The organism is Nostoc sp. JL33 (assembly GCF_017114985.1).
Taxonomy (GTDB): domain Bacteria; phylum Cyanobacteriota; class Cyanobacteriia; order Cyanobacteriales; family Nostocaceae; genus Nostoc.
On record NZ_JABXKP010000044.1, the window covers coordinates 1 to 41,188 of the forward strand.

Here is a 41,188-nt window from a genome sequence, read left to right on the forward strand (position 1 = left end):
TGTTACCAAAACATTGACATTGCCTGCATCCCCTTTTCCTGCTGGTTGGGTATCAGATGCACCACGAGTAAAGGTTGCCAGGCTAGCGCCATCAGTGAGTGACAGGGTTGCTGCATTAATGTCGATATTGCCACCGTTACCGACACCTGCCGCCACGCTGCCGATGCCACTGGTATCTGCAAAGGAAATAGCATTTTTTGCACGCACTGTCACATTCCCTGCATTCCCCTGTCCATAAGTTGAGGCATCAATTCCAGCCTGATCACTTAGAGATAAGTTACCAGAATCGATGGTAATGTTGCCTCCATTACCAAATGCTCCTTTTTCTACTAAATTGTTAATCACGCTACCAAAATCAGCAATTTTGATTTCTTCGGTAGCATTTAGCGTAATATCCCCTGCAACAGTCTCAGGTGTCCCCAAACCCGCCCCAATACCAGCATTAAGGGCACTTTTGCCTAATATCTCTACATTTTGGGCATTAATCGTAATATCACCGCCACCAGCACCTTGCACAAATACACCTGCTTCATTGGTAAGCGATACCGAAGCACGAGTCACATTAAGAGGAAATTTCAAGCTGAGATTATCCCCATTAAAAAGAAGATTGACATTTCCAGATGCCGCTAACCCCCCTAATTCAACTCTCCCACCATAAGCATTTAACTTGCCGCCATCTATGCTGACATTACCACCCACTAGCAGCAAACTTTTACCATCTCCTACTCGTAAACCAGATGCATTAAGACCTGCGGGATCTATTCCTGCTGGTGCAATTGACCTGTTTTCAATTCTGCCAGCCGCAAGTTGATTGAACAACAATGCCGAAGGATTAACTGTTAGTAATGGCGAAGGAGTTTGAGGATTGGTAGCACTAAATTCCAACCCATTGCCAAACACAAATGAATTCGCCGTACTCGCCACAAACGAACCCGCCACATCCAGCCGTGAATTGTTCCCGAATAAAATACCATTGGGATTGATCAAAAACAAATTTGCACTACCATTCACCCCCAGTGTACCGAGAATATTCGAGATATTACTTCCCGTCACCCGTGTGAGAATATTGGAGATTCCCGTGGGATTGGCAAAATAAACTCGCTGGGATTCTCCGACATTGAATTCACGAAAACTATGGAACAGGTTTGCACCGCGAATTGCTCCGCCATCAATCCGGTCAGCAGCACTACCTTTAATATTGACATTGGGAGTGATTCTTGAAGAGCGATCGCCCAATGTTCCATCAGGGGTAATCTGGGCTAAGGCGTGATTTTCAGAACCAAATATGACATGAGCAAGCACTCCAATAATGCTAACAACTCCTAAGAAACCTGAGCGCCAATTCCTATATCCACAGATTGCCATATCAGAATCAGCCTCGCCTGCTCATTTCCTACCTGTGAATATGCAATTAATCTATCTATTGATAAATTTTTATTTATGCCATTAATTTCAGCAGATATTTTGACTAGAGGAGAGTAAAGTTTCTAAAACTTAACGTTAGGTAATGCTTCCCAAAAGAAAAAGTTACAAATCACTCATCAACCTTGCCTTACGGAGAAAGAATTGCAGCACCGTTTCTTCACGGGAAATAATATCAACCCTACCCTCCATGCCCAATTGAATGTGACACTGGTTTTTCCCTTTGCCTAAAACCAGAGTTTCCGGTTCAATAGTCACTTCGTAGTAACTACCAGCCGTTGGTGCTTGCCGACTAACAGATGTGTCAGTAGATGAATTGCTATTATTCTTTTGGGGAGCGATCGCATCTGGAGAAATCGCCTGCACTTGACCATTGAGAGTACCATAATCTGGGTAAGGACAAGCGCTGACCCGCATTTGGACTTTTTGGCCAATTTTTAACTTACTTTGATTTTCAGATGCCACTACTGCTTTCAAAACTTGAGGCGCATCAGTGGGGACAATTTGCACCACTTCTTCGCCAGGACGCACAGTTTGACCTGGGTTTCGCAAATTGAGTTGAGATATTATCCCATCGGCGGTAGCTGCGATCGTGGTTTGAGCTAAATCTATTTTTGCTTGTTTGAGTTCGCTAGTATCACGCTCTAGCTGTTTTTCAATTTCAATCCGTTGCTTAACTAGGGCTTGGCGTTCCTTTTCTATTGTTGCTTTATTGCTTTCCCCTCCGGCTTTTTCTTGAGCGATCCGCTCAGTAGCAACAGTTACTGCTGCATTACTTGGATTGACGGCAACTTGGGCGCGTTGCCTTCTCGCAATGGCAGCAGATACTGCTTGTTGTAACCGTTCAATTGTCTGTTCTTGCGCCTCCACTGCTGCTTGTTGCGCCTTTACCGCTTGCTCTTGCTGTTTGGCAGATAATTGTGCTTCTTCCAATTGATCCTTAGATAGCGCCCCTTGGGCAGCTACACTCTCATATCGGTTCTGTTTTGACTGGGCTACACCCAAGGCAGCTTCAGTCGCATGGAGATTCGCTTGTGCTGTTTTTAACTGTGCTTCCCCAGCGTGCAATTCTTTCTCAGCAATTCTGATGTTGGCATCAGCTTCTTGGAGTTCGGAAACAGTGGTAATATTTTTATCTCGATATTCCCGACGGCGACCGCTCAATTCGGCTTGGGCACCAGTAATAATCCGATTTACGCGGTCAGTTTCGGCTCGAATCTGGCTGTTGAGGGCATTAATCTGGGCATTGATTTGCACTAGCTGTAACTTAGATTGTTGAATAGTAGTTTGCAATTGGCTCTTTTTGGTTTGCAGACGGGAGTCGTCGATAGTTGCGATCGCATCTCCTTTTTTGACAATTTGATTTTCTTTGACATAAATGTGCATTACCTGACCTTCAGTCGCCGCTTGCACAATTCGCAATTCACCCGCCGGACGCACAACCGCCTGTCCTTGGACGGTGACTTTATATTTAGTAACAGCAGCAACTGGAACAACTAGTCCTAGAACGCAGAGAATAAACATTCCGCCAAAGGTTGTCCAACGATTAATTGGTGGGAGAAATTCGTTGGTTTGAATTGGGGGTAGAAAATCTGTATTGCTAACCATGATGTAATATGAGTAAACCGCAGAGGCATAAAGAAAACAGAGATTTTTACAACTGATATCATGTCTGGGCAATTAAGCATAAAACCCAGAACCCCACCCCGCCAAAGCTGCGCTTTAGCTCCCCTCCCCGCCTGCGGGGAGGGGTTGGGGGTGGGGTTCATCTTAATTAATGGCAACAGACTTGCCGTTACGGTGAGCGGGTGAATATGTCAGCGCTAACGCATCCTGAGAGGGGAAAATATCATCTAGGAAATCTAAATGTTCACCAGGTAATTTCCGCAATTCTTCTGGTGTACCTTGGATTTTTAAGCGTCCTTGTTCTAAAAGTACAATTAAATCTGCTCTTTGTATGACCTTGGGACGGTGACTAATCAGAATAGTCGTTTTATTATGACGATGAGATAAAAGTCTATCTAGTACTTGTCTTTCGCTTACAGGGTCGAGTGCGCCCGTGGATTCATCTAAAATTAAGATCGGTGGCTCAGTAACTATTGCTCTGGCGATCGCTAATCTTTGGCGTTGTCCACCGGAAAGATTTGCACCAAATTCTCCTAAAACAGTTTGATATTTATCGGGTAGTTTGCTAATAAATTCATCTGCACCAGCAATTTGACAAGCTCTGACGATTTCTTCAAAACTGATGTGAGGATAACTAAAATGGAAGTTATCAATAATAGAACGACTCCAGAAATGGGGTTCTTGAGGAACTAATACTACCTGTTGTCGCAGACATTCTAAAGAGAGGTCTTGCTGATTATAGAAACCATAACGAATATTACCAGACTGAAGTTTATATAAACCAGTAATCAATTTCGCCAGGGTACTTTTACCACAGCCAGATTTACCAATTAAAGCAATGACTTTACCGCCAGGAATAGTTAAGGAAAAATCTTCTAGTAGGTCAACTCTACCTGCGTGATGAAAGTTAAGTTCAGTGCAAGCAATATCTGCATTCCCAGGAATTTGTGCCCAAGGCTTTTTGAAATCATTCTCGTCTTCTGGGGTAGCATCAATAACTTCTGTCATGCGTTGAATGACTATCTGGGCAGTGATAAACTCATCTACTAAGCCGATCGCAGCAGCTAAGAAGCCCAGAAAATTGCCACTCATGCCGTTATATGCCATCAATTGACCGATTGATAAGGTGTGATTAATGACTAAGTAACTACCTATCCAAAGGATGCCAATACTAATGAAAGTGGAAAGAATGCCAGTAATTGTACTGCTATAAAGTCCCAGCTTCATCATACTCCAGCCCAAGTTGGCGAGGCGACCATAATTCCCTTGGTATTCTGACCAAGCTTGGGGAGTGGCTTGGGTAGTTTTTAACACTTGGACACCGCGAAATGTTTCTACCAGAAAGCCTTGGTTTTCTGTACCAGAAACAATCATATTGCGGGTTTTCTGGCGCATCACTGGTAAGAAAAGCAAGTTAACAGCTGTGATAATAAAAAATGCAACTATGGAAGCTAGAGTTAGTTCCCAACTGTAAAAGAGCATAAAAGCCAAGGAAATTACAGCGATAAAAAACTGACTGGGTAATCCGAGGACAATTTGGGAAACTAAGTTATTGATGGACTTAACATCAGAAATGCGGCTGACAACTTCCCCACTGCGTCGTCCTTCAAAGTAGGAGAGGGGTAAATGTAAGAGTTTGCGTCCGTATTCTAAGATTAGTCCTAATTGCAATTTTTGACTAAAGTGACCAATGAGATGAGATTGTACTAAACTAATGGCGCTTCTAATTAAGTTCATGGCAATCACCCCAATTGCCACAGTGGTTAGTAGTTGGGTATCACCTCGTACTAACACATCATCGGTGAGGAGTTGCATCATAAAGGGAGATGCTAAAGAAAGCAGTCCAATGGCGATGTTAATGGCGATCGCTTGAGCGAGAATAGAGCGATAGGGCCAAACCCGTTGCAGATATCTTCCCAAACCCCCAATTTTATCTGATTCTTGTTCAGAAAAGCGGCTGTCGTCAGGAGTCAGCAGTAACATCACGCCATTACCCCAACCTGCAACTAACTCCTGACGGGTAAGATAACGGATACCAATACCAGGGTCAGCGATGACATATTTTTTACCTTTTTGACCGTATAAAACTACCCAGTGGTAGCCTTTCCAGTGAATAATGGCTGGTAGGGATATTTGGTGTAATTGGTCGATTAGTTGGGGAGTGGCTTTAACTTGACGGGCATTAAATCCCAGTACTTCCGCGCCTCGCTTCAATCCCAGCAAGGATGTTCCTCTGGAACCAGTGCCTACGGCTTCCCGAACGCGATTGAGGGTAAATGTGCGTCCGTAGTGTTTGGCAATAGTGGCAATGCACGCTGCACCGCAGTCTTCTTCAGTGTGTTGGAGGACTATTTGGTATTTCATTTTCAGGTGCAATTAATTATGGGTGAAAAAATACAGTCGGGTCATTTGACCCGACTTGATTGAGCGTTTAGCTTGTCATATTCGACTTTTGACTGCTTGGCTGACGCAGTAAAAGGTCATTGCGCTTAGGATTAAAGAAGGTTGGCAGCACCCCCATTGCCATTGGCACCAGACGCAAAGTTGGCAGCAGCAGGCACAACGTTGGCACCAGGCCCATCACTACCACCAGTTAAGATTAAATAACCTTCACTTGTATCAAAGTTATTGGTTCCTGGAGATAGTGGGATGTTTACTACATCATAGCCAGGTCCAATCTTTTGGTCGAAGCTAACAGTTGGTGGTCTTCTGAAATCATATTGCCTTTCATCATTAAAATACAAAAAGTCCTTTCGTCCGTTAATCAAGTAGTTGACGGTAATACCCGATTTATTGCCGAGATTGTAGATAGCACCACCTTCGATGACGGCTCCTTCTTCGAGAGTTAATTCGGTGAACAGTTGTTCTTGAGAAACAACAGAATAGTTAGAATTAGAGGTGATATTGTCGAGATTTGACATTGTTTTTCTCCTTGATTGTAATTGATTGGAATTTCTGGAAATATTTTTTCCAGATAAACTTGTTACTTTGCACTTAAAAATCAAACTGGGCTTAATCACTCTGGAATTAAGTTTTAATCCCAATTAAAAAGTCACCAAATAGGCACTAATTAAATGCCCCATACAGAGATAATTGGATAATTTTTCATTCCCCTTGTTCGTACATGTTTTTAGTACTTAGTAGGTGAATCTCTCTGCATATCACTCTTTACGACGGCTTTTATTTTTTATGCACTTGGATCAGAAAAATTTTTGAAAAATCTGTAAAATCCCTACGCAGCAAGGAATTAGCTTTTGGCTATAGCAATCGCAATTGAAACATGAGAAAATACGTAGCCAGAAAGTACGTATCTATAAGTATTTCAGCAATTTTTTTCTCACGAATGATTTAGGATTGCTATATATATCAAACAATAGCAATTACCGCTCCAGCGAAACCTACTGCCTTAATTGCTCCATCAAGTAAACTCCCCAAATCGAGATTTGCCCCAGCATTCCAAGACGAATTGTAGCTACTCGATATTCCGCCCCAAGCAGCAGCTAGCGCTGGATTAGTACCGGATACACCCCAATTATCATCTCTAGAACCAGCCTCAAAAGTGCCATGAGTTCGCCCCGTATGCGAGAATGTAAAAACTGAACCATGTACATCATCTTTAAGCGCAAAAACAAGTGATGTATCATAGCTAGTAGCGCCACTATCATGGAAATTACCTGTAAAGCTATAACTTCCATCTGGAAACAAACTCAGGTGAGCATGGCCTCCTACTGGAACTCCATTATTAAAACTGATACTACCTGTATCTAGCTCTATGTTTGGTAGTAAAGGATCTGGAGTTGGGGGAGGCAAAGGAGCTGAAGGTGAGGGCACTAATAAGTCGTTGGGTATCCGGAATATATCGTGGGAAGCTATATTTACCAATCCAAAACTTTTGCTGATACTTGTCATATTCTCTCTCCAAAATATGTTAAGACTAGACAGACAGACCTCAAAATTCATGTGACCTGTTTAGGGTATGTCTGCAAATTACAAAAAGCTATAATCAGGGTAGTAGAATCTTTCGGAGTTCAATTTGCTACGAACTTGTTAAATTATGTACTTAGACTAGAGGAGATTGATCCAGTCATCGCTGCTGCTAAGTCTATGGTTCGCCACGGGCAACGCAATGAACTGCTCCTTGGAACGAGTTCAAAATAATGAGCCAATAATGCCTCCAATGACTGATCCAACAGGCCCTCCAACAACGCCTCCAACCACTGCTCCAATAGTTGTTGTATTCCCGTTTGCAATGTTGTTTCCAACAACTGCTCCAGCAGCTGTTCCAACTGCGCCTCCAATGGCACCTCCTATGGGTCCTCCAAGGGCGGTTCCAGCAGCTGTTCCAGCTGCGCCTCCAATGGCACCTCCTATGTCCTCTCCGTAGCCGCCCTCTGCGTTTTGATTCCGCAAACCTCCACTGACAGCAGCAGATTCTTCGGAATTTAATTCAGTGAACAAACCAAAATCTTGTAAGTAGCTTTGATTGTTTAACATGGTTTTTCTCCTTTTTGAATTAGGTAATGCAGAAAGAATTGGGTAAGTTTTAACAAGTTGCATATTTGCGGAATCAATTTGCGGCTATAACCATCGAAGTTTTGTTCTTGACGAAATTATCCAATGATTCAGCTAGTCCCCAAAGAAAGCATCTTTTTTGTGATACTTACTAAATGAACTTCTCTGCATATCACTCTTTACGATGACTTTTAGTTTTTATGCATTGAGAATAGAAAATTTGGGAAAAAATCTGTAAAATCCTTATGCAGCAACGAATTAGCTTTTGTCCCTATGGCTGTATAATTGAAATCAGCTATGTTCAAACAACGGCAAATATTCCATGCAACCCCGACAGGGCATTGTTGAAATCTTTTCTACATTTGTGCAATTTGAGGCAGACCAATTTAGTGGTTGGGCAACAGATGCCAAACTGCGACGCAGTATGAAAGTTTGCCTGGAGGGGTCGTCAACTGAGAAATCAGATACCTTTTGGGCACTTTACTGGTATGAAGTTTGGCAGACTCAATCTAGTGCTGTGGCGATCGCACATCTTTCTGCTTACTTACAAGAGGTGTGCTATTGGACTGCAAGAAAATTCGCCCTCAACTTTGCCAGGCAATCGTCTCTGGCAGACTGTTTTCAGATGGCGATCGCTCATATTAACAAAATCCTCAAAACTTTCAATCCTCAATACAGTTCGCATTTAAAAGCCTATGCAGAATTAGCTTTTGAATCGATTATCAAGGATGTACTGCGCTTACGTCGGGAAGCAAACATTTGCTCAGACTGGGCATTATTACATAAACTCAGCCGCAAACGACTAGTGCAGTCATTACAAAATGCCGGATTTAACGCTCACTGCATCGAGAGTTATGTTTTAGCCTGGGAATGCTTTAAGGAACTCTACACAGGTGACAACATAAAAATTCGCCAGCTTACCAAACCAGATACTCTGACTTGGGAGGCTATTACTAATCTTTATAATGCAGAACGTTTAAGCCGATTGAGTTCACCCACTCCCCCACTCAACCAGCTAACCATAGAAAGCTGGCTATTATCTTCTGCTAAAGCTGCCCGTACTTTCCTCTATCCTCAGGTTGTTTCCGCAGACGCTCCCCTCAAAGAAGAAGATGATGGTAATTTATTAGACATATTGCCTGCAAAGCCAACATCTTTACTAACGGAAATCATTGAGCAGGAAGAAGCTGCGAATGCACGAAATCAGCAAGCTCAGTTAAACCAATTTTTGCACCAAGCGATCGCTGCAATGGATGCAAAGTCACAACAACTACTACAAGTTTACTACGGTCACAAGCTTACTCAAACAGAAGTTGCTGCACAGTTAGAAATTAAGCAATATACTGTTTCCCGTCGCCTTAGCAGCATTAAAAAGTCATTGCTGCTGACTTTAACGCAGTGGAGTCAAAACACCTTGCATATTTCTCATAAATCGGACGTAATAGATGCTATAAACACAAGCTTAGAGGAATGGCTCAAAGTCCAATATAGCCATACCCAGATCAACAACCCCCTTCGGGGCGGGAGTAGGGAGTAGGGAGTGGGGAACAGAAGAGAAAACTAGAGATAGAAAACTTGGTTTTAAGCCTCGCCCGATGTGAAGCGAAAAAATCCCTATTTTCCAAGCTAGGTTGAAACCCCGTCCCTTGCGGTAATACTTAGTTTCCCCACTCCCCACTCCCCATTCCCCATTCATTTTTTAATATGGAGCCATTCTAAAATTATTTATGTTGAACGCACCCCCCCCATTTACTATTGACTCACAGCATTTATACTTAGAAATTCCCCAATCTCCAGAGGTGCAAGAACAACCATACTCAACACCTGGTGCTTATCAACGTGGGTGGATAAATCAAAAATGCTTGCAAGCATTTTTGCCTTGGTTCAAAGAAGAAATTGCTCCCACCGCCAGAGTTTATCCCAACAGTGCGGCATTGCCGAGTTTTTGGGAAGTAGTCAATGGCACAGCTATTACTTTTGATCGCGATCGCCTTGTATTAATTCCCACCCTCGCTATGGATGACGATGAGTTGCGCGTACCGCAGGAATGGGTAGATATTCCAGAGTGGGCTGCTGACTATTACGTAGCAGTACAGGTAAATGCCGATGATGGCTGGATGAAGATTTTTGGCTACACAACCCATCAAATTCTGAAAACAAAAGGGATTTATGATCCTGGAGATCGTACTTACAGCTTGGAAAATGAAGATTTAATTCCAGATATTAATGTGCTGTGGGTTACACGCCAACTTAATCAGCCAGAAGCCTTACGCGCCGAGATTGCACCTTTAGATTCTATTGCCAAAACCCAGGCAGAAAACCTCTTAGAAAGATTGGGCGATCGCGATCTGAAATTCCCGCGTTTGGTAGTTCCATTTTCACTCTGGGGTGCGCTCCTGGCACATAGCGGTTGGCGAAAAAAATTGTATGAACTGCGTCAGGATTTACTCATCCAGTGGTCAATTCCGCAATGGTTGCAGACAGGAGTAACCAATTTAGCTCAACAGTGGGGATGGGAAAAAAGAGAATTCGTCGTGGTGCCTACGGGAATGCGGAGTGCAGAACCATTTCTCGGCTTGTCTCGGCAAATAATAGTTGCAGAGCATACATACGAGTTACGTATTTTCCCAAAAACCGCTTCTGAGGACTATGTTTGGCGCTTTGAATTGCAAAGTACAACTCCTGGTGGACAAATTCCTGCTGGGTTTAAGCTCCGACTACTAACGGAAGACTTACAAGCTTTTGAGAATAATGAAGATACGGCAACAACTCCTGTAGATATGTTGTATTTGGAAGTAATTTTGGAATTAGGAGAAGGATTGGTTTGGGAAATAGAACCCGCGCCTGAAGACTATGACCGAGAGATTTTGCGGTTTTAAGTATTATTAGTTAAAAAAAAGGTCAAAAACCTCTCATCAGTGCTAAACTCCGAAAATGTTAGTAAATAATGTTCATTATTCTTACATATTAAGGGTTTTATGGCTTTTTTAAAGGTAATTTAGCATAATATGTAATGTAATGAATCAAATAATTAACCGACTTTGTAGTTTAGCAATTGAGATAATAGATACAACTCATAATCTGGGGAGAACTAGCTGTGGGCAAGTTAGTCATCTTAAAGTTAGGGGAGGGAAACTTTGAACAAGGGTTTCCCGTGACGCTACAGATTGGTGATGAAAATGTCCGCCCTAGTGTGGAAATCACAGGTGCGCTTCCTCCCAACCCAGAAATTCTCCGCGATTATTACCGTTGGCAATCTATTTATCGTAATTTAAGGTTGTCATCTCGTCCTATTGGTTTACCTAAGGAATTTAATCAAGCCCCCAGCCTAGAAGACTGCCAGCAGGTGACTGAAGAATTGAAAGTCCGTTTTAATAGTTGGCTTGCTGCCGATTCCTTTCGGACTATCCGTGAGAAATGGTTGGAAAAACTCATGCTTACGGATAATATCCGTGTGCTTTTACAAACCAAAGACCTCCAATTACAAAAACTCCCCTGGCATCTTTGGGATTTGCTGGAGCGCTATCCCCAGGCGGAAATAGCCCTGAGCGCTCCCGCCTACGAACAAGTCAACCTTAACCGAATAGCAACTACATACGACAAAGTAAAAATCTTAGCAATTTTGGGTAACAGCCAAGGAATTGATACTAAAGCAGACCAGGCACTACTTAATTCATTACCGAATGCAGACATCACTTTTTTAGTTGAACCACAATGCCAAGACCTTACTGATCAGCTATGGGAGCAGCATTGGCAGATTCTATTTTTCGCCGGACACAGTTCTACTGAGGAAACGAATGAAATAGGAAAAATCTACATCAATCAAACTGAAAGTCTAACAATTAGCCAGTTAAAGTATGCCTTAAAAAAGGCAGTGGAACGAGGTCTACAACTGGCGATTTTCAATTCTTGTGATGGCTTGGGATTGGCACGAGAGTTTGCTTGTTTGCATATTCCCCAAATGATCGTGATGCGAGAGCCTGTACCTGATCGGGTGGCGCAGCAGTTTTTAAAGTATTTTTTGTCAGCCTTCGTGCGGGTAAATTCGTTGTATTTAGCTGTGAGGGAGGCACGAGAAAGGTTACAGGGGCTAGAAAATCAATTTCCCTGCGCTACATGGTTGCCTATTATCTGTCAAAATCCGGCAGAGATGCCGTTGAATTGGGGGGAATTGTGTAGAAATATAGGTAATGTTCATACATCTTTGCCTAAAACCACCCCTGTTAAAAGAATCACAAATCGGCTTGGCTTCTCACTGCTCTTACTGATCAGCATGGCAATCACTGGAATATTAACGGGAGTAAGGTATTCGGGTGTTTTGCAACCATTAGAGCTAAGTGCGTTTGACCAACTATTACGCTTGCGTCCTCCTGAGAAAGCAGACTCACGCCTACTGATTGTCACTGTGACTGAAGAAGATGTGCAGGCGCAAAAACAGGAAAAACCTCAGGGTTCCTTGTCAGACAAATCACTTGCCAAACTGTTAGAAAAATTAGAGGCATATCAACCAGAAGTTATTGGTTTGGATATATACCGAGATTATCCAGTGGGTAAGGATTATCCAGCATTGGCAGAACGAATGCGAAAAAGCGATCGCTTTGTGGCGGTGTGTCAACTTAGCGATTCCCAAGCCGGAAAACTAGGTGTGAAACCACCCCCAGAACTTTCTCCACATAATCTAGGTTTTAGCGATATTGCCATAGATTCAGATAATGTCGTGCGTCGCCATCTATTAGCGTTAACTCCCTCACCCTCATCTCCTTGTACTGCCACCTATGCCCTGAGTGTTCAACTTGCATTACGTTACTTGTACACCAAGGGAATTCAGTTGCGCTTTACCCCTGATGGCGCGTGGCAATTAGGGAAGCAGGGATTTAAACCAATAGAAGCTCATACTGGTGGTTATCAAGGGGTTGACGCTTTTGGACACCAAATTTTATTAAATTATCGTTCCTCTGGTTCCTCAGAAGCAATTGCACCACATATTACTTTGCAACAAGTGCTAACGGGTAAGCTAAATGCCAATGCAGTCAAAGGCAAAATAGTCATTATTGGCACAACAGCAGAAACTTTTGGTGATTACTGGTTAACTCCCTATACCACTCCTAAAGGGAAATTACAGGCAATACCAGGAGTATTTTTGCAAGCCCAGATGGTTAGCCAACTGCTCGGTGCTGCTTTGGACGGACAACCTCTGTTGTGGACTTGGCCATTTTGGGATGAAGTAATTTGGGTTTGGGGCTGGTCTTTTTTAGGCGGTTTGCTTACTGCTTATCTGCGTCGATTCACTTACTTAAGCTTGGCAGGAGGGATAGCTATTATTAGTTTATACGCTAGCTGCTTTATATTTTTAATTGTATATAGTTGTTGGGTTCCCCTGATTCCTGCTATGTTGGCTTTAGTAGGTCATAGTTTAATAGCTACAACTTACTTAAACATAAAATTTAAAAATTAATAATAACGCTAATTTTAAATATGAAAACCACCGTTCAGCAGGCAGGAGGCAGAACGCTTTATGAAAAGCTATTGGCAAATACAAATTAATCGCTGTATCGGGATGGCTTTGTCCGGAATTATCGGCTATTATCCAATGATTTGGATGGCACCAGCTGCGGCCATTCCTATGACATTTTCGCCTCCTCCACCTCCTCCAGACAGGGGTGCAACAGGCGATCGCGGAGGAGCTGCAAGTCGTGGCTGTAGTGTCGGTAATCAGTCTATGATTGCACTTGTACCTGTATATAAACAGACACTCAAACAAGGAAAAACAGAAGCAGTTTCTGTTACTAAAGTTTGGGGATTGACGACTGAGGAATATCCAACTTTTTGGTTTTTTGTCCCCTATAAAAAATCTACAATTAATTCCATTGAGTTTGTTCTCAAAGATGAATCAAGTAAATTAAGTCAAACTCTTTACCGAACAATAGTAACAATACCAGAAGTACCAGGAATTATTAGCATTCGCTTAAACGCAACTACTCCCCGATTGCAAGTAAACAAAATGTATCACTGGTTTTTCAAGATGAAAGTCATTTGCAATCCCCAACAACCTGCACAACGGGAGTATGTAGAAGGATGGGTGCAACGGGTTAATCTAAATCCTAAATTAGTAGATAGCACCAAGCAAGCAACTCCTGAGCAACGAGTAGGGCTTTATGCCCAGAATGGTATTTGGTACGATGCCTTGACTACTCTGGCTGAATTACGTCTTGCCAAACCTGAAGATCCAACTCTCGCAGTGGAGTGGATGAATTTGCTTAAATCCGTAGATTTAGAGAATTTAGCTAAACAGCCCCTTATTTTGCATTGATATCAAGGTTTCTAGACGCTCTTTTAATTAACTTACTAACGCTAACATCTAATGAGTTCTTTTCCCAAGCACTATTAGTTAGCATAATATTCCAATACGCTTGGTGTTAAGGCTAAAATCCTTTGTCAAAGTCAATTTTTTTAACGAACCACAGAGGCGCAGAGGGCACTGAGAGAAGAAATAAATGCTTAACTGAACCGTATTGCATAATATTCCGACGCTTCTTTAATTCTTCATAAAATACTGGTTAGTTTTTTGTTCTTTTAATTCATCTAGGTTTGTTTCAGGGGTACATCCCAGTTTTTATTATTCGTAGGACTTACGCAAAATATCTCTCAAACTCTGATTTCTCTATGCCCTTTAGTGCCTCTGCGGTAGCCTGCGGCAAGCCGCTCCGCGTCTACGTTATTCCGTAACTTCTGCGTAAGTCCTAATTCGATGAAATAATAAAATTTAATATGTCATTGCGAGGAGGAACGACGAACGCTAGGCGTAGCAATGACGGAAGATTGTTAGATTTTACACTCATTGGGATGCTTTCTGTTTCAAGGGATTTGTGGCAGAAATTAAAACAAGTTGAGTGAAACCCAACATCATATTAGGTTAACGTTGGGTTTCACAGCATTCAACTAGCTTGATTAGGCGGTATTGCTTCCGGTGGCGTTTCTGCTGGGGGAGCGAGTACCGCATCCGGCGCAATTTCTTCTACGGGAATCGGTTGCTTGTCCTTAATTTCAAAATCTGCTTGCGCTGCTTCCACCAATTCAGGAGATGGGGGATGTGGTGGAATCGCTTCCGGCACACTCTCGGTTTTTGCTTCGGTGTCAGTAGTAACTGTCTCCTCTGCTGGTTGTTCTGGTATGGGAGTAGTTTTATCGATAATCTCAACAGGTTTCTTTCCCAGAACAGAGGTAATATCTTCAGGTTTGGGGGTTGTGGGTGTTTTTTTACTCACAGTCTGCTGCACCTTGTCTTTCGCGCCACTGAAGGTGCTACCAAGACCTTTTTGCAACTGGCCCAGCCGTTCCTGAAGCGACAACTTATTTACCTGTTCCTGAATGCCAGTTTTCACCGTCTCAGGGCTGGGTACTTGGGTTTGTTGTGCCTGCGGGGTCAGTTGGTGACGCAATGATAGAGTTTGCCAGCCAAACCAGACCAAAAGAGCCACACTAGCCACATGACCCAGCAACAAACCTCCAGTAATGCGTGGTGCAAACACCCATAAGACTAAGGCGTAGAAAAGTCCTACACCACTCCAGATAAAGTCATTCTTGCGGTGGATTTCTGGGAAAAAGAAAGCTGCTATATAAATGGCTAAACTACCAAGACCGACCACCAAAGCTAGGACATATGCCAGCATTATTTGGTTACTCCTTACTGCATCCTTTAATTATTTCAATTTTGCAAATTTTGCCAGTTAATTGTTGATTTAGATACAATTTAAAATTAATTATCCATGTTAGTTGTGGATTTTTGTCATTTATATCAACTCTTAAGGTCTTCTTTAGGAGAGAACAGAAAATATCGGACTACCCTTAAAGTTAAAAGGATCTGCAAGAGTTAGCCAGAAATTTTTTATGACACTACAAAGCTTTGGTGTGATTGGATTAGCCGTTATGGGTGAGAACATCGCTCTCAACGTAGAGCGCAATGGCTTCCCAATTGCAGTTTACAACCGCTCCCGAGAAAAAACGGATGCGTTTATGGCGCAGCGTGCGCCAGGAAGGAACGTCAAAGCCGCCTTTACTCTAGAAGAATTCGTTGCCTTATTGGAACGTCCCCGCAAAATTCTAGTAATGGTGCAAGCTGGCAAGCCAGTGGATGCGGTGATTGCTCAACTCAAACCCTTGTTAGAGGAAGGCGATATCATTATCGACGGTGGCAACTCTTGGTTTGAAGATACAGAACGACGCACTCAGGAATTAGAACCGGCTGGGCTTCGGTATCTTGGTATGGGTGTCAGTGGCGGTGAAGAAGGGGCGCTGAATGGCCCTTCACTGATGCCTGGAGGTACAACAAGCTCTTACGAGTTTCTATCGCCAATTTTCAACAAAATTGCTGCCCAAGTCGATGATGGCCCTTGTGTAACCTACATTGGCCCTGGTGGCTCTGGCCACTATGTCAAAATGGTACACAACGGCATTGAGTACGGCGATATGCAGCTAATTGCTGAAGCCTACGACTTGCTGAAAAATGTTGCTGGATTAGACCATAATCAGCTACATGAGGTGTTTGCTGAATGGAACACCACGGATGAACTCGATTCATTTTTGATTGAGATTACGAGGAATATCTTCCCATATATTGACCCAGAAACAAATAAACCCCTGGTGGATTTGATTGTTGATGCAGCAGGTCAAAAGGGAACTGGACGCTGGACTGTACAAACTGCGTTGGAATTGGGAGTCTCTATTCCCACAATTACAGCAGCAGTTAATGCCCGGATTATCTCTTCTATTAAAGAGGAGCGGGTTGCAGCATCTAAAGTCCTTACAGGCCCCAGTGGCAAGTATGACGGGCAAACCAAGGACTTTATCAACAAAGTACGCGATGCTCTCTATTGCTCAAAAATCTGTTCTTACTCTCAAGGGATGGCGTTGCTATCCACAGCTTCAAAAACATATAACTGGAATTTGGATCTGGGCGAATTGGCGCGGATTTGGAAAGGTGGTTGTATTATTCGCGCTCGCTTTTTGAATAAGATTAAGAAGGCTTTTAGCGAAAATCCAGCTTTGCCTAACTTGCTGTTAGCTCCCGAATTTAAGCAGACAATTCTCGACAGACAGACTGCTTGGCGGGAAGTGATTGCGACAGCTGCAACACTGGGAATTCCAGTACCCGCATTTAGCGCATCCTTGGATTATTTTGACAGCTATCGCCGCGATCGCTTGCCCCAAAATCTAACTCAAGCACAACGCGACTACTTTGGCGCACATACTTACCTGCGTCTTGATAAGCCCGGAAGTTTCCATACTGAATGGGTGCCAATTGCTGAAGCCAAGAAGTAAACTTTCACATCTCTACATCAGGATACTGTGAAAGGTTAATAAGTTTCAGAATACAGTTTTAAGGTGGCTCTGAGTTTCAGAGTCACTTTTTTTAACGAACCGCAGAGGCGCAGAGAACGCAGAGGAAGAGAGAGGATAATAGCAATTCTCTACTGTTTATTGATTTTAGGGGTTATTCTTACCAAGATATTTAGCTTTTAATTCTTCTAATTCTTCATCTATTTTGCTTTTAATAGAAGGCTGAGATATTGGATTTGGTGGCTGTATTTTATTTGGTTGAGGTTTGCTACTACCCAAAAATTGGGTTTTCATTTCCTCTAATTCTTTCTCAACTTGACTAGGAGATTTCGATACAAAATTGGGTGGTAAATTTGGTGGTGATTGAAGGATAGGTTTTGGTGCAATCGCTGGCGTGGCTGCTACTTGCGACTGTTGATTTAAGTCTTTGATCACTTCATCTACTGTTTGATAACGCCGAATTGGGGCACTTTCTAGCATCTTGTTGAGAATGCGATTTAACTGATTACTAATGGGGGTTTTCAAATATTGCTGCCAAACCCATGTACCGTTGTTGGTATCATAGGAATCGAAAGGCGATCGCACTGTTAATAAATTAATACAGGTCGCCCCCAAACTGTAAATATCGCTGGCAAAAACAGCCCTACCTCTCATTTGTTCAGGTGCAACATATTCTGGACTACCAATACTAGTACCAGTTTGATTTAAGGCAGCACCAATGGCAGATTTAGCAGCCCCAAAATCTACTAATACTAGTTTGCTATCACCGCTACGTAAAATAATATTTTCTGGCTTAATATCGCGGTGAATTACATGTCTGGCGTGACAAAATTGCAATACTGATAATAAATCATTCAATAGTTGCCGGATTTGTATTTCATTGAAAGCACCTCTATGTGCCAATTCCTGGGCTAAGTTTTGCCCGTCGATAAATTCTTGTACAAGATACTGCCGGCCTTCTTGGGTAAAATATGCTAATAATTCGGGAATTTGGGGATGTTTGCCCAATTCATCTAACTGCACCGCTTCTTGGTTAAATAATTCTACGGCTTTTGCAAGAGTGTTAGTACCTTGGGCTTGGGGATAAAATTGCTTAATCACGCAGCGTGGTTTTGAGGGTTTATCCTCATCCACAGCTAAGAAGGTTTTGCCAAAACCACCTTGTCCGATTGGTTTGATAGCACGGTAACGTTCTTTGAGGAGTAACTTAGAACCGCAAGTCAGGCAAAACTTGACATCATCAGGATTTTCCGGCTTGGGACAATGGGGATTAAGGCAGTAGCTCATATAGGCGATCGCTCTTATATATCTCTATTTTCTCCTGTCCCAGGCAAAAGGGTGTAATCAAGTGCAATCGCTTTGGATTAAACTATGAGCGATGTCTACGATGGTAACAGAGCGCGGCCGTTGTGCGGGCTGTGACGCTCCTGCGTCGCTAACGCTACGCTATCGGTGACGTACTGCTAGCTACCCCACAGCATCCATAACTGGATGGAAGTAGAAGGCGAACCCCAACACTGTATAGGCAGCTAATAATAAAGTGCCTTCCAGCCAATTGGATTTACCATCAGAACTAATACTGTTTGCAATCAACACTGACACAACTACAGCTACTAATTCAAAGGGTTTGAAATCCAAATCCATTGGTTTACCCAATACCCGCCCTGCTATAACTAACACGGGCGCGACAAATAAAGCAATCTGCATACTTGATCCCACAGCTACCGAAAGGGAAAGATCCATCTTATCTTTCATCGCTACGGTGACTGCTGTGGCGTGTTCAGCCGCGTTACCGACGATGGGAACCAAAATCACCCCTGTAAACAGCGCCGTCAAACCTAGCTGAGATGTGGCCACTTCCAGAGATTCGACCAACATTTCTGACTCAATTGCCACTAGCAAGGTACATACTAGCAGTACGCCAACCCACAACATCATATTTGGTTTCGCGTGAGGGGTTTCTTCTGCTTCTGTCTCCGCTACACCCACATCATATAAATAGGAGTGGGTTTTCATCGAAAATAGCAGCGTTAGGGCATAAACCAGGATTAATACTACAGCAACAGCAATAGAAAGATTTTGCACTGTTTCTTCGTTAATTCCTTGAGAGGTATAATTCATCGCCGTTGGCATCAAAATCGCAATCACCGCCAAATTCATCGAAGCAGCATTCACCCGCGCCACAATTGGCTGAAATGTCTGTTCTTTGTAGCGCAGTCCTCCCAAAAGCATGGAAAAACCCATCACCAGTAGTAAGTTGCTAATAATCGATCCGGTGATACTAGCTTTGACTACATCTATTAACCCAGCGTTCAGCGCTATTAGGGCGATGATTAGTTCTGTAGCATTGCCAAAGGTGGCGTTTAACAAGCCCCCCAATGATGGCCCCACTACGACAGCAATTTCTTCTGTGGCTGTACCCATCCAAGCTGCTAAGGGCAGAATCGCTAATCCAGCTGTAATGAAAACTATCAATTCTCCCCACTCCAGAAAGTGGGCTGCTAGGGAAACGGGGATAAACAGTAATAAAACCAGAAGAATAATGTTTTTAGTTGACATTTGTTGTCTTGGGTTGAGGTATCTTGTCGGAGTGCTGAGTTACTCACTACTCCCATAGGATACTCTCAACCGTCTGTAGACTAATTCAGAAATTTAGCTGTTTTGGGTTCACTGCTGTGGATGTTGTGTAAAATAAGATTACGATATAATGAGTTTTTGTAATCTTTTGTTGCAAAAATATGAATTTGAGCCAAGATTTTACACCAGAGATAGGGTTTAATAAATTAAAAGACAATTAAAATTTTGATTGGCGCCCAAGAAGAGAAAACCCCTAACTGAGGCTTTGGTCAATGCCTGATTCCTTTAAGCCTTCAGGGAAAGGGCTGTCTTGCAAAGTTCCTTTAAGTCGGCACAGCCGCCCAACGGACTTTGCCCTATGCGATAACGCAGATTTCCCCCTAGAATAAAACGGCTTTGTCGAAAATTTGGTTAGATTCCATAGTTGTTGTTTATAGCGGATTTTGTGTGAGAACCATTGTAGAAAGGTTTACGCACAATGTTCTCGGTGCAACTGCAAGTTTTTTGTTTTTGGATAAATATACATGACTTCTGCTGCCCAAATGCCAGCTAGCTCTGGCTCAACGTTAACATTACATTCAGATCCCAATAACACCAAAGAAACCGATCCCTACTCGAAGGCTAATGGTGTTTATGTGACGGTGCATGGTCATTTTTACCAGCCGCCAAGGGAAAACCCTTATCTGGACGCAATTGAACGCCAACCGAGCGCTGCGCCGAGCCATGACTGGAATGAGCGGATTCATTGGGAATGCTATCGCCCAAATGCCTTTGCCAGAGTCTTAAATGACCAAGGCGAAGTCGTGGAGATCGTCAACAATTATGAGTATTTTAGTTTTAATATTGGGGCAACGCTGATGTCGTGGCTAGAACGCTACGATGTGGAGGTTTATCAGCGGATTTTAGAGGCGGATAGGAAGAGTAGCGATCGCTTGCATGGTCACGGCAATGCGATCGCGCAAGTATACAATCACATCATCATGCCTCTGGCGAACGAACGCGACAAATATACCCAAATTCGCTGGGGTAAAGAAGATTTCCGCTCCCGCTTTGGACGCGATCCCGAAGGCATGTGGCTAGCAGAAACTGCTGTAGACTACGCAACCCTAGAAGCTCTTGTTGCTGAGGGTATTCGCTTCATTATCCTTGCACCATCTCAAGCACTGCGTTGCCGTCCCCTCCCTACTCAAGATCATCCCCATCCTGAATGGATCGAAGTCGGTGGGAGTCAGATTGATTCTACCCGTCCCTATCGTTGTTATTTGCAGCCTACACTAGATACTTCATCTTCACCTTTGAGTGCGATCAAGGAGGGGAGTAGGGAATCGGGAGTAGGGAGTAGGGATAGTAACCACTCCCCACTCCCCACTCCCCACTCTCCCCCCTACATTGATATCTTCTTCTACGATGGGCCGATATCGCGGGACATGGGTTTTAGTGATGTCGTTTATAATTCCAGTCACTTTGCCGGACGTATCGGTTCGGCGGTGCGTGGGGATCATCGTCTGGCACAGTTGATTTCTGTGGCGACGGATGGCGAAACCTTTGGACACCACAAAAAGGGAACTGAGAAAACTTTAGCCTACGCCTTTACCAAAGAGTTTCCCCAACAGGGTTGGACGGTAACGAACTTCGCCCACTACCTCAGCTTAAATTCTCCTGGTTGGGAAGTGGAATTGAAGTCAGTCACAGCCTGGAGTTGCGCCCACGGTGTCGGCAGATGGGAAGATGATTGTGGTTGCGGTGGAGAAGGTGGTGTTTGGCATCAGAAATGGCGTCGTCCCTTGCGGGATGCCCTGAATTGGCTGCGAGATCAGCTAACTGATGTGTATGAGGAACATGGTAGACAGTTATTTCGTGATCCCTGGCTAGCACGAGATGAATATATTCAAGTGATGCGCGATCGCTCTGCTACCAATGTCAACCGTTTCCTCGCCCGTCATCAAACCCACAAACTAACCGCAGCCGAACAAGTAGACGCTTTGCGCTTGTTAGAAATGCAGCGTCACGCTTTGTTGATGTTCACTAGTTGCGGTTGGTTTTTTGAAGAAATTTCTCGTCCAGAGGGGACACAAATTCTACGCTATGCCGCCCGTGCTTTGGAATTGGCAGGGGATGTGGCAGGTGTGCAGTTGGAAAAAGGCTTCGTCAAACGTCTTGGTTTAGCCCCCAGTAATGTGGAGCAGTTCAAACACGGTGCGGAAATTTATCGGCAACTGGTGTTAACTGCCCAACTGGGCTTTAAGCAAGTAGCAGCCCATTACGCCATTACTTCCCTATTTAGCAATCAGAAACCAGCACAGACGCACAATTCTTTGCCTAGAAAAGATGCTGCTGACAAACAGTCTCAGCGTTACCATAAGCGGGTTTATTGCTACGCTGCCAATGAGTTAGATTACCAACTGCAACGGATGGGATCGCTAACTCTGGCTGTGGGAAATTTAAAGCTGGTATCAGAAATTACTTGGGAAAGTGAGCATTTGGTATTTGCTGTTTTGCATTTGGGAGGCTGGGATTTCCACTGCTGCATTCAACAATTTACTGGGCGGCGTGACTACAGCCAATTAAAAGAAAAGCTGTTTCGGGCACTGCAACAAGCTAGTGCGGCTCATACTATCTTGGTGATGACACAGCTATTTGGAGAAGAAGCTTTCAGCTTGCAAAATCTATTTGCTGAAGAACGCCACCGGATTATGGGGCTGCTTAGTCAGGAAACACTGACACGTTTAGGACAGCTTTATACTCAAGCCTACCGTGATAATTATGGGGTGCTGATGGCGTTTCATCGCGATGAAATAGCAGTACCGCAAGAATTGCAGGTAGCAGCAGATATTGCTTTAGGGCATCGCTGTTTGATGACATTGCGATCGCTAGACCAAGATATTGCTGATCCCCAAAAGAGTTGGAATCACATCTTAGAATTAGAGGCGATCGCGACTGAAGCAAAACATCTGCGTTGTCGGCTGAATATTCCCGATGGTAAGCAGATGTTAGAACAATTAATTGCGCGATCGCTTTGGCAATTGTTGCACGATGCCAATGGTAGTTTTAATGCAGATATCCAACTATTGGAGCGATTGATTGATGTCGGGGATCAACTAAATATTGATGTTTCCCTACAGCGATCGCAGGAACTATACTTTAGTTGTCTGCAAAGTGAGATAGCGCCGGTGTGTCTCACTAACTTTGCAAATGAAGGAGATAATCAGTGTCTTCAGTTGCTCAAGTTGGGCAAAAAGTTAGCCGTTGATGTCACCATGATCTCAAATCAGTTGGGATAGATGTAGCGTAGCACAGTGAAGCTAAAACCTCGTTTCCAGTTAGAAATTGGGAACGAGGTCAATCTTTTGACATCTGGTGAAATTAAATATGCGTTATCCAGAACCCTTGTAGAGACGTAGCACTGCTACGTCTCTACATTCATTTTCTTTTCCTTTGTCTTTTGGTTAAGTCAGTTGGGGTAAAATCTCACATACAGAGAAGGGGAAAATTTTCCCCTTTTGTTTTAATATCCTTTACTTAATCTCAGAGCGATCGCAATGGTAGGGATAAAGCCACTCACACTTGAAGAGTCCGTGGGTATGTTTCTCAAAAAAGGTTCCTGCATGGCGTCCAGGTGATATATCGATCCCAGCTTTCGTTTTAATCTCATATAACCAAGGAAACGCAACTACTAAAATAGCTATGACACTGAACAGGTACAGAATCGTAGTTCTAATGTTGAGGAATCTTAGGGAATTGCTATTGTGATTTTGAGGCATAGAAAATGAGAAACTAATAGCCACCCCATCCTAACCTAAAGCTGAAAATATCGCCGGAAACGGGGATCAATGTTGTCTGTTTTCTGCTGATTGCACGTAAAGCAGAGGGTTTGGAGATTGCTGATATCGTTTTGACCGCCACGGGCGAGGGGAATAATATGGTCAATGCTGAGGTTAGTTTCTAAAGTAGTTTTACCGCAGCTTTGGCATTGGTATTTGTCACGTTGAAAAACATATTTCTTGACTGACGGCGGGATACGAATGCGGGGAGTTTTGCTCATTTTATCTCTAGTTGCTAAGAAATCCTGACAAGCTAGGTACATCTACCCAAGTTGCTTTTGTATGAGATTCATGGGATAAATCCATCAACAACTGAGAATAAATTCCTTCTCGCAGCGATGGTATAATCTCCTGATTGTGGTCAATTCCTTGCAGCCATTGGTCTACTACGCGGATAAATGCACAAATGCGCCCATCAGCATAATTTTTCGGAAAAATTAACCGATTCGGTATTTCTATTTCCGTTAAAGGTTTACCTGGCTGGGAACCCCAAACACGAAAACCATGTATATAATCTTTTTGATTTTCACTGCCCAAAATTAATGTACCGCGATCGCCATATACTTCTACCCAATGGGTTCTTGCTGCATGAACAACCGCACTGATCGAAAGTTGGCAAGGTGTGCCATTTGCTAATTCCAGGGTTAATATACAGTTGTCATCTGTATCCACTGGCTTAGATTCCCCACTCACAGGGTCAACTCGTGTGGGAATAGCTGTAGTTAAATGGGCGCTTAATCTGCGGACTGGGCCGAACAACCAGTGAATGTAATCGAAGGCGTGGGAACCTAAAGATCCCAATGCACCGCCTCCTTTTTCTTTAGAAGAATACCAATTCCAAGGGCGTGAAGTATCAGCACGAGAAGAACCTAACCAATCAATTTTAATTAGGCGCAACTCACCCACATAATCTTCTGACAATAATTCCGCAAATAACTGCCATGCTGGTACAAAGCGAAATTCAAAGTCTACAGTTGCAATCACGCCTTTTGCTTTAGCTAACTGATAAAGTTCTTTAGCCTCAACTGCATTTAAAGTTGTTGGTTTTTCCAGTAATAAATGTTTTCCAGCTTCCAGTACAGTTTTTGCCATTTCATAGTGCAAAAATGGCGGCGTAGAAATGCTAACTGCTTGCACTGCTGGCAATGCCACAATATCTGTAAGTGAGTCGTAAGCGTGGGGGATATTATGGGATTCTGCTATAGCTTTGGCTTTCTTTATATCTCGGTGATAAACAGCAACTACCTCAGTGCGAGGATGTGCTTGGAATCCAGGGATGTGGACTTTTTGACCAAATCCAGTGCCTGCGATGGCTACGCCCGCCGCAGGCATCGCAATCCCAATCATATGATCATTTACTCCCATAATTATACAACTTCCTATTTACTTAATAATATCATTTTATCTATCAATATAGGTTGAGCCTTAATCATTTTTTATCGGAGAACCCTAATTGTCAAAGGATAACGATAATGCTGACCTTTGTAAGCTTTTATAGCGGCAAAAGTCACTACAAATAATTGTCCTATTAGGATTAATAATATTAATGGCATGAACACAATTAGTAAACTGTCTAGAGTTATTTGTACTTGATTTGACTTATTAGTAGCCACTACCCAAATAAAATTCGTTGCTACCACAAATAAGGAGATTGCCATGACAAGTAAGGTATATAATGTCCAAGTAATTTGAAAATTCAAGGATTCCTTTCCTTGGAAATCAATCCAGGGATATTGTGATTTTCTAAATCGCCAAATCACGAGTGGAGGCAAAAGATATAAAGGAATGCCAATAAATACCAAAAAATACAATAATATCCACCCTAATAAAGCCGAAAAATGACACAACATCCCCCAGATACGCATTTGTGGTTTAGGTTTTTCTCTCATGGCTTTTTATATGTAAGTAGATTTAACAAATAATTCTCTATTGTAATTATCTATAAAAAAGCCAAACAAGAGCTTAAAATCTGAGTATTTCTCGGTGATAATTTTCTTTAAGAGGTTCTATTTCCCAGACTATGCCTTCTCCTGGCTCCAAAGCAAATTCTATGTCGTAAGCTTAATAACATTAACGGATTTTCAATATGCTAGTTAAAATAACTGTAATTGCGATCGCAGTAATGTTAGTGGGTACGGAAAATCGAGAAGCGCTTGCAGACTTGCAATCTTCTACTCAGGATAGGGCTGGTGGTATTGTGACACCGAAAGCTACGATCCAGACAGAGGGCGGGTATGCTAAATATGGTGATTATGTAGGAGCCACTTCAGTAGATACCCAGGCGAGGGAATTTTCTCAGAAAGTTGTCAAAGATATCCAGATTCGTTTTATTAATCAAAAAGGTGAATTGCTCGATGACAAAGGTCAGCCGATCAAAGGGCGTACTCAGAAAGATTTTATCATCGGTCTGCTGAGACTCAAACCTGGTCAGGTATTTCGTGAAGATTTACTTAAAGCAGACTTGCAACGATTGAGGAGATTAGAGTCATTTAATCAAGTCAATGTTTACCGAGAAGAAGATACCTCCAGCGTTAATATCATCTATGAAATCAAAGAGCGTAGCTTCCCTTCTCTACTCTTAGGAGGCGGTAATAACGATGATGTTGGGCTATACGGTCGCGTGGGTTATAAAGATGCAAATATCAGTGGTCTTAACGATAAATTAGATACAATGGTGCAGATAAGCACTAAAGATGTCCAGTTTAATGGTCAATTCACCAGCCCTTATCGTCCTGGAGAACCAAACCGCTTAGGCTATAGCATTAGAGCTTTTCGTCGTCGAGATATATCGGGAACCTTCAACGAAGATATCAGATTAGCTAACGGCGATAGAGTGCGGGAGGGAAGATTTGGCGGTTCTGTGGGAGTTTTAGGGGCTTTTGATGATTGGGATACATCAGTGGCACTCAACTATACCAGAATTAGCCTACGCGATCACGAATATAACGTTGCACAGGTCGATAGCTTAGGGAGTCCCCTATCTGTGAGCGGTACTGGCATTGATGATCTATTTACAATATCATTTGCTGTATCCAAAGATCAACGCGATCGCAAAGACAATCCGACTCAAGGATCAATCCTCACCCTCAGCACAGAACAAGCGATTCCCATTGGACTGGGGAATATTTCCCGCAACCGCCTACGGGGAGACTATATTCAGTATTTACCAGTCAGTTGGATAGGTAAGGGTAGACCAAGCGACAATCCCGAAATGTTGGCGATTAATTTACAAATTGGTACGACTATTGGAGACTTTCCCCCAGCTGATGCCTTTAATATTGGCGGACTAGATTCTGTCAGAGGTTACGGTTATGGTAAAGTTGCCAGTGGTCGGAGTTATGGTTTAGCTTCCGTGGAATATCGGTTTCCAATTTTTCAGTCAATAGGAGGAGTTTTCTTTACTGACTTCGCCTCAGATTTCGGGTCTAGCGACACCGTGCTAGGAGAACCAGGAGTGCTGCGAGACAAACCTGGAAGTGGCTTTGGTTACGGCTTAGGATTACGAGTCAAGTCATCCTTTGGGCTGATTCGAGGCGACTTAGGAATTAGCGACCAAGGAGAAATTAGATTTGAAGTTACCACAGGTCAGCGATTTTAATCCCATTAGTTTTTACTCCGCGTTCCTCTGCGTTAACCTTCGCGTTCCTCTGCGTTTAAATCTTCTCTCCCCAATCCCTTTCAAGACCCCTTCTAGGGGTTAGTTGAGCGAAAAATCCAATCTGAACATGAAAAACTTGCAAGTTGTAGAAAAAGGGTTTTCATCCGTCCCAATTATTGATATCAGCGCCTTGGTTTCTGGAAAAGGCGATCGCTATTCCGTTGCATCTCAAATCAAACAAGCGTGTCAAGAATCGGGGTTTTTCTATATTATCGGACATGGTATAGATAAAAATTTGCAGCAGCGACTCGAAGAACTCAGCCGACAGTTTTTCGCCCAGGATTTGGAAACCAAACTTAAAATCCGCATGGCATTGGCAGGTATTGCATGGCGAGGCTATTTCCCCATTGGTGGCGAACTTACATCCGGTAAACCCGACTTGAAAGAAGGTATTTACTTTGGCACCCAACTGGGAGAAGAACACCCACTAGTACAAGCTGGTACTCCTATGCATGGTTCCAACCTCTTCCCCGCCAATATCCCCGAATTTGGCGAAACACTGCTTGAATATATGGAGGCGATGACAAACTTGGGACACACTCTGATGATTGGTATAGCCCTGAGTTTGGGATTAGAAGAATCCTACTTTGCTGACCGTTATACCTCAGATCCTTTAGTGCTGTTTCGCATCTTCAACTATCCTCCAAATTTATCACCGTCAGATGGTGAACCAATATGGGGCGTTGGCGAACATACTGATTATGGCGTTCTGACCATTCTCAAGCAAGACGACTCAGGTGGATTAGAGGTTAAATCCAAGTCAGGTTGGGTTGTTGCGCCTCCCGTTCCCGGTTCCTTTGTGTGCAACATTGGCGATATGTTAGAGAAGATGACCGCAGGTTTGTATCGTTCTACACCTCACCGTGTACAAAACCAGTCCCAAAATCATCGCCTTTCGTTCCCCTTCTTTTTCGATCCCAATTTCGATGTAGAAGTGAAGCCGATTGAATTAGATAATATAGTAGCGAATGATCATATAGGCGATCGCTGGGATCAAGCTAACGTTCATGATTTTCGCGGAACCTATGGTGATTATGTGTTGAGTAAGGTGTCTAAGGTTTTTCCAGAGTTGCGGCGATCGCTATTATAGGGTTTCAAGCCATTTCTTCTTTATTAGTCCTCTTCTGGTTAGGTTTTTGTATGTCAAATGCGCCCAAGGGTAGGTGTACAAATTCCCCAGCCCTAAAAAAGTGCTTCTATCTCAACACCAGCAAGCATTTCACCCCACTAATTACTCAATAGGAATCCGCGCAATCTCTGAAATGCTTACAAAGCCTGGGTTTCAGCCTTCAACCTTTCCCGACACTCTTCCCAAACGAATTCTCTAATGCTATGATTGCTCTTGAACCGCGCAACTGCACCTTGAAAACTAAATACACATGGGCTTTCAGGCTCCCGCCGGAATTGCAATTCATCAAAATCCCTATTAGGGATTGAAACTTCAGATGCTTTTGATAGCAATGCAGAAATGCTAATTGCAATTCATCAAAATCCCTATTAGGGATTGAAACTGAATATATTTAAGACTAGCATAGGACAATGAGAATTGCAATTCATCAAAATCCCTATTAGGGATTGAAACTACTGACGGAGTACCTAAACTTATAGGGGATCATAAAATTGCAATTCATCAAAATCCCTATTAGGGATTGAAACACATTGAATCCTAAGCTGGTCAAGGCTGCGTTGATTGCAATTCATCAAAATCCCTATTAGGGATTGAAACCGTTTTCCTAAGTCCCCAAAGTTTATTTGGCTTAGGATTGCAATTCATCAAAATCCCTATTAGGGATTGAAACTCTCAGAAAACTTAAGGAAGCCGGGGGGCGATCGGGATTGCAATTCATCAAAATCCCTATTAGGGATTGAAACTCAGCATCTTTCCTGTCACCTTGACTACCCAAGCTGAATTGCAATTCATCAAAATCCCTATTAGGGATTGAAACAGAACAGATTTTATCTACCCAAGAGTTGACCCTGATTGCAATTCATCAAAATCCCTATTAGGGATTGAAACAGCACCTGCGGTATTGAGGATAGGAACCCAGTTAGATTGCAATTCATCAAAATCCCTATTAGGGATTGAAACAAATATAACCAATGCGGTTACTAGCGCACTAAAAATTGCAATTCATCAAAATCCCTATTAGGGATTGAAACAACCAATCAGGTTCTATTACCACAGGACTTACACATTGCAATTCATCAAAATCCCTATTAGGGATTGAAACACGAAAAATAGTGCGGATATATCAAAAAGCCAAGCTATTGCAATTCATCAAAATCCCTATTAGGGATTGAAACAGGTCTAGACCGTGCTGAGGACAAAGCCCAGCAGATTGCAATTCATCAAAATCCCTATTAGGGATTGAAACTGCACAATTTCTTTGGCAGCCCAGACTCGGATTTTATTGCAATTCATCAAAATCCCTATTAGGGATTGAAACATTGATTCTTTAAGACAATAGATTGGGGCATTTTGCTAAATTGCAATTCATCAAAATCCCTATTAGGGATTGAAACTTAGCAATATTTAGACCAAACATAATAACCCCATGAAATTGCAATTCATCAAAATCCCTATTAGGGATTGAAACTTAGTTTATGCAGTAATGACCAAAAAACATAGTATATTGCAATTCATCAAAATCCCTATTAGGGATTGAAACAGACAAGTGGAAGAGAAAGCTGCAAGCCAAAAAATTGCAATTCATCAAAATCCCTATTAGGGATTGAAACGAATCAACTAGTGGCACTTCAACCCCTACTACTGTGCCTTCTAATTGCAATTCATCAAAATCCCTATTAGGGATTGAAACCTCGACCAATACCACCTTTAGATTTATCACCCAAAATTGCAATTCATCAAAATCCCTATTAGGGATTGAAACATTTAGAACAACAATTAAAATACGCCAAAGCGCGGGAAATTGCAATTCATCAAAATCCCTATTAGGGATTGAAACAATTGCAGATCCAGAGCATCCAGCCTATGGTTGCATCGAAAAATTGCAATTCATCAAAATCCCTATTAGGGATTGAAACCCATCTTCCTCAGTAATAGTAATTTCAAAAACAGATTGCAATTCATCAAAATCCCTATTAGGGATTGAAACCCCTATTATCTTGAAGGTACTTTTCCTTTAAATATTGCAATTCATCAAAATCCCTATTAGGGATTGAAACTTATTTCGACTCCACTGTGAAACCACTCTCGGAATTGCAATTCATCAAAATCCCTATTAGGGATTGAAACGCTTCCTGCGAGAAATTAAAGAAAAAATTTCAGATGATATTGCAATTCATCAAAATCCCTATTAGGGATTGAAACTCCTTAGCTTTTTTGAAATCCTTTCCAAGTTTGTTTATTGCAATTCATCAAAATCCCTATTAGGGATTGAAACCTTATGCCTACTTTATCAGAAGTTATTAGACCTATTGCAATTCATCAAAATCCCTATTAGGGATTGAAACTATTTATTCTCATGTGCTGAAAGTCTCGGTAGATGATCTCAAATTGCAATTCATCAAAATCCCTATTAGGGATTGAAACATAACATAATTTACCCAATCTTGAATTGCTGTAATTTATTGCAATTCATCAAAATCCCTATTAGGGATTGAAACGGTAAACACGCCGCATTCTTTGAGGATGCCACCCCCAGATTGCAATTCATCAAAATCCCTATTAGGGATTGAAACTTAACAATTCTGGAAACTCCTTTCTTAAAAATCTTATTGCAATTCATCAAAATCCCTATTAGGGATTGAAACTCTCTCAGCAGATAGCTTGCTTGTTAAGCTTATCCGTGGTTAAATTAAAATACGGCATCTCCATCAATTTATCGTAGTTTGTTGACGACTCAATTACCACAAATTAACTTGTCAGCCACAAAGTAAATATAAAACTTTCCATGCCTATCCAAACTATTGGTATTTTAAGTCCAGGTGACATGGGACAAGCGATCGCAGCTGTTCTGAATCAAAATGGATTGAAAACTATTGCTGCTCTAGACGATCGCAGTGAACGAACTCGGCAATTAGCAGCCGCAGCCAACATCCAAGATGTGGGTTCCCTCACGCAACTAGTAATTGAATCTGATGTAGTCTTGTCAGTTCTAGTCCCCGCAGCAGCCACCGAAGCAGCAAAGCAAGTAGCTGAGGCGATCAGTAATGTTGGTAAACCCATTCTCTATGTTGACTGTAATGCGATCGCACCCCAAAAAGTCATAAATATTGCTCAACTTATTGAATCAGTCGGGGGAACATTCGTAGATGCATCAATTATTGGCCCACCACCGCGAGTCCCCAATCGCACCCGCATTTATACTTCGGGAAAACAGGCCAGTCAACTCCAACAACTGCGAGATCATGGCTTGGATGTGCGGGTGATTGGTGATGAAATTGGTCAGGCTTCCGGGTTGAAAATGTCCTACGCAGCTCTGACAAAAGGACTGACAGCAATCGGCACAGAATTACTAATTGCAGCGCATCGTTTGGGGTTGGATAAGCAACTATGGGATGAAGTCTCTACTAGCCAACAGGAACTTGCTAGCATCTTAACCCGTTCGATTCCATCAATGACACCGAAAGCGCATCGTTGGATAGGAGAAATGGAAGAGATTGCAGAAACCTTTAAAGAGTTAGGTCTGACTGAGCGCATTTTTTACGGAGCAGCCGATGTTTACCGCTTGGTGAAAGAAACATCTTTGGGTAAAGAAACACCAGAAGAGTCTAATCGCGATCGCCCATTGGATGAAATCATTACAACCCTCTCCAATGAAACAATCTCCGACTCCTAATCTTGAGTATTTTATAGATCAATACGCTTGGGTTAAGGCTTTATCCTCCCTAACCCTCCTTAAAAAGGAGGGAATTAGAGCAAGCCTTTTTAAGGAGTTGATCTTACAGCATCCGTAAGTTGGACTTTGCCTTAAAAAGGAGGAAATTTAGCCCCCCTTTTTAAGGGGGGTTGGGGGGATCTTCCGGCGCGAAATATCAACTAATACCAAGCGTATTGTTTTATAGATAGGGTAAAAAGCGAGAATCTATGACTCAAGAGCAATGGACTGCGGTCGATCATTACTTTACCGATCTGCTTGTGCCGCCCGACCCCGCGCTGGATGCGGCGCTCCAGACCAGCGCTGCGGCCGGACTGCCACCGCACAACGTTTCGCCAAACCAGGGCAAGCTGCTGCTGCTGTTGGCGCAAATCCAAGGGGCGCGAACCATCCTAGAGATTGGCACGCTGGGCGGCTACAGTACTATCTGGCTGGCGCGGGCACTACCTAGCGACCGCCGTCTGATCACGCTGGAGGTTGACCCAAAGCACGCCGAAATCGCCCGCGTCAACATCGCCCACGCTGGTCTGTCTGATATCGTTGACCTGCGCCTTGGACAGGCACTCTCGACGCTGCCACAGATTGCTGCCGAGGGTCATACATTTGACCTGATCTTCATTGACGCCGACAAGCCAAACAATCCAGATTACTTCACATGGGCACTCAAGCTTTCCCGTAGCGGTAGCCTAATCATCGCCGATAATGTCGTGCGTAACGGAGCGGTGGTTGATTCAAGCAGCAGCGATCCTAGTGTCCAGGGAGTGCGCCGCTTCAACGAATTGCTTGCCTCAGAGCCGCGTGTCAACGCCACCGCAATCCAAACTGTGGGCAGCAAAGGATACGACGGCTTCGCGATCGCGATCGTCACTACTGACCAATAGAGGATTGAGCCAAGAACCGTAAGGCAATTGAGGGTTAAATTTTAAAGGCATAGGAACGCAAAGAATTCGCTACGAATTAATCAAATAGTTGTACTAAGATTACCTAAATTGCCGAGTGCTCCGGCGTAGCCCGCCTTCTCTACGAGACGCTCCGCGAACGGCATCGCCACCTCTTTCCTAAAATCAGAATAATCATCTGCTAATAACCAAAAATAGCAAGAGATTGTTATTTGGTCAGTCTTGGGAACGATTTCGTGGGAACAGGTAGGCGATCGCAGCGTAACCCGAAACACTGACTAAACTAACCAAAAAAACAGCCAGAATAAAAGTAGACATAATGTTATACTATATGCATTTCCAAAATCTCGACATCCATCAAAAAACAAGATTTTGGATACTTTAAAATTAGCAATTGCGTATGACACAGCCGTGACTAGCTTGTGTCAATCCCTTGTATCTCAAGGGTTTTGACTGAACTTAAGCCAAAGGCAGAAAAAACCGAAACGTACTACCAACTCCCAATTCGCTTTCTACTTGAATCTGACCGCCTTGTAGTTCAATCAAACGACGGGAAATAGTTAAGCCGATACCAGTGCCTCCCGAATGGCGATCGCGCGATTGATCAGCTCGCCAGAAGCGCTCAAACACATGGGGCAAATTTTCTGGAGCGATACCAATACCTGTATCTATAACCGCAATCCAGAGTTGAGATCCTTCAGTCCCAGCACGAATGGTAATTGAACCTTCATTAGTATAATGCACTGCATTACCTAGCAGATTAACCAACACCTGTTCTGTGCGGTCAATATCTGCCAATACAGGAGGTAGCACAGATGGACATTGCAATACCAGAACTGGCCCATCTTCCAACAGCTGGTCGGTGAATTTCTCCACTAATGACTCTAACAACGGGCGCAGATTTACCCGTTGGATATTAATTGGCAGATAACCAGCTTCTGCCTTAGACAGTTCTTGTAAATCGTTCACCAACCGCTCTAAACGCCTAGTTTCTCTAGCTAAACGCCGATAAATTTCAGGAGACGCTTCAATTTGTCCATCAGCCAGTTCTTCCAAGTAACCGCGCACCACTGTTAACGGTGTTCGTAGCTCATGGGTCATGTCTCCAATCACTTCTCGCCGCCGCGCTTCTACCCCTTCTAAACTAGCTGCCATCCGGTTGAAACTAGTACTCAGTCCACTGAGTTCTGGAATGTCAGACACAGGTAATCGTGCATCCATCTGACCAGCAGCAAATTTTTGGGTGATTTGTTCCATTTCCGTCAATCGCTGCATAATCCGTCTGGACACCCAGTAACTCAATCCTCCGGCGGCGGTAGTACCGACTAAGACAGACCAAATAGTGCTTCGCTGCCAAGCAAGTTCAAATCCGGCAACCAATTCAGTACGGACATCGATTAAGTCGAACCCCTGATTTTCTAATCGTTCCAAATGCAAGACAAAGAAGCGGGGAGAAGAGATTTTGCTGATGCTCACCAGACTAGCTACCCCCACGAGCATTACTACTAAGTGGGAGAAAAATAGGCGCGTTCTCAGCCCCATCTTCATATATTTACGCTACCGGAGGATCTTCAAATTTATAGCCAACCCCAACAACAGTTTTAATAAAAGTAGGATTCGCCGGATCAGGCTCAATCTTTTTTCGCAACCGAGCTACATGAGTATCCACAACTCGTTCATCGCCAAAAAAGTTATCTCCCCAAAGTTTATCAATTAGTTGAGTACGGTTCCAAACTCGACCCGGATTGCTGACAAAGGTGGTTAGCAAGTTAAATTCTAGGGTCGTTAAGTCCAAAATTTCAACCTCCTGAGAATTCAGCTGACGACTGGCAGTGCGCTGGTCTACATCTACGATAAAGTGTTGGGTACGATTGACTTGATTTTGTCCCCCTTGGCGGAGGCTACGCCGTAATAGTGCCCGCACCCTAGCTACCAACTCTCTGGGGCTAAAGGGTTTCACCATGTAATCATCAGCACCAGTAGACAGACCAATAACGCGATCGATTTCCTCACCCTTAGCCGTGAGCATCAAAATGTAAGGATCTTTTGCACCTGGTTTCTGGCGAATTCTGGCACAAACTTCTAACCCATCCAAACCAGGAATCATTAAATCTAGAATGATTAAATCAGGTGGTTGCTCCTGAAACATCCGCAAAGCATTCATGCCATCGCGGCTAATGCGACAAAAAAATCCTTCTTTTTCTAAAGAGAGTTCGATTAAATGAGCAATTTCTGGTTCATCTTCAACTATTAAAATATCCATTTCAACTAGGGCCAAGCAAAATACGCAGATTAAAGATTTGAATTTGACGAGGTGCGATAACTGTAACCAAGATGAGAATCTTTTTGAATGTGTGCTTTAATACTATCGAGGTCAATGAAGCAGTCAGCAACATCAATCAAGCTTTCACTAGTGGCCGTTTGTAGGCTGACCACTTCCACTCGAACTCCCATTCTGCTGACAGCGTTCACAGCATAGGCTAAATCTCCATCTCCACTGACTAAAACCGCAGTATCATAATAAGGAGCTAAAGTGATCATGTCTACAGCAATTTCTACATTCAGATTTGATTTTTTGAAATTCTCTGCTGCCAGAACAAGCTCTTTTGCCACTACACGATAGCCATGACGACGCATCCACAATAGAAAACCCTGTTGCTTTTCATTGCTGATATCAACCCCAGTATAAAAGAAAGCACGCAATAGTCTTGAACCGTTGGTTAAATGACAAAGCAATTTAACGTAGTCAATTTCTATGCCGAGTTGTAAAGCTGTATGAAATAGGCTTAAGCCATCAATAAAAATAGCAACTCGACCACGATTGAACCTATTAAAAATCGAATTATCAGGTGCAGTATCTTGCATCTTCTTAGTATCTTTACCTTTGACAGCAGTATCGCTCAAATTTTGCCCTTGCCAATGTGGTTTAGCTTTGAGTACTTTAGTTTCCTTAAATTCATTTCTTTGTTTGCTAAAATTAGTTATAATCATTGATACCTCTGATTTTAAAGCTGGAAAAAGTTTTGGATAAATTGTCTATAGTATAGTCTTTGCTGATTTATAACCCTAGCAGGTAATGGTCTTAAGTCACTACATGCAGATCAACTTAACTGGCGCTCAATCTTCCTTCAAAGTAGACAGCAGACGGGTTTTTCACTGTTGTCAGGGTTAGTTTGAGGAAATATTGCCTCTGCCCACAGATATGTTAATCTTTACCCACCGAGACAGCAAGAGTTTGGAGAAAATAAATCTTTTTCTAAGGGTAGGGGCAAGAATCTGCAAACGTTATCTATCTATATTTTATTTTAGCTCTGGATTTTTATAACCTTACAGCTAGGAAGTTGAGATTTACCGCAGGCTAAGGACGCTCAAATACTAACAGAGTTAGAAGCACTAATAATGTAATATGCCGCCCCTCAAAAGGTAAGTTGTCACAAAGCATTGACGAAAATACAAGATTCCCGACTTCTTTAAAGAAGTCGGGAATCTGAATCTTAGACTTTAGTTAACTTATTGTTAGATGTGTAGTAAACCTTACTACCAGTATCAGGGACAAAATGGCAGCTGATACATGAATTCCATACTGACTTCCAAATCGGTTCTTCCGATTTGTGGAAATACTCACCCATCACTGGTTTTATTGCCTCAGTTGCCTTCAGCAAATTGTAGTGAGGGATGTTAAGGAATATATGGTGAGCAACATGAGTACCGATATCGTGATGGATATGATTGATCAAACCATAATTACGGTCAATGCTAGAAATCGCACCTTTTAAGAAAGTCCAATCTTCTCCACGATACCAGGGAAGCTCTGGCTCAGTGTGGTGCAAGAATGTTACCAAATCTAGCCAAACGATGAATACAAGGTAAGGCACAGCGTAATATTTCAGTAACCACATCCAACCCCATTGGTAGGTGAGGAAACCTAGCAAACCTACCATGCCAATCAAAAGTACAGTACTAGTGATGACATCCCATTTTTCCGATGGTTTGAAAAGCGAACTACTGGGCAAGAAGTGGGAGCCTTCCTTATTAGGTGAACGCTTAAACAGATACAGAGGATAAGCCAAGAGAAAAACATAATATCTGCCTATCTTTTGGGCTAAAGGCATCTCATTATATTGTGATTCTGTCACAGGATACCAGCTTTCATCGTTATCGATATTGCCAGTATTTTTGTGATGGGTTCTGTGGCTAATTCGCCAACCATGATAAGGAACAAGTATTGGTGTGTGAGAAAGATGCCCAATCAAATCATTGAGCCATTTCTGCTTAGAAAAAGATTGGTGTCCGCAGTCATGTCCGACTACAAACAAAGCCCAAAACATCGTTCCTTGCATTAGCCAGAAAATCGGAAAGAAAAGCCAAGAATCCAGGTAATGAGCTACTGCATAAAGCAGACCGATAATCAGGATGTCACGAAAGAAGTAAAAAAGTGATTTTGTCACATTGGGTTGAAAGCATTCTGCAGGAATTGCAGCTTTTAAATCCTGAAGCGTGAAAGGTAATTTAGTCGCATCCTCAGACGTTTCACTGGTAAGAGGATTATTGAACGTGATGGTATTTGATTGCACTGGATTCTTTTGTTAGATAGAAATCGGAACTTTATTTGAGGCAAGATCCTCTCACTTCTATGATGCCCACGACAATAGCGATCGCTAACACACAAGAGGATAATCTCTGGCAATTTACCTAACAATTTTAGTCAGGAAACAATTGCCAGATTCTATTTAAACACAGCATAATAAACGCTCTCGTCGGTTCAAGAGCGTCAGTATCATCACAGCGCTATTTATCGCTTTGTGTAATATTCGTTGAAAGTCTTATAACCAGTATCAGTTGTGTACAATTGACACTGGTCTGTAATCTGCTTCATTAAAGGCCAAGAAAACTCACACTCATCATGCAGATAAGTCCCCCAATTTTCTTTGATGCTGCTGTAAGCTAGCCGCAAATTATAAGAAGGAATCGCAGTGGAAATATGATGAGGGACATGAACATTGATATCGTGGCACAAAATTTCTACCCAGCGCGGATAATCGCAATGGATAGTGCCAAATAGCTGTGCTAGACCTTCATTCCACTTATTCGCTGTCACAAAAGGAACATCTGCGGCAGTATGGTGAACAATAGTAAAAGTACTCATCCAAAAATGGTAAATCATCCAGGGTACTAGCCAAAACTTGACAAATCCCCAGATACCAGTTGTGGCGATCAGAATCGGGAAAGCGATCGCTGCAAACACAACTACCACCGCCACAGAAAGCTTGATACTCGATTGGTCTTTAGTTTTGAAATTCCGCCAATCAAAATGTATCACAGCCCAATGTCCAATGGAACCTACCCACCAGAGGCGTTTACGCATGAACAGTTCAAAAGCAGACTGCCGGGTTTTACCCCAATTTTCAAACGCTTCTGTTTGGATTGGATGCCAAGCGTTGTCCTCATCCAGCTTGTTGGTATGAGTATGGTGATAATTATGCTTAATGCGCCAACTATGAAAGGGGTAAATTAACGGCATCATGAAGAAGTGACCCACCAAATCATTTACCCAACGACGTTTGGCAAAAGACCTATGACCACAATCATGGGCAATTACAAAAAAACCTGTTAAAGCAGTGCCCGTAAAAATCCAAGCTAGGGGCAAAAGAAACCAAGGAGTGATGCTTAGGCTGTAGTAGCCCAAGGCAACTGCCAAGACACTTAGCAGTACTTGTGTCCAAGCTTTGCGACGGTTCTGTTGAAAACATTCCCGTGGCACGGTTTTGACAATATCTTTGAGCCTCAGGTCGGAATTACTAGGCTCGTCACTTACTTTCTGGCTATTAATTATTGATGTAGTCATGGACACCTGAAAAAGAACAAACTCCTCCACCAAGTCACCAAAAAGCAACTTGCCGCAAAATTTCTTAATATTAGCGCTTCGGATTATAGCAATCTAACCGACACAAGCGCACCTGTAAATAGCTTTTTCAAAACTGAGAAGTTAGAAGTTAATCAGCTATGAGTTAAAAAAGGTAGACATCCTAACTCCTGTAAAGACGCGATTAATCGCGTCTCTACTCCTAACTCCTGTACAGACGCGATTAATCGCGTCTCTAACTAATTTTTGCTGGGGCTAACTTCACATTAGTAGCCAGACCAACTGCTTGTAGCAATTGAACTGTCATCCAGGTTAAATCGATTTCCCACCATTCCAGCCCATGACGAGCTGAGTATTGAAAAGCATGATGGTTATTGTGCCAGCCTTCACCGAAAACTAGTACGGCTACCCACCAGCAATTAGTTGAGCGATCGCCAGAATCATAGCTCTGATAGCCAAATTTATGAGTAGCGCTATTCACCAACCAAGTGCAGTGGTAAACCCAGACAATGCGAACAAAAATTCCCCAAACAACGAACGGCCAGCCACCCAGAAGTAAAAGCAATACACCTAGAGCAACCTGGATCAAAATGAAATATTTTTCTAAAAACTGATAAACTGGGTCTTCGGCAATGTCTTTGGTGAAACGAGGAACATCAGCGTGAGCGGGACAGTAGTGAATCAGCCAATCCATGTGGCTCCACCAGAAGCCTTTATTGGAATCATGGGGATCAGCGTCAGTATCCGAGTGCAAATGATGGATACGATGTGTCCCGATCCACTCAATTGGGCCTCCTTGACAGGAGAGTGTCCCAAAGAAAACCAGAAGATACTCTAGCCACTTGGGAGTTTGAAAACTGCGGTGGGTGACAAGGCGATGAAATCCTAGAGTAACGCCTAAGCCGCCAGTCACCCAATACAGCAAGAAACCCACACCAACTGCCGTCCAGCTAAAGTTACCAGGAACAAAGGCAAATAAAGCGCCGATGTGCAGTGCAATGAAGAACAGGGTATTAACCCAGTTAATTTGAGGTTTAGTTGAGGTAGCAATTGTCATGCAGTAACCTGAATTTGAATTTTCCAGCCTAGTCTGCGCGATCTAATAATCCGCATATCTATAATTTAATTTTTTTTTGAACGAGGAACTGATGAACAGCTTAGAACAGCTGCGGCAAGCAGAACAGGCACTATTAGAAATTTTTTCTGGAATTGACACTCAGGTAAAGCATAATCTAAAACGAGTGCTGGATGCTTTTCGTAATCACCGTGTGGGCGCACACCACTTCGCTGGTGTAAGTGGCTATGGTCACGATGATTTAGGACGAGAAACTTTAGATAAAGTTTTTGCCGAAGTTATGGGTTCTGAAGCTGCGGCCGTGCGGGTGCAGTTCGTTTCGGGAACTCATGCGATCGCCTGTGCTTTGTTTGGTGTACTCCGTCCTGGAGATGAAATGTTAGCAGTGGTCGGTTCTCCCTACGATACACTTGAAGAAGTCATTGGTTTACGGGGTCAAGGTCAAGGCTCTCTTATTGAGTTTGGCATAAATTACCGTCAGCTAGAGCTAACCCCAGAAGGAACAGTGGATTGGCAAGCTTTAAGCCATATAGTGGATGACAAAACTCGTTTAGTATTAATTCAGCGTTCTTGTGGCTATTCTTGGCGACCTAGTTTATCAATTGCCGATATTGAAAAAATCATCCATTTGGTAAAACAGCAAAACCCAAACACTGTTTGCTTTGTGGATAACTGCTACGGCGAATTTATCGAAACAAAGGAACCTACAGCCGTAGGTGCTGATTTAATGGCGGGGTCACTGATTAAAAACCCTGGTGGTACCATTGTCAGCGCTGGCGGTTATATCGCCGGTCGCGCCGACTTAGTGGAAGCAGCCGCCTGTCGTCTCACGGCTCCTGGTATCGGTAGTTATGGCGGTGCTACTTTTGACCAAAATCGCCTGCTGTTCCAAGGCTTATTTCTAGCGCCGCAGATGGTCGGAGAGGCGATGAAAGGGACTTATCTTACTGGTTATGTATTTGACAAACTGGGTTATCCAGTGAATCCCGCACCTCTGGCTCCCCGTGGGGATGTAATTCAGGCAATAAAACTCGGTTCTGCCGAAAAGCTAATTGCTTTCTGTAAAGCCATACAACAGCATTCTCCTATCGGTTCCTACTTAGACCCGGTTCCAGATGAGATGCCGGGGTATGAGAGCCAAGTAGTCATGGCTGGCGGAACATTTATAGAAGGGAGTACTTTGGAATTATCAGCAGATGGGCCTTTGCGTGAACCCTATGTGGTTTATTGCCAGGGAGGAACTCATTGGACTCATGTGGCGATCGCCTTGGAGGCTGCGATCAATGCAGTAGGAAGTGCGGATATAAAATTATAGCACATATTCCGCAGCGCGTGAGGTTTATTGAGAAATTAGTGAAAGGCGATGCCTACGGCGGGCTTCTCTACGAGACGCTACGCGAACGCCAACGCATTTGCTATTTCGGCGATGCCTACGGCTGGCTACGCCTACGCATTTGCTATTTCGGCGATGCCTACGGCTGGCTACGCCTACGCATTTGTTATTTCGGCGAACCCATTTGTTATTTCGGCGATGCCTACGGCTGGCTACGCCTACGCA

At 43.0% G+C, this 41,188-nt stretch carries 31 protein-coding genes and 1 CRISPR repeat array; of the genes, 12 read left to right on the forward strand and 19 right to left on the reverse strand.

Features of this window, described 5'->3' with window-relative positions:
- The 6 genes from HWQ23_RS11880 to HWQ23_RS11905 all read right to left on the reverse strand — a co-directional run.
- A partial coding sequence (locus HWQ23_RS11880; RefSeq protein WP_292828204.1) for a filamentous hemagglutinin N-terminal domain-containing protein occupies positions 1-1,365 on the reverse strand: 1,365 nt, incomplete at its 3' end.
- Between the two features lie 162 nt (positions 1,366-1,527).
- Positions 1,528-3,030 (reverse strand): beta-barrel domain-containing protein, encoded by a 1,503-nt coding sequence (locus HWQ23_RS11885; protein ID WP_292828207.1) that lies wholly within the window; start codon positions 3,028-3,030, stop codon positions 1,528-1,530.
- A 162-nt stretch (positions 3,031-3,192) separates the two neighbouring features.
- Positions 3,193-5,412 (reverse strand): peptidase domain-containing ABC transporter, encoded by a 2,220-nt coding sequence (locus HWQ23_RS11890; RefSeq protein ID WP_292828210.1) that lies wholly within the window; start codon positions 5,410-5,412, stop codon positions 3,193-3,195.
- Positions 5,413-5,543: 131 nt separating this feature from the next.
- On the reverse strand, positions 5,544-5,969 hold the full coding sequence (locus tag HWQ23_RS11895; RefSeq protein ID WP_292828213.1) for a hypothetical protein: 426 nt from the start codon (positions 5,967-5,969) through the stop codon (positions 5,544-5,546).
- 445 nt (positions 5,970-6,414) lie between these two features.
- Entirely contained in the window at positions 6,415-6,957 is a 543-nt protein-coding gene (locus HWQ23_RS11900; protein ID WP_292828216.1) for a hypothetical protein, read from the reverse strand.
- Between the two features lie 240 nt (positions 6,958-7,197).
- Positions 7,198-7,542: a glycine zipper 2TM domain-containing protein gene (locus HWQ23_RS11905; protein WP_292828219.1), complete on the reverse strand. Its 345-nt coding sequence runs from the start codon at positions 7,540-7,542 to the stop codon at positions 7,198-7,200.
- Positions 7,543-7,882: 340 nt separating this feature from the next.
- Between HWQ23_RS11905 and HWQ23_RS11910 the strand changes: the two genes are divergently transcribed.
- From HWQ23_RS11910 to HWQ23_RS11925, 4 genes are all read left to right on the forward strand, one after another.
- On the forward strand, positions 7,883-9,097 hold the full coding sequence (locus HWQ23_RS11910) for a sigma-70 family RNA polymerase sigma factor (protein ID WP_292828221.1): 1,215 nt from the start codon (positions 7,883-7,885) through the stop codon (positions 9,095-9,097).
- 190 nt (positions 9,098-9,287) lie between these two features.
- On the forward strand, positions 9,288-10,439 hold the full coding sequence (locus tag HWQ23_RS11915; protein WP_292828224.1) for a DUF1822 family protein: 1,152 nt from the start codon (positions 9,288-9,290) through the stop codon (positions 10,437-10,439).
- Between the two features lie 218 nt (positions 10,440-10,657).
- The gene (locus HWQ23_RS11920; protein WP_292828227.1) at positions 10,658-13,015 is read left to right on the forward strand and encodes a CHASE2 domain-containing protein; all 2,358 of its coding nucleotides are present in this window, start codon (positions 10,658-10,660) and stop codon (positions 13,013-13,015) included.
- A gap of 60 nt (positions 13,016-13,075) precedes the next feature.
- Positions 13,076-13,870, forward strand: a complete 795-nt coding sequence (locus HWQ23_RS11925) for a DUF928 domain-containing protein (protein ID WP_292828230.1) — start codon at positions 13,076-13,078, stop codon at positions 13,868-13,870.
- A 625-nt stretch (positions 13,871-14,495) separates the two neighbouring features.
- Here the strand turns inward: HWQ23_RS11925 and HWQ23_RS11930 are convergent.
- On the reverse strand, positions 14,496-15,230 hold the full coding sequence (locus HWQ23_RS11930; protein WP_292828233.1) for a Ycf66 family protein: 735 nt from the start codon (positions 15,228-15,230) through the stop codon (positions 14,496-14,498).
- Between the two features lie 217 nt (positions 15,231-15,447).
- Here HWQ23_RS11930 and gndA point away from each other — a divergent pair, with 217 nt between their 5' ends.
- Positions 15,448-16,878: an NADP-dependent phosphogluconate dehydrogenase gene (gndA, locus tag HWQ23_RS11935; protein WP_292828236.1), complete on the forward strand. Its 1,431-nt coding sequence runs from the start codon at positions 15,448-15,450 to the stop codon at positions 16,876-16,878.
- A 165-nt stretch (positions 16,879-17,043) separates the two neighbouring features.
- Here the strand turns inward: gndA and HWQ23_RS11940 are convergent, their stop codons facing one another.
- Both HWQ23_RS11940 and cax read right to left on the reverse strand, forming a co-directional pair.
- Entirely contained in the window at positions 17,044-18,183 is a 1,140-nt protein-coding gene (locus HWQ23_RS11940) for a serine/threonine-protein kinase (RefSeq protein ID WP_292828239.1), read from the reverse strand.
- 180 nt (positions 18,184-18,363) lie between these two features.
- Positions 18,364-19,455, reverse strand: a complete 1,092-nt coding sequence (gene cax / locus HWQ23_RS11945) for a calcium/proton exchanger (RefSeq protein WP_292828242.1) — start codon at positions 19,453-19,455, stop codon at positions 18,364-18,366.
- 542 nt (positions 19,456-19,997) lie between these two features.
- Here cax and HWQ23_RS11950 point away from each other — a divergent pair.
- Positions 19,998-22,754 carry a DUF3536 domain-containing protein gene (locus tag HWQ23_RS11950; RefSeq protein WP_292828245.1) on the forward strand — a complete coding sequence of 919 codons (2,757 nt, stop codon included), beginning with the start codon at positions 19,998-20,000 and terminating at the stop codon, positions 22,752-22,754.
- 234 nt (positions 22,755-22,988) lie between these two features.
- On the opposite strand, the gene HWQ23_RS11955 is transcribed toward HWQ23_RS11950, so the two are convergent.
- The 4 genes from HWQ23_RS11955 to HWQ23_RS11970 all read right to left on the reverse strand — a co-directional run bounded on the left by HWQ23_RS11955 (position 22,989) and on the right by HWQ23_RS11970 (position 25,183).
- Entirely contained in the window at positions 22,989-23,234 is a 246-nt protein-coding gene (locus HWQ23_RS11955; protein WP_292828248.1) for a hypothetical protein, read from the reverse strand.
- A gap of 35 nt (positions 23,235-23,269) precedes the next feature.
- On the reverse strand, positions 23,270-23,515 hold the full coding sequence (locus tag HWQ23_RS11960; protein ID WP_292828251.1) for an HNH endonuclease: 246 nt from the start codon (positions 23,513-23,515) through the stop codon (positions 23,270-23,272).
- A gap of 7 nt (positions 23,516-23,522) precedes the next feature.
- Positions 23,523-24,659: a Gfo/Idh/MocA family protein gene (locus HWQ23_RS11965; RefSeq protein WP_292828253.1), complete on the reverse strand. Its 1,137-nt coding sequence runs from the start codon at positions 24,657-24,659 to the stop codon at positions 23,523-23,525.
- 71 nt (positions 24,660-24,730) lie between these two features.
- The gene (locus HWQ23_RS11970) at positions 24,731-25,183 is read right to left on the reverse strand and encodes a DUF4870 domain-containing protein (protein WP_292828255.1); all 453 of its coding nucleotides are present in this window, start codon (positions 25,181-25,183) and stop codon (positions 24,731-24,733) included.
- 197 nt (positions 25,184-25,380) lie between these two features.
- Between HWQ23_RS11970 and HWQ23_RS11975 the strand changes: the two genes are divergently transcribed.
- The 4 genes from HWQ23_RS11975 to HWQ23_RS11990 all read left to right on the forward strand — a co-directional run bounded on the left by HWQ23_RS11975 (position 25,381) and on the right by HWQ23_RS11990 (position 32,674).
- On the forward strand, positions 25,381-26,892 hold the full coding sequence (locus HWQ23_RS11975; RefSeq protein WP_292828257.1) for a BamA/TamA family outer membrane protein: 1,512 nt from the start codon (positions 25,381-25,383) through the stop codon (positions 26,890-26,892).
- Positions 26,893-27,019: 127 nt separating this feature from the next.
- Positions 27,020-28,042 (forward strand): isopenicillin N synthase family dioxygenase, encoded by a 1,023-nt coding sequence (locus tag HWQ23_RS11980; protein WP_292828259.1) that lies wholly within the window; start codon positions 27,020-27,022, stop codon positions 28,040-28,042.
- 313 nt (positions 28,043-28,355) lie between these two features.
- A CRISPR array of direct repeats spans positions 28,356-30,726; the repeat unit is 37 nt; unit sequence ATTGCAATTCATCAAAATCCCTATTAGGGATTGAAAC.
- 140 nt (positions 30,727-30,866) lie between these two features.
- On the forward strand, positions 30,867-31,754 hold the full coding sequence (locus HWQ23_RS11985; RefSeq protein ID WP_292828262.1) for an NAD(P)-dependent oxidoreductase: 888 nt from the start codon (positions 30,867-30,869) through the stop codon (positions 31,752-31,754).
- 248 nt (positions 31,755-32,002) lie between these two features.
- Entirely contained in the window at positions 32,003-32,674 is a 672-nt protein-coding gene (locus tag HWQ23_RS11990; RefSeq protein WP_292828263.1) for an O-methyltransferase, read from the forward strand.
- Between the two features lie 477 nt (positions 32,675-33,151).
- Here HWQ23_RS11990 and HWQ23_RS11995 read toward each other — a convergent pair whose 3' ends face one another.
- The 6 genes from HWQ23_RS11995 to HWQ23_RS12020 form a co-directional block, all read right to left on the reverse strand.
- Positions 33,152-34,240, reverse strand: coding sequence for a sensor histidine kinase (locus tag HWQ23_RS11995; protein WP_292828265.1), 1,089 nt, complete (start codon positions 34,238-34,240; stop codon positions 33,152-33,154).
- Positions 34,241-34,244: 4 nt separating this feature from the next.
- Positions 34,245-34,955 carry a response regulator transcription factor gene (locus HWQ23_RS12000; protein WP_292828268.1) on the reverse strand — a complete coding sequence of 237 codons (711 nt, stop codon included), beginning with the start codon at positions 34,953-34,955 and terminating at the stop codon, positions 34,245-34,247.
- Positions 34,956-34,984: 29 nt separating this feature from the next.
- Positions 34,985-35,683, reverse strand: a complete 699-nt coding sequence (locus HWQ23_RS12005) for a LabA-like NYN domain-containing protein (protein WP_292828271.1) — start codon at positions 35,681-35,683, stop codon at positions 34,985-34,987.
- A gap of 503 nt (positions 35,684-36,186) precedes the next feature.
- A complete protein-coding gene (locus tag HWQ23_RS12010; RefSeq protein ID WP_292828274.1) occupies positions 36,187-37,266 on the reverse strand; it encodes a fatty acid desaturase in 1,080 nt (359 codons plus the stop codon).
- 218 nt (positions 37,267-37,484) lie between these two features.
- Complete coding sequence (locus HWQ23_RS12015) at positions 37,485-38,537, reverse strand: fatty acid desaturase (protein ID WP_292828277.1); 1,053 nt, start codon at positions 38,535-38,537, stop codon at positions 37,485-37,487.
- Positions 38,538-38,790: 253 nt separating this feature from the next.
- Entirely contained in the window at positions 38,791-39,612 is an 822-nt protein-coding gene (locus HWQ23_RS12020; RefSeq protein ID WP_292828280.1) for an acyl-CoA desaturase, read from the reverse strand.
- 91 nt (positions 39,613-39,703) lie between these two features.
- On the opposite strand from HWQ23_RS12020, the gene HWQ23_RS12025 reads away from it, so the two are divergent.
- Together HWQ23_RS12025 and HWQ23_RS12030 are read left to right on the forward strand one after the other, a co-directional pair.
- Positions 39,704-40,945: a methionine gamma-lyase family protein gene (locus HWQ23_RS12025; RefSeq protein ID WP_292828282.1), complete on the forward strand. Its 1,242-nt coding sequence runs from the start codon at positions 39,704-39,706 to the stop codon at positions 40,943-40,945.
- 17 nt (positions 40,946-40,962) lie between these two features.
- On the forward strand, positions 40,963-41,188 hold a 226-nt coding region (locus tag HWQ23_RS12030; protein ID WP_292828285.1), incomplete at its 3' end, for a hypothetical protein.

What these genes read in the sequence shown, in the direction of transcription:
- HWQ23_RS11965 (WP_292828253.1), bottom strand. Translation starts at nt 24,659, where the DNA reads ATGGGAGTAAATGATCATATGATTGGGATTGCGATGCCTGCGGCGGGC.
- HWQ23_RS11980 (WP_292828259.1), top strand. Translation starts at nt 27,020, where the DNA reads ATGAAAAACTTGCAAGTTGTAGAAAAAGGGTTTTCATCCGTCCCAATT.
- HWQ23_RS11960 (WP_292828251.1), bottom strand. Translation starts at nt 23,515, where the DNA reads ATGAGCAAAACTCCCCGCATTCGTATCCCGCCGTCAGTCAAGAAATAT.
- gndA (WP_292828236.1), top strand. Translation starts at nt 15,448, where the DNA reads ATGACACTACAAAGCTTTGGTGTGATTGGATTAGCCGTTATGGGTGAG.
- HWQ23_RS11890 (WP_292828210.1), bottom strand. Translation starts at nt 5,412, where the DNA reads ATGAAATACCAAATAGTCCTCCAACACACTGAAGAAGACTGCGGTGCA.
- HWQ23_RS12005 (WP_292828271.1), bottom strand. Translation starts at nt 35,683, where the DNA reads ATGATTATAACTAATTTTAGCAAACAAAGAAATGAATTTAAGGAAACT.
- HWQ23_RS11885 (WP_292828207.1), bottom strand. Translation starts at nt 3,030, where the DNA reads ATGGTTAGCAATACAGATTTTCTACCCCCAATTCAAACCAACGAATTT.
- HWQ23_RS11915 (WP_292828224.1), top strand. Translation starts at nt 9,288, where the DNA reads ATGTTGAACGCACCCCCCCCATTTACTATTGACTCACAGCATTTATAC.
- HWQ23_RS11955 (WP_292828248.1), bottom strand. Translation starts at nt 23,234, where the DNA reads ATGCCTCAAAATCACAATAGCAATTCCCTAAGATTCCTCAACATTAGA.
- HWQ23_RS11995 (WP_292828265.1), bottom strand. Translation starts at nt 34,240, where the DNA reads ATGAAGATGGGGCTGAGAACGCGCCTATTTTTCTCCCACTTAGTAGTA.
- cax (WP_292828242.1), bottom strand. Translation starts at nt 19,455, where the DNA reads ATGTCAACTAAAAACATTATTCTTCTGGTTTTATTACTGTTTATCCCC.
- HWQ23_RS11910 (WP_292828221.1), top strand. Translation starts at nt 7,883, where the DNA reads ATGCAACCCCGACAGGGCATTGTTGAAATCTTTTCTACATTTGTGCAA.
- HWQ23_RS12020 (WP_292828280.1), bottom strand. Translation starts at nt 39,612, where the DNA reads ATGACAATTGCTACCTCAACTAAACCTCAAATTAACTGGGTTAATACC.
- HWQ23_RS11940 (WP_292828239.1), bottom strand. Translation starts at nt 18,183, where the DNA reads ATGAGCTACTGCCTTAATCCCCATTGTCCCAAGCCGGAAAATCCTGAT.
- HWQ23_RS12025 (WP_292828282.1), top strand. Translation starts at nt 39,704, where the DNA reads ATGAACAGCTTAGAACAGCTGCGGCAAGCAGAACAGGCACTATTAGAA.
- HWQ23_RS11925 (WP_292828230.1), top strand. Translation starts at nt 13,076, where the DNA reads ATGAAAAGCTATTGGCAAATACAAATTAATCGCTGTATCGGGATGGCT.
- HWQ23_RS11950 (WP_292828245.1), top strand. Translation starts at nt 19,998, where the DNA reads ATGACTTCTGCTGCCCAAATGCCAGCTAGCTCTGGCTCAACGTTAACA.
- HWQ23_RS12015 (WP_292828277.1), bottom strand. Translation starts at nt 38,537, where the DNA reads ATGACTACATCAATAATTAATAGCCAGAAAGTAAGTGACGAGCCTAGT.
- HWQ23_RS11895 (WP_292828213.1), bottom strand. Translation starts at nt 5,969, where the DNA reads ATGTCAAATCTCGACAATATCACCTCTAATTCTAACTATTCTGTTGTT.
- HWQ23_RS11905 (WP_292828219.1), bottom strand. Translation starts at nt 7,542, where the DNA reads ATGTTAAACAATCAAAGCTACTTACAAGATTTTGGTTTGTTCACTGAA.
- HWQ23_RS11930 (WP_292828233.1), bottom strand. Translation starts at nt 15,230, where the DNA reads ATGCTGGCATATGTCCTAGCTTTGGTGGTCGGTCTTGGTAGTTTAGCC.
- HWQ23_RS11975 (WP_292828257.1), top strand. Translation starts at nt 25,381, where the DNA reads ATGCTAGTTAAAATAACTGTAATTGCGATCGCAGTAATGTTAGTGGGT.
- HWQ23_RS11985 (WP_292828262.1), top strand. Translation starts at nt 30,867, where the DNA reads ATGCCTATCCAAACTATTGGTATTTTAAGTCCAGGTGACATGGGACAA.
- HWQ23_RS12000 (WP_292828268.1), bottom strand. Translation starts at nt 34,955, where the DNA reads ATGGATATTTTAATAGTTGAAGATGAACCAGAAATTGCTCATTTAATC.
- HWQ23_RS11990 (WP_292828263.1), top strand. Translation starts at nt 32,003, where the DNA reads ATGACTCAAGAGCAATGGACTGCGGTCGATCATTACTTTACCGATCTG.
- HWQ23_RS11970 (WP_292828255.1), bottom strand. Translation starts at nt 25,183, where the DNA reads ATGAGAGAAAAACCTAAACCACAAATGCGTATCTGGGGGATGTTGTGT.
- HWQ23_RS11900 (WP_292828216.1), bottom strand. Translation starts at nt 6,957, where the DNA reads ATGACAAGTATCAGCAAAAGTTTTGGATTGGTAAATATAGCTTCCCAC.